Origin of the sequence: Pseudoalteromonas sp. JB197 (genome assembly GCF_002332205.1) — a bacterium.
Taxonomy (GTDB): domain Bacteria; phylum Pseudomonadota; class Gammaproteobacteria; order Enterobacterales; family Alteromonadaceae; genus Pseudoalteromonas; species Pseudoalteromonas nigrifaciens.
Genome location: NZ_NRGZ01000002.1, coordinates 692,057 through 743,290 on the forward strand (window position 1 = coordinate 692,057; position 51,234 = coordinate 743,290).

Here is a 51,234-nt window from a genome sequence, read left to right on the forward strand (position 1 = left end):
GTCTTTAACGTCACCAGCTAGTACACCACCTTGAATTGCCGCGCCTACTGCAACAGCTTCATCAGGGTTAACATCTTTACGTGGCTCTTTACCAAAGAACTCAGCAACTGTTTTTTGTACTAAAGGCATACGTGTTTGGCCACCAACAAGAATAATGTCGTTGATGTCGCTTACTGATAAATCAGCATCAGCAAGTGCACGTTTTAATGGTTCAATTGACTTAGTTACTAAGTCTTCAACAAGTGACTCAAGCTTAGCACGTGTTAGTTTCACGTTCATGTGCTTAGGACCTGTCGCATCTGCAGTTACATACGGAAGGTTTACTTCTGTAGATTGTGCAGAAGATAGTTCAATCTTCGCTTTTTCAGCAGCTTCTTTAACACGTTGCATTGCAAGTGGGTCAGTTTTTAAGTCTAGACCTTGGTCTTTCTTAAATTCAGCTACTAGGTAGTTGATTACGCGGTTATCGAAATCTTCACCACCTAAGTGCGTGTCACCATTTGTAGCAAGTACTTCAAACGTGTGCTCGCCTTCAACTTCATCAATTTCAATAATTGATAAATCGAAAGTACCGCCACCTAAGTCGTATACTGCAACAATGTTTTCACCACGATTTTTGTCCATACCGTAAGCAAGTGCTGCAGCAGTTGGCTCGTTGATGATACGTTTAACTTCAAGGCCAGCAATACGACCCGCATCTTTTGTAGCTTGACGCTGTGAATCGTTAAAGTATGCCGGTACTGTGATAACTGCTTCAGTTACTGCTTCACCTAAGAAGTCTTCAGCCGTTTTCTTCATTTTTTTCAGGATTTCAGCAGAGATTTGTGGTGCAGCGCGTTTTTCGCCGCCCGCTTCAACCCATGCATCACCGTTATCGGCTTTAACAATTTTAAATGGCATGATGCCGATATCGCGCTGTACTTCTTCGTCTTCAAAACGACGACCAATTAAACGCTTAATAGCAAATACTGTGTTTGTTGGGTTAGTAACCGCTTGACGCTTAGCTGGCTGACCAACTAAAGTTTCACCGTCTTGCGTATAAGCAATAACAGACGGGGTTGTGCGATCGCCTTCCGCGTTTTCAATAACACGTGCTTTGCCACCATCAAGTACTGCAACACAAGAGTTTGTAGTACCTAAGTCTATTCCAATAATTCTACCCATGAAATTTCTCCAACTTCAATATTCATTAATACGTTCGATGACTAGTTAATAGGGATGCTGCAAACTTAATTCAACTGTAAAAATGAAAAAAATATCATTTTTTTTGATTTTTTTACAAAATAAGCTAAATAAAGTGCAATATTTGCTAGCAACGCTGGTTTTTACGCCGTTTGTATTGAACTTTTATTGCTGGTCTGACAAGTTTGGCTGTGTTATATATTTAGTAATTCGTACTTTTAAGGACACGCTAACTAATGAATTTCGATCATTTGCTGCAACAAGCCGCTAATATTAATAATCAAGACGACACTAATAATGTGGCAAACACCATGCAGTTTGAAGCTAATTGGTGCCAAGGGCGCACCGCTTTTGGTGGGTTATCTGCAGCACTTTTATATCAAGCAATGAGAGCTCAAGTAAATAGTGAGCGCCGGTTATTATCTTTAAGTACTAACTTTGTTGGCCCGCTGCTTGCCGATACGCCATTTTCTTTATCGGTAGAAATACTGCGTGAAGGCAAAAGTAGTACTCAAGTACTGGCCAAAGCAATTCAAAACGAGCAAGTGTGTGTAATTGTACAAGCCTGCTTTGCTAGTAATCGCAACTCAGCTATTAATGTACCCGTTGCAAAGTCGTTAGGTTTACACGAAGTTAATGAGCGCCATACATTGCCATTTATACAAGGGCAAATGCCGGAGTTTTTTCAACATGTTGATTTATGCCCACAACAAGGTGCTATGCCTTTTAGCAGTGCAGAAACCTCCCATTTAGGTGGGTGGATGCGCTTTAAAGAAACTCCAGCGGCCATTACAGAAGCACATGTTATAGCGCTAACCGATGCATGGCCTCCAACCTTATTACAAATGTTTAAACAACCAGCGCCTGCTAGTAGTATGTCGTGGTATTTAGAGTTTGTGCAAGCGCCTAACTTAACTCCTGGTCAATGGTTGGGCTTTGAAGCAATTACCCATCATGCAAAAGGTGGTTACGGCTTAGAAGACGGCTGTATTTGGTCGCAATCAGGTGAGCTGATTGCCCTTACTCGCCAAACAGTGGCATTATTTGATTGATGTATAAGCAGTGGTGTTAGTGTATATAATGTAGCGAGTGCCACTGCAATGCGCTCTTAACTGATAATTAATTACGCTCAACAACAGTCATAATATTTGTATTTAGGCGATAATTATAGCAAAATTTAACTCTTTGTTTAATTCTAAGCGAACACTTTGCAAATAGCGTGTCCTTGTTGCGACTATATTATTGAGGTCCCCCAGGTTGAGGCTAAAAATGTCGCAACATGCCCCCATTGTGGGCATAAGGTTTCTGACTCAGATACAGATCACGACAGCCGAGTTGTAGCCCTAAGCTTTAGTGCCTTGCTAATGCTACTCAGCAGCATGTTTTATCCTTTTATTTCGTTTAGCAGCAGCGGTATTACGCAAACTATAACCTTGCCCGATGCCGCGCGTATTTTATTTAATTACGATAGTAACTTGTTGGGGCTATTTATTGATTTAAGTATTATAGCCCTGCCTATGAGTTTACTTATTATACTAATACCATTACATTTAGGCGCGCTTAGAGCGCTACCTCAAGGTATTGCTCGACGATTATTAAAATTTACCCTAGCGCTTGAACCTTGGATTATGTCGGAGATTTTTCTCATTGGCGTACTTGTTAGTATGGTTAAAATAATGTCTCTCGCGGATATTAGTTTTGGGGTGAGCTTTTGGGCTTATGTGGGCTTTGTTATTTTATATATTAGTGCGTTAACACATTTAAACCGCCCCCGCTTGTGGGCACAAATTGTCCCAGTAGAAAAACTTGAAAATATAAACCTTACTCAGCGCGCCATTGATAACGATATAAAAGCTTGCCATGTGTGCCATCAACTATGCACGCAAAGTGTTTGTAATCGTTGCCATAGTAAAACCTATATTAGAAACCCCAACAGTGTACAAAAAGCTACGGCTTGGTTAATTACCTCTATTATTTGCTATATTCCAGCCAATGTTTTACCCATTATGTATACCACCAGTTTAGGCGATGAAAGCCCTTCAACCTTAATTGCTGGTGTTATTGCGCTGTGGCAAAATGGCTCATACCCTATTGCCATGATTATATTTATTGCCAGTGTTGTAGTCCCACTTGCAAAGGCTTTAGTATTGAGCTTTTTGTGCTTTATGGTTGCCAAACCCGCAAATGATCACACCATAGGGTATACACGTGTTTATCAACTTACTGAATTTATTGGGAAATGGTCTATGATTGATGTGTTTGTTGTGGCCATTTTAGTTGCTTTGGTACAATTGGGTAACTTAATGTCGGTAACGCCCGGCTTAGGCGTTGCCTTTTTTACTGTTATGGTACTATGTCAAATGATGGCAGCTCACGCCTTTGACCCACGTTTGCTATGGGATTCACCTAAAAATAATAACGCAGAGAATAATGCATGACCGAAACCGCTAATATTACACAAAAATCAAAAATTTCTGCAATTTGGATTATTCCCGTTATTGCCCTGTTTGTGGGTGTTTGGATGCTTTATCAATACCAAACTAATTTAGGCCCGACTATTTATATAACCATGCCACAAGCGGAGGGGATAGTTGCGGGAAAAACCGAAATTAAAGTACGCAGTGTTAAAATTGGCCAAATAGATCATGTGCGTTTATCCGACTCGCAAGACAGTGTTATTGCCCGCGCTCAAATAGATAAAAACTACGATAACTTACTCACCGAAGATGCCAAAATTTGGGTGGTAAAACCGCGTATAGATGAAACCGGCATTAGTGGCATGAGTACGCTTTTATCAGGTGTATATTTAGAGTTTTCGCCTGGAGAAAGTAAAAAGAAAAAAGAAAAGTTTGAACTACAAGACGAGCCGGCCTTAATCGGTAAAGATGTTAAAGGCGGACGCTTTAAGTTATTGAGCTACAACGCTGAGGTACTTGAAGTAAGTACCGGTATATTTTTCAAAAACTATAAAATTGGGCAAATAGAAACCGCGACATTTGATTGGAAAAACCAAGCCATGAAGTACGGTATTTTTATTAAAGCACCCTACGAAAACCTGATCACCTTAAATTCTATTTTTTGGGTTAACTCAGGTATAGAAATTGACCTTTCTGCTGATGGCATAAACATTAATACCGGATCGCTTAGTAAACTTTTAAAAGGCGGTATATCGGTGGGCTTACCCGATCAACAAGCACCTGGCGATATTGCCCAAAATGAGCATAGCTTTTCGCTTAGTCAAAGCTATAAAGAAGCACTAGAAGAGCGCTTTTACGACTTTGACTACTATCTTATTGAGTTTGAGCAATCAATTCGCGGCCTGCGCGCTGGCGCTCCGGTTGAATACCGAGGAACTCGAATTGGTACAGTAGTAGAAGCCCCTGCCAATGTGATTATTAACGGCAAACCAGCTCACTTTAAAAACCAAAATACGGCTGTACCTGTGCTTATTAAAATAGAATATGGGCGCCTATACCACGATAACGATTTAGCTAAAGAGTATTGGCAAACGAGTTTAAATGGCTGGGTAAACAATGGTATGCGCGCTTCGCTTAAACCGGGTAATTTACTTACCGGTGCTGTGTATGTCGACTTTGACATTTATACCGATGCGCCTGATGCAAAACTAGAAAAACTGGCTCAATATGATGTTTTTCCAAGTATATCTAGCGGTATTACTGTATTAGCCGATCAGGTTTCTGATGTACTTAATAAGGTAAACGAGCTAAAAATCGAAGATAGCTTAGCACAAATGCAAACCACTTTTAGCGACTACCAAGGGTTGGCCAACGACATGCGCGATTTGCTAAACCAAAAAGACACACAAAATTTACCGGGTGACTTTAATCAAAACTTCAAAAAAATGACCAAGAGTATGGAACAATTTGAAGTCACTATGCGCCAATTTGATAAAACCATGGCCAGCTACCAAGCAGGTTCGCAGTTTAATAATCAGCTACAGCAAACCTTGCAAGAGTTTAAACGTTTAAGTGAGCAGCTACAGCCGCTAACTAAAGGCCTAAATGAGCAGCCTAATATGTTTATATTTGATAAAGCATTACCCGCAGACCCAAAACCAAGGAAGCAATAATGGTTAAATCATCTTTTTTTGTTATTTTACTCGTTTTACTGCTTAGTGGTTGCAGTTCATCAATTCAAACTGCCATCGCGTATTATCAGTTTGAACAACCTATTGTTGCCTCCTCAAGAGATGTAAGTGCAACTGATGCGCAATTAAGAGTACAAACAGTTGTACTGAGGGGCGCCTTAAATAATCGCGGCATTGCTATGAAAATAGATCACAATCAAATTCATGCTGCAAACTATCACTTATGGGGTGAGTCACCTGATTCGATGCTCACCGTAAGTGCCCAACAAACACTCTTTAATGCCCTACCTAACTGGATGGTAATAAAAGGTTTACCGGTGATCACCGAGCTAGATCAACAAACTTTTTATGAATTAGAATATGAAATTCATCATTTTAATGGCGACCTACAAGGCAACGCAGATATATCTGGGCTATGGCGTTTATATTATACCCATCCCGAAACAGGCCGACGCTTATTAAGTTTGCACAATTTTGCTAATGTAACGCAACTCGACGGTGACGGCTATGATGCGCTAGTCGCAACGCTTGAAAAAACCTGGCAAGAAATCAACCTAGCAGTAGCCAAGCAAATTGAACAAACGCGGTTTAAATAATCATTACTAAAATTACTTAATGATATAAAAATAAAGAAACAACGCTGCGGCTTTCTTTATCTATTATTGCTTGCCCTTGTCGCTTAAAGCCAAGCTTAATTAACACATTTTGTGATGCGCTATTATCTATTGAGGTAATGGCGCATAATTTATTAATGCCAAATATACTTTTATTTTCAACTAACGCTTTTGCAGCTTCGTAAATATACCCTTGTTTTTCAAACGCTGTTAATAACGCAAATCCTATATCGGGGTGCTGCAACATTGCACGGCTATAAAAACCAACAACCCCCACTAACTGCTGATTTTTTAAAGTGATCACATAAGGGCCAAACCCTTGCGATTGGTGCGCCTCACTAAAAGCTTGCTTAATATAGGTTATAGCATCCTCAAGGGTATAAATTTTTTTATCCCCAATGTATTTTATAAAACTTTTTTGATTTACTAACTTTAATAAATCGCCAGCATCTGCTTCAACAGCATGGCGAATAATTAATCGCTCGGTATTAAATTGCCTTCGCATGTATTGTTATCCTTTTGGTTTGTAGCGCTATAGTCACCTAAATTATAAAAATGAGTCAATTAAAGCATTTATTTGTTGACTGAAGATGTAAAGCAGATTACTTTTGCGCCGATGTTTTTATAGGCATAACAAAAGCGGTTGCACTCCTCGCACCGTCTGGCGCCAAGCCAACGCATATTACTGCTGATTATTAATTTAAAATAACAGTTCCCTAGTGATATCGCGTGCAAAAGCAGTGACTTGGAAAGTGATAATACTACTAACTTATCATCTTCTTTGTTTTTGTTAAGCAGTTTAAATTTTTAAATATGCTTTTAATTTTGTGAATACTTAAATGCTTGAACCTTCTGCGTTAAGCTTACTGCCGCCTTTAGTGGTAGTTATTTTGGCTGTAGTACTACGCCGCCCTATTTTATCTTTATTAATTGGTGCCCTTGTTGGGCTCATAATGGCTGATCCCTCGCAGGTATTGGCTAATTTTGCCAGCACCTCACTTAAAGTAATGAGTGACGAAACCATTGGCTGGCTAATATTGGTGTGTGGTGGTTTTGGTGCGTTAATCGCCTTATTAGTCCGTACCGGTGGTGCTTCTGCATTTGGTAAGTTGGCACTTAAATACACTAAGGGCAAACGCTCTTCATTATTTATGACCTTTTGCCTTGGATTAGTTATTTTTATTGATGACTATTTAAATGCGCTTACTGTGGGTGAAACCATGAAACGCATTACCGATAAATTTAAAGTAAGCCGCGAAATGCTAGCCTACGTTGTCGACTCAACTGCGGCACCAATTTGCGTACTTGTGCCCCTATCTACGTGGGCGGTATTTTTTGGTGGTTTACTCGTAGATAACGGTATTGCTGAAGAAGGCAAAGGCATTGCTGTTTACATTCAGGCTATTCCGTATATGTTTTACGCATGGTTTGCGGTACTCGTTGTGCTGTTAGTGGTACTTGGAGTGATCCCTGCTTTTGGCCCAATGAAAAAAGCAGAACAGATGGCACAAATTGAGCAAGCACAAGTCGATCCGGCGCAATACAGTGAAGTACAAACAGCAGACGAGTACGCGGTAAAAGCAGTAGAAGAAAATTTTGAAGATGCTGATCCTAAAGGTAAATTACATAACTTTTTATTGCCTATTATTTTATTAGTCGGCTTTACCGTTTACTTTGAGATAGACGTTTATAAAGGTTTACTGGCCACTATGGCTATAATTTTGCCATTTTATGCGTTACAAAAATTAATGTCGTTTAGTGAAATGATTGAACGTATGCTCGATGGATTTAAAAGCATGATACCGGCTATAGGCACGGTTATAGCCGCGTTTATATTTAAAGATGTGTGCGATTTAATTGGCTTGCCGCAATATGTTATTAATAGTTTAAGCCCATACATGACCGCGGGTTACTTGCCTGCAGTGGTATTTATTGCAATGTCTGTTTTAGCATTTGCAACGGGCTCAAGCTGGGGAATATTTGCTGTGTCTATTCCTATTGTTATGCCGCTGGCAACGGCGGTAGATGCTAATATTCCATTAGTCATTGGCGCGTTATTATCAGCATCATCGTTTGGCAGCCAAGCATGTTTTTATTCAGACTCAACGGTATTAGCAGCCCAAGGCGCTGGCTGTAACTTAATGAGCCACGCTGTTACACAATTGCCTTATACGCTTATTGCTGCAGCACTAGCGGTGATAGGCTTTTTACTAATGGCTTAAGTTTTAGTGATGGCTTAAATTAACTGAAATAAATAAAAACCCCAATGTAGCAATACATTGGGGTTTATTTTTAGCTGTAAAAATAAAGCTTATTTTTGTAGTTTAATACCATTGTAATAGGCATCTAGCGTGGTGATTTTTGTTTGATTTGGTAAATCGGCGAAGTCACTTTCTATAAACTTAGTCCCGCGTAATTGCACATTTAAACGTGCCGCATTAGGGTTAAGCATTGTTTGTTGGTAATAGTCTTTAATATCGCTAAGCGTTACTTTCTCAACTTCATTTATTAGCTGTTGCTTTGAATCAAAATTAAAGTTTTCACGATACCAATCATTTAATAGTGGGCTCATTTCGTCACTTAAGTTTTTAGGTTGCTCTTTAAGCGATACTAACGTGGCATTTTTAAGCTGTGCAAACGTCTCCTCACTCATGTTGTCGAGCTCAACTGCATACTCTTTTTTAAACAGATCAAAACGCGTTTGTATTTCTTTTGGCCCTTTTACTGGTGTTTGAATAAACAAACCAATCGCTGAGTAATCCTCTATGGGGCGAGCTAACGCACCAACGGCATACGCAAGTTGCTCCTCGGTACGCATTTTATCAAATGCAATGGTTCTAAAATGCCCTTGTAGCACGGCAGCTTGTGCTTTTTGTTTGTAACCCGGTGTTGGATGAACTGTCATATCAACCAAAGCTACATCGGCTACATCTATATCTTTTTGTAACACTATGGTTTCACCTGGTTGTGGTAACCATGCTTTACTGCGCGCAAACTCAGTGTGTTTATAGTTACTTGGCAAAATAGCACTCAGCTCGGATGCTATTGCTGCTATGTCTTGCTGGTTATAGTTACCATAACTAAATACGCGTAAATCGTTATTAGCAAAGGTGTTTTGTTTTAAAGCATTAAAATCAGCTAAAGTTAAAGTGTTGGCTGTGCTAATTAAAGTATCAGTATCAAAGCTACCGGTACGGCTTAATTTTGTATATTCAGCAAATGCTTGCGCGTAAGGAAATTGTTTTTGCTGGTTAAGTAAATTACGTTTAAAACGATCTACAGCTTGGTTAAATGCTTGCCCACTAATATCACTGTTTAACCCACTTAATGCTTGTTTAAGCAGTACATTTTGCTTATCTGTAAAGCCACTCATAGACAAAACTAAACCATTACTTGGTGCAAGGTTTACGCTCATACCTGCAATAGCAGCCTCAGTGCTTAGTTGGCTTTGCTGTATGTTGTACAGATCGGCCCAAACAGAGTATAAAACCTCCGCTTTTACATCGTTTAGCCCCGGCTGAGTATTTATATAAACTTCAACAAGTCCCTTTGGTTGCTCGGCAAATTTTTGACTTGCCTGACGCCATATTTTCACGCCATTTTTATCATAAGCAAGCTCTGGGGATTTTTGCTGTTTAAATGTTTGGGTTTTAATAGCAAAATTTTCTGGCAGTAAGTTATTTACGCTAGGGAGCGCTAAATTAAACTGGCTTTTTTTGTTCCAGCTTGCAACTTCCTGCTCGCTTATGTCACTAATGCGGTATTTACCGTCGTAAAAGTGTAGCTGTGAGTCGGTTTCTTCTTGCTGCGATACATACCAAATGCGTAAAGTGTCGGCATTTAATTGTTTAAGCACTTTATTTACTGAGTCTGCATCAAACTTAGCGTAATAATAAGGCGCATTAATGGCATGATTTAATGGATAATCTTGCATGCTTTGAGTCAATGTACTTACGTAGTTAAACTCATCGCCTTTTTCTAAAAACTTAAATTGATTATTTAACGAGGTACGAATTTCGTTAAAGTATTTACTATCAACGCCCTCTTTTTTAATCAATTCAATATACTGCATTATAGTCGCCACTATCGTTTCACGATTTTGCATGCCTGTATCTGTAAGCTCTACGTTAACGTTTAACGACCCGTAGTTGCCATAGTGGGTTGGCACTGCCGATGCTGACAATTGCGATACCCACCCCTTATCACGTAATATTTGCGCTGGACTGCCAGGCATTTCATTACTTAATAAGTAGGCCACAAAGCGATTAGGCTTGAGTGCAAATTCGTTATTGTTATTGCTAATGGTAAAATCAAGTTGTAGCTGTTTTACATCTTCATTAGGGGCATAGAACACGCGCTTACCACCGGCATTATCAAAGTTAAGCTTGGCGGTTACTGTTGGTTTTTCGATGTTTTTATTTTTAATATCAGCAAAGTATTTTTGTGCTTTTTGCTCCATTGCCGCAATTGGCAAATTAGAGATAAGCGCTACTTTCATAATATTTGAAGAGTAGTATTTATTATAAAAATCAACTGTTTCTTTGTGTAATGAGCTGCCTTCTTTGTCACCTAAGGTTTCTAGGTTGCCAATTAAAAAACGGTTAGCTGGGTGTTCACCCATCATTTTACGCGCTAGTTTAAACTGCCCAAAAAAGTCCATTTCGCGGCGCATTGACCACTCTGCATTTACTGCATTTTTTTCTTTGTCTGTGTATTCAGGGTATAACTTAGGGGCTTTAAAAAAGTCAGCAAAACGGTCTAACCCTTCATCAAACGCATCGTTGTTAATTTTAAACATATAGTTGGTAATATCGAGCCAAGTATAGGCGTTGTGTGCGCCACCATTTTTGGTCATAAAGTCAGAGTACCCTTTAGTATCTGGGTAGCGCTCTGTGCCTAAAAACAGCATATGCTCTAAATAATGGGCCATGCCTTGTTGGCTCATTGGGTCATGTAATAAACCCACTCCAACACTTAATGCCGCGGCTGATTTTTCAGCACTGGGGTCTGATACTAAAATAACTTCAATGTCGTTAGCTAATTTAAGCGTTTTATATTCGCGATTATCATTAGGGCTTACAACCAGCGAGTCTGATAATAAAACAGTTTGAGGTGCTTGAGATACAGATGATGTATTTGAACAACCGCTTAGTACAGCAAGTGCAATGGCACTAAAGCCAATAATTTTTTTCATTTTATTTCCATTAAAAGTATGTCGCAACTGCGATCTACGCTTATTTAAAAAGCTATTTACAGCCTAAATTAACATTTTAGATTAATGTTTTGCCACAATTTATCCGTTAATTGTGTAACACATTGTGAAAAACACCTGCATACTGCAACTAATTCAAATAATAATAAGGAAAAACCATGGAAAAGTTGATCATTTTAGCTATGTTCGCCCAAGTTTTACTCTCACTCATTGTAATGATTATTATGGGTAAAAGACGTTTTGCCGCAGCTAAAAATAAACACATAAATTTAACCGACTTTGCCACTATGCGTTTAGATAATGCAGGTGACAATGTGCGTGTTGCTGATAGAAACTTTACCAATCAATTTGAAATACCCGTGTTGTTTTATGCTGGGTGCTTACTTGCAATGCAACTCAATAGTGCAAGCATTCTGGTGGCTGTTTTAGCTTGGCTGTTTGTGATTTCGCGTATTTTACATAGCGTTGTTCACTTAGGCAGTAATAAAATAAGAATACGCTTTAATCTATTCTTAATAGGCTGTGGCAGTGTATTTGCGTTATGGCTGGTAATAATTTGGCGGGTATTACTGTTTTAACTCTTACATTAAACAACTAAAAACCCCGCTATTTAACACCCATAGCGGGGTTTCTTTATTTTGAGCATTTGTTATTTAGCGCGTTTTAAACGTGGTAACACTAATAATAAAGCCCCTAGTAACCAAGCCATACTACCGCTTGAATCTTCTTTTTGCGAAGGTGGCACTACTTGGCTAATTAATGTGTTTTTAGCCGGTGTAAGGTTTTGCGCTGAATTAGGATCGTCATCTATAACTAATACGCTTTGAATAGTCACTAAATTAGCATTACTAATGGTTACATCACTTTTTAAGCACTGCTCTGTAGTGATACCAACTACCGGTATTTCATCACAATGTACTAAAGCAGCTATTTTATCTAAAGTCGCTTGGCTATCATCCGTAATCTGTCCAAACACAGTAAAACCACTGTTTTGCACATCCAAGTTGGCACTATTATCTTTTAAGTTAAAAAACCACTGGCTAGTTGCACTGTTTGGGTTTCCACCTAGTTTAGCCATGGCAATCGTGCCTTTAACATTAGAGTAAATAGGTTCGTTAATGACTGCTGGCTTGGTTGTAATTCGATCAAAATCATCTGAGTAGGTAAAACCGCCACCTTGGATTATGAAATCTTTGACTGAGCGATGAATCACTGTTTGGTTATACGCTGCATCATCTAAATAACTCATAAAGTTTTCTACAGTTTTTGGTGTTTTTTGATCAAATAAATTAATTTTAATAACACCTTGGCTGGTACTTACTTCTACAATGGTTGCTGAACTGGCAAAGCTTACTGCGCTAAGTAACGAGGCTAATAAAAGCTTTTTCATCGTTTTTCCCTATTATTATTTTATTTAGTGTAAAGTTTAGTGATTCTTAGAGTAATGCGAGTAAGACTAAAAATCGACTGCAAAATAGCCCCTGATACAATTCAAACCAAGTCGGTTACAACTTAATTACATTTCATCACCTTCCTACTGAACTTATCCTTGTAAAAACGCTGTTTAATGAAAATGCACTTATAAATTGTTTTATTTTTGTTATTATTCCTCTGCAAATTCGTAAATGGAGGATTGTAATGTCAGAAAAAAACAACCAAATTTGTGATTTTGGTTTACATAAGGGAGAGCCCTACACACGCTTACCTGCTAGTTTTTTAATCTGGATGGTAGGTATTAATCATCAAAAAGCCAGATATGCCAGCGAAGAGCTAAAACGCAGAGAGTTAGCTGCCACTAAAAAATTAAAGTGTGATTAAAGAATGTAAAAGTGTGTTTTTGTAGCAAACTAGTTAAACTATGCGCCAATAAACGTAAGTGCTTTTAATCAATAGGTGTTTTATGCGCATAATTTTTTTGTTTGTCATTGCTTTTAGTGTACTTGGGTGTAGTACTACACTCACTAGCCCCACCCCACAATATTTAACCGTACTGCATACTAACGATAATCATGGTCGCTTTTGGCACAATGAAAAAGGTGAGTATGGCATGGCTGCCCGTAAAACCCTGATTGACTCGCTACGCAATAAAGCAATCGCGCAGGGACATGCAGTACTGCTGCTTTCTGGTGGCGATATAAATACCGGCATTCCAGAGTCAGATTTACAATACGCTGAGCCTGACTTTAAAGGCATGTCGTTAATTGGTTATGATGCGATGGCCCTTGGAAATCATGAATTTGATAACCCGATGAGCGTGCTTAAAAAGCAACAGCAATGGGCTAACTTTCCTTTTTTATCGGCAAATATATTTGAAAAATCGACCGGTAAAAATGTATTTGATAGCTATAAAGTATTTAATAAAAATGGGCTGAGTATTGCTGTTATAGGTTTAACCACCACTGATACAGCCAAAATAGGTAATCCCGAATATATTCGCCAATTAGAGTTTAAAGATCCAATCGAAATCACGGCACAATTAGCACAAAAAATTAAAGCACAATATAACCCCGACATTACTATTGCGCTCACTCATATGGGGCATTATGTGGATGCCAGCCACGCAATTAATGCGCCTGGAGATGTAACACTTGCGCGCTCACTGCCAACTAACACCTTAGATATGATTATCGGTGGTCACTCTCAAGAGCCTGTATGTATGGCGGCTAAAAACGTAAATGACGATAACTTTAAACCCGGCCTAGCCTGCACGCCCGATCAACAAAATGGCACTTGGATAATGCAAGCCCACGAATGGGGTAAATATGTTGGTAAAGCCGAATTTAAACTTGAAAATGGCCAGCTAACCCTCTTAAATTATAAACTGCTACCCGTTAATTTATATGTTGATAAACAACACGCGGATGGCACAACTTCTAGTGTATTAGCTAACGAGTACATTACGCCTAATCCACAGTTAAACGCATTTTTAGCCGAGTATCAGGAAAAAGGCGCTAAACAAATTGAAGGTAAAATTGGTTATGTAAATGCCAGACTTGAGGGCGATCGCAATAAAGTACGCTACCAACAAACAAATTTAGCTCGCGTGATTATTCAAGCGCAAATGAACAGTACCGATGCTGACTTTGGCATTATGAGTGGCGGCGGTGTACGCGACAGTATTGCTGCAGGCGAAGTAAGTTATAAAGATATTTTAAAAGCCCAACCGTTTCAAAATCGAGTGGCTTATATCGATATTGCAGGAGAAGATTTATGGCAATATTTAGAAGTTGTAACGCGTTTCCCGCCTGATTCAGGCGCTTACATGCAGTACCACAAATTATCGTTTGAGCATAAAAACAACACCTTAGTAAAGGTATTAATAAATGGGCAAGCATTAGATAAAAGTAAAACTTACCGTATGAGCATTAATAACTTTAACGCCTCAGGTGGTGATGGCTACCCTGCACTAACCACAGCAAAAGGTTTTGTAGTTACTGATGAAACAGACTCTAACGCATTAAAGCGTTTTTTTGCAGAGCACAGCCCGATAGATGCGGCCCAGTTTGCCCCTAAATAATCTATTTTTTGGAGATAGTAGGAACGAGTATATTACTTGCCTACTATTTCTACATCGCCTTTAGCAATATTAACTAACCCGTAACTGTGTAGCCGCGAACGAGAACCCTCTCCAAATGCCTTAGGCGGATAAAAAATTTCTTTTTGTTGCGGGTATTCACTCAACACTTCATCTAACGCCGCGCGTATTTCGCTCAATGTTTTTTCAAGGCTATTATTAAAGTTAGGGCGCTTGCGGATCGTGTGTCCCAGCTCTACTAATCGATAAAAATATTTATTAGCTAATTCAATTAGCTCATAAGGTACATCTTTATTATGGCTGAGCACAACATCGCTATTACTGTTACAAAATTCAATAAGCGCTAAATAAAAGCTAAGTGGTTTATTTGCTAAACATACTTGGTATTGCGGATTAATATTAACTGACACCGTTTTAGTATTTAGATTAATAACTAACACGGGTGATTTACTTTCCTCAACAGGTTCAGGCTGCAGCGTAGCTAACTGCATACTTTTTTGCTCTATTGTAATAACCGTTTTCAGCCAGTGGCTAACAAAAGCACTTAACATAAAAATAGCGACATAATAATAAATATAACGCCACGGCCATGGCTGTGGTTTTATATCAAAAACTAAAAAAACAGGGCCAATACTGGTCGTTAAACGCGTAAAAAACTGCGCTCCGGTTAATGTGGTTGATAGCTTTTTTTCAGCGACAATATTTAACAATAATAAATTAGTGCCGATTAGTTGCGAATTTAACTGCTCTAAATAACTATTTATATTATCTATATTACTGGAGTACTTAAGCAGTTCATTAGATAAGTCGAGTAAAGGTAAATCCAACGCTACCTGTTTTTCTATCGTGGCTATATTAAGCTTTTGCACTTGCTGTTGTTTATAGCTTACTGAGTAATAAAATACGCTACAAAGTAATAAAAAAATGAATAGCGTAATAAATGAAAATAACTGCTTACTCATATTTCATCTCGCTTATAAGTTACAACGTCATTATCACACTGCCAAAATGACTGCGCACCTTTATAGTAATGAAGAGATTGCTCTTGCGACATGGCTAATAAATGCGCCTGTACCGAGCACAATAAATCGGTATTATTATGTGGCATTTTTAAATACCAACGCGTGCCTGCAATATTATTTTTTAGCGGTGTAATATAGTTTTTTGAAAAGCGTTTTGCATCACTTTCTTGCCAAAACGAAGCTATAATATCTACTTTTCCGTTAGCCAATAAATCACGTAAGGCATCGTGAGAGCTAGCATAAATAATATTTAAGTTTTCGAGGTTAATATCCAACTCTTTAAATACTTGCTTGGGCAATATATGCCCTGAGCGACTGGTTGGGTAATCTAATAATCCAATACGCTTCCCCAAAAAGTACTCTTTTGTTATTTTAGGTTTTTCTTTAGCCGAAATAAAAAATGCAGTGTAATCAGAAAACCCAACTACAGGCTGGTAGTTATAGGTAGTCTCGGCTTTAAATGCTTCCATAATATTGTTTTTAGTTAAAATAAGATCTGCAATGCCTTTTCCTACAAATTCAAAGCTTTCCGTCGTGTTATAGCGCCAGTAACTTACAACCGCCCCGTACTGCTTAGCTACCACATCATCTGTACATAAGCTATGTGCTAATGTACCTGCTATTTTTTTTGATGGTGCAAAAATGATTAACTGGTTTTCATTTTTAATTGCAGATGTTTGGCATTCAATTGATGTTTCTATTAATTTTACAAAGCGTAACTCACTGCTATCAACACTTAGTTGACCACACACCCACACCAAAATAATTAACAAATATAAAAATACAATTAACAGCATTTTATTGTAAATGACGCATTTAATGTTCAAACAAAACATCCTAATATTATTATTAGCCTATTTGAACAATTTTAATTACTTATTGCAATAAGTAATTTTACCTATTAACTATAAGCATCTGATTTAATTAATTTACCTACAAGTTAATATGAATATTCTTAACGCCTTCCTATCCTCCAAATAAACAAGGACAATTGACCGGATTAGTGATTTTGACCCTATAATAATTTGAAGGAAACCAAATGCGTAACAACTTAATGTCCTCAGTTAAAGCAACGCTGGTCGTCAGCGCTGTACTTGTTTGTACTAATGCTCATGCATGGGGTCAAAATGGACACAGGATCATAGCTAAAATTGCAGAGTCTCACTTAAGTGAGACAACAAAAACAAAACTTTTGCCGTTATTAAATAATGAATCTTTAGCACAAGTGTCTACTTGGCCAGATGAAATGCGCTCTGCTCCTGGTGAGTTTTGGCAAAGAAAATCATCACGCTGGCATTATATTAATACATCTGCAAACAAACCTATTTCACTCAATCATTCTCATACAAAAAATAAAGAATCTGTTACCAACATTCTTGAAGGTATTCATTACTCAATTAAAGTACTTCAAGACGAGCAAAGTTCATTAGATGCTAAGCAGTTTAGCTTACGCTTTTTAGTACACCTGGTAGGCGACAGCCATCAGCCTTTTCATGCTGGGCGTGCAGATGACCGTGGTGGTAACAATATTAAAGTGAAGCACTTTGGTCAAGAAACCAACCTACACAGTTTGTGGGACAGTAAGTTAATTGAAGGCGAAAACCTCTCATATACTGAATTTTCTGACTTTATCAATACTAATAATCAAACTTTAATTAGCGAGTACCTAACCAGTACCCCTACAAGTTGGTTAGTAGAATCAAACAACTTAGCAGAATCAATTTATAATAAAAATGAAACAAATATTAGCTACAGCTACATTTTCGACCATATGCCAATAATTAAAACTCGGCTGCAACAAGGCGGAATAAGACTCGCCGGTTTATTAAATAGTTTATTTGATGAATCAGCAACACCGTTAGTCAGTGCACTTAAGATGCAAACTAGCGAAAAAACAACTAACTAAGTAACTTTTAATACGGGAAAACAACATAATGAATAAACTTCGCCTTTCGAAATTAACCGGAGCAATTATTTTAGCTCTTGGTGTTTCTGCAAGTGCTATGGCTGCTGACACGTCATCTGCAATGCGCGGTAAAATCACTACTCCATCTGGTGAAAGTGCTGCAAATGTAAAAATTAAAGTTATTCATGGTCCTACTGGAACTGTAAGTGAACTTACAACCAATTCAAGTGGTACTTTTATAGCTAATGGTTTACGTGTTGGGGGTCCATATACAGTAATAATCGACTCTGATACTTTTAACGACACTACGCTTGAAAACATCTACCTAGAATTAGGTGATACTTATCGCTTAAACTCTCAGCTTAGACCATTAAACATGGAAAAAATTGAAGTTTCTGGCTATAAAATAGTACAACAATCAGGTGGTTCTAGCAGCTCTTTTGGCGAAGATACAATTCAAAACATGCCAAGTTTTAACCGCGATATTAAAGATATTGCTCGCTTAAATCCTCTTGCAAATATTAACGGTAATGGAGAGCTAACCTTTGCTGGTAATAATCCACGTAGTAATAGCTTAACTGTTGATGGTATTGGTCAAAACGACGATTTTGGCTTGAGCTTCGGCGGTTACCCTACTTCGCAACCACCTGTTGCACTTGATGCAATTGAACAAATTTCTGTAGACGTATCTCCTTTTTCAGCAGCTAAAGGTAACTTTGGTGGCGGTACTATAAATGCAGTAACAAAGTCAGGTACTAACGAGTTTAAGTTCTCTGGTTTTTACGAAACATCAACCCCAGATATGGCGGGTGATGTAGACAGTATTTCACAAGTATACGCAAATGGCAGACCAGCTTTAGATGAAGATGGCCACAGAACATTTGTTACTGAACAAGTAAAGCCAATCCAAACAGAAGCGCGTTACGGCTTTAACTTTGGCGGACCAATACTAGAGGATAAGCTTTTTTACTTTGTAAACTACAATGCATGGAAGAGCGAGTTAGATTTAGACTATGGTTTTGAAGGCTCTGGTGCTGCTAATGAATACGATGTAACTAAAGAAAGCTTTGATCAGTTTTTATCTATATTAGATAACGTGTACGGTATGCAAGATTCTCTTGGTGGCGACCCTAAAGACACCAATGAGTCATTATTGGTTAAGTTAAGCTGGAACATCAACGATGACCATCGTTTAGACTTTACATACCAATGGCAAGACGATAAAGACGAGCGTAATTTTGGTACTGGTGGCAGTACCGTTTCACTTGCTTCAAATCGTTACACTTACGCGACTAAATTCAACAACTTTGCTACCAAGCTTTACTCAGATTGGAATGAAGACTTCTCTACTGAAATTGGTATTGCTTATAAAGATGTAACATCTGACAGCATCACTAATTCTAAAATTGGTAGTGTTAAAGTTGAAGAATATTTCCGTGGACCAGCTTATCAGTTTGGTACTGATGAATACCGTCATGCCAATAAAGCAGCGACTGAAAATTTAACACTAACTTTTGATGGCACATACTTATTAGACGAACATCAAATTAAGTTTGGTGCTAAGTATGAATCTTTAAATTTATATAATTTATTTGCAGCCAACTCTTTAGGCTCATGGGAGTTTGATAACTTTGCTGGTTTCGAAAACCGCGAAGTAGGTAATTACAAAGGTAAACATGACTTTACTTACAGTAATGCCTATACCAACAACTCAGCAGATACTGCTTACGATGCAACGCGCAGTCAGTTTGCTCTTTACGTAGAAGATACGTTTTATGCTACTGATGATTTAGAAGTAACTGCAGGTGTACGTTATGAGCGTTTGGCATCTGACGATAAACCAACATTGAATGAAAAGTTTTTAGAAACCTATGGTTTTACTAACCAAGAAAACCTTGATGGTGTAGATATTATTTTACCTCGTGTTGGTTTCAAATATTATGCAACAGAGGCTCTTACTATCAATGGTGGCGTAGGTCGTTTCCAAGGCGGTATTCCTAACGTTTGGTATAACAACTCATTCCAAAAAGACGGTCTTACTTTTGTTGACGCACCACAAAGCGTAATTGATGGTTACTATGCAAATAATAACGTCGATTTCACTCAAGTTCCAGACGAAATAAAAGGTTCATTAGTACAAGGTGCGGGTAGCACTAACTATATTGATCCTAACTTTAAATTACCTTCAAGCATCCGTGCGCAAGTTGGTTTTGATTATGAATTTGACTCAGAATTTTTAGGTAATGGCTTTAAATGGCAAGCAGAAATTGCTTACCATAAAAAAGAAAATGAGGCTGTATGGCATAACACTGCAATCAAGCCTGTTGGAACAACCGCTGATGGCGATCGTATTATTTCTGAAGGTATCTACGAAGGTGACTTAAAAGATAACTTTGATATAGCAATGACCAACTCAGCTGAAGATGGGCGCTCGGTAATCTTCTCTACTGCACTTGCTAAAGAGTGGGATAACGGCCTATATATATCTACCAGTTATGCACATCAAGATATTACAGAAGCTTCAGGTGGTTCATCATCACAAGCACAAAGTAATTATAAACATACAATAACACAAAGCCGTAATGTTGATTTAGCACAGCGTGGTGCTTACGAAGTGGAGCATAGCTTTAAGGTTAATGTGAGCTATAATACTGAGCTTTTTTCTGGCTACCAAACCAAGTTTAATATGTACTTTGAGCGTCGCTCTGGCCGCCCATTTAGCTATACAATGGGTCTTTATGAAATAGATGATTTAGGCGATACACGTGACTTTTATTCAAACTCGGCTTACCTTGCATACATCCCAACGGGTGCTGATGATGCAAATGTAAACTGGGATGAATCTGGTTTGTCGTGGAGCGAACTTGAAACGCTACTTAACCGTGCTGGTATTTCTGAGCGTGGCCAAATTCTAAACCGTAATACAGGAACTCAACCTTGGGTTACTACTATGGATATTAGTGTTAAACAAGAGATCCCAGGTTTTGCTGAAGGCCATAAAGGTGAGGTTTACTTTATGATTGATAACTTTGCTAACTTACTTAATAGCGACTGGGGTGTTGAAAAGCGTTTAGGCTACTCTGATCAAGCTGTATATGACCTAGCTGGAATAGATGATGAAGGCCGATACATTATCAACAATCGTCATAACGGTGCTGATGTACGCAATTATAGCCAAATTTCTACGTCATCATCTGCATGGCAAGCTAAAATTGGTGTTAGCTATAAGTTTTAATACCTAATAAAACATTACGCTTTATATTAGTTAAACCCATTACAACTTTGTAATGGGTTTTTTCATTTAAACTCCCTTTTTCATCTATTTGTCATAAATAGTATTTACTCTCTTTTACAACACGAACATTTCATTATTAACATTAATAATCCGTAGCATTAATCTATAAACATAAAAAACATTACACTTGTAGCTTATTTGTAAACATAAACTAATGTATAATATGTATAGATTTAGTACTGCATGAATTTGGTTCGTTTGTTTAGTGCAAACACTTTATAAATATAAAAAGTTTAATAAACCACATGGGAAAACAAAATGAAAATTCAACTTCGTAAAACAGCTCTATCACTCGCTATTGCAGCCTGTGTTGGTGTAAGTGGCGCTGCAGTAGCAAATACAACTGCATCGGGTGTCAAAGGTCAAATTGTTGGCCCTAACGGTAACCCTGCTACAGGTACTGAAGTAACTATTATTCACGTACCTTCCGGCTCTTCTAAGGTAACTTACGTGAATGATGCTGGCTATTTTAGTGCTAGCGGCCTTCGTGTTGGCGGACCATACAACATTATAGTTGACTCAGATAAATATGAAGATCAACTCGTTGAAAATATTTTCCTAACTCTAGGCTCTGATTATCCAGTTAGCGTACAACTAAAGCCGGCTTCAAATATTGAACAAATTGTTGTTACTGGTCGCCCTATTAGTGCAATGTCCGGTGGTACAGGACCATCTTCAACATTTACACTAGAAGACCTTGAAAATGCCCCTGCTATTAACCGTGATCTGAGAGATATTGTTCGCGCGGATCCACGTGTCTACGTTGATGAAAGCCGTGGTGCAATTCAGTGTGGTGGTAATAATCCTCGCTATAACAGCTTAACAGTTGACGGCATCCGCATGAACGATAACTTCGGTTTAAGCTCAAACGGTTATCCGACTATCGGCGCTCCTTTCTCATTTGATTCAATCGATCAAGTTGCCGTTGAGCTTGCCCCATTTGATGTACAATACGGCGGTTTCACCGCGTGTAATATTAATGCTGTAACCAAATCTGGTACTAACGAGCTGCACGGTGGTGTGTTCTTTGATTTCACCAGCGACAGTTATAAAGGTGATAAAGTTGAAGGTGTGAAAGCCGATAATGGTAACTATACTGATAAACGTTATGGTTTTAACTTAGGTTTACCACTAATTAAAGATCAGCTATTTTTCTTCGGAACTTATGAAAAGCAAGAAGGCATCGCACAATTCAACTATGGCGCAGCCCAAGGTGATGATCCAAGTGTTACAGCAGGCGATATTGCGAATATTCAACGTATTGCCCAAGAAAAATATAACTACAACGCAGGTACTATGCCTGGCAGCATGCCAGTTGAAGATGAAAAAATCTTAGTTAAACTTGACTGGACTATAAATGATAACCATCGTGCAAATTTCATTTATAACTACAATGATGCTTTTACTATTTCTCAATCAGACACTGGGTCAAGTCGTTTATCATTAGATAGCCATTATTATGAACAAGGCGCCAAGTTTACCTCTTTTGTTAGTTCTCTTTATTCGGATTGGAACGATGATTTTTCAACCGAGCTTCGTTTTGGAAAATCTGAAGTAGATGCACGCGTACAATCACTTGATGCAGCATCAGGTTTTGGTGAATTTCAAGTTAAGACTGCAGGTGGTGCAACGGTTTACATAGGCCCAGATGATTCTCGTCATTCCAATAAGCTGAAATATGACACAACTACATTTAAATTAGCTGGTAAGTACTATCTTGATAAACATACAATTAGTGCTGGCTATGAATATGAGAAGTTAAATGTATTTAATATGTTTGTACAACACACACAAGGTGAGTTTCGCTTTAATTCAATTGAAGATTTTGAAAATGGTTTAGCTTCACGAATTGAATATAATAATGCTGCTGGTACTAATAATCCTGCTGATGCTGCAGCAGAATTTTCTTATAAACAACACACTTTGTATTTGCAAGATGAATATAACTTCGACAACATTGATGCCAGTTTAACTTTTGGTTTGCGCTATGACCGTTATGACAGCAGTGATGTACCAAACTTTAACGAAAACTTTACTAATCGTTACGGGTTTTCAAACCAACAAAACTTAGACGGTATGGATCTTATCCAACCTCGTGTAGGCTTTAATTGGTATGCCACTGATGCCTTAGAAGTGCGTGCAGGGGTTGGCTTATACACTGGTGGTAATCCAAATGTGTGGGTATCTAATGCTTACTCAAATGATGGTGTAACAAATATCTATACTCGCCGTAATAATGTTGATCTATTTAATACTGCAATGACTAATTTTGATGGTGGTACGCCAGGTTACGATGTACCACAAGAAATGTTCGATGAAGTTGCCAATACTAACATTCGTTTAGGTGATAGTATTGCAAATGTAATTGATCCAAACTTTAAAATGCCTTCAGAATGGAAATATGCCTTAGGTGCTACATTTACTACTGATAACGATTATGTTATTTCTGCTGATGCGCTTTATTCACGTAAAAATGATGCCGCAGTACTAACTGATTTAGGGGTAGCGCAAAATGGCTATGAGCCAGTAGATGGACGCCCAATCTACACAGCACCTGAAGGTCGTAATGGTGAGTTTATGCTAACCAATGCTGATAATGGTGGCGATGCATTGGTACTTTCAACGGCACTTAGCAAACGTTATGAAAATGGTATTGACTTTACGCTTGCGTATTCATATACCGATGCTAAAGATATCAATCCAATGACCAGTTCAGTAGCGGATTCAAATTATCATAACTTAGCAACTGTAAATCCTAACAATCCAGGTATCGCAACATCAGATTATGAAGTACCACATCGCTTTACTCTGAAACTAGGTTACGCGCATGAGTTCTTTGATGGCTATGCAACACGCTTCAATTTATTTGGCCAAGCATCAAAAGGTATGCCATATAGCTATACCTTTGCTGACTCAGATAATTTATGGTCACCGTCATTTGCTGATAAAAACCGTCAATTACTTTATGTCCCACAAGTCAATGATCCAAATGTAGTTTATGGAGATGACTTTGATATTGATGCATTCAATGCCTTTGTTAATGATGAAAATTTAAAACGCGGTAGTATCACTGGTCGTAATAGTGAATACGCGCCTTGGTTTATTAAATTCGACTTCAAAGTAACTCAAGAGCTACCAGGTTTTATGGAAGGTCATAAAGGTGAAGCCTACTTTGTTATTGATAATTTAACCAACCTCCTAAACGATGATTGGGGTAAACTTGAAAAAGGAAACTTTGTGGGTAACCCGGTTGTAAAAACATCTCGTGATGATCAAGGTCGTTACGTTTACGAAAGTTTCAACTCAGGCAATGTTGGTACTTATGTACAACGTGATGCCTCACTTTGGGAAATGCGTATCGGTGTTCGTTACACTTTCTAATTTGCTAAGGTAACTTAACAAATTAAAGTAATTTTAAAGCCCATCTTTTGATGGGCTTTTTGTTTTACTCATCTAATTTACTAGTTAACTTATCTAAACAACTAAGTAAAGTTTGATACTCAGCTTGAGTTAAAATACCCAATAGATTCTTTTCCCACGCTAAAGCTGCTGGTGCTAACTGCTGATACAAGCGCCACCCTTGCCCACTCAACGCTAATAAGCTAGCGCGCTTGTCATCTGGGTTAACTAAACTCACCACATAGTGCTTATCGTTCAGCGCTTTTATTGCCCGTGATACAGTGGATTTATCCATTGCTGCTTGCACACACAGTGCTTTTGCATGGCTTTGCCCAAACTGGGCTAAATTAAATAAAATGCGCCACTGAGGAATAGTTAAATCACTTTGTTGTTGATACACGGGCGCAAACTCCTCACTCATTTTACTGGCTAAATTTGCTAGTCGATAAGGTAAAAATGTCTCTAAATCGAGTGCCATTGTGCTATGTCCTCTTAATTTACAATCATGTTTAAGTGTTCATAAATATGTACAGTGACAAAAAGCATGATGTTTGAATTTACTCTCACTTGAGAGTATCTTACAGTAAAACGATAAGGAGTCGAGTGATGACCAGCGAATTACAATACATGACAGGATTTGGCAATGAGTTTGAAACTGAAGCCTTGCCAGGTGCATTGCCTATCGGACAATTTAGTCCGCAAAAAGTAAAGTACGATTTATATGCAGAGCAATTTAGTACAACCGCGTTTACTGCGCCGCGTGCACAAAACCGTCGTAGTTGGCTGTACCGTATTCGCCCCTCTGTTATTCAAGGCGATTATATCGCAATGGATAATGGCTTAATTCGCACTGCGCCTATTACCGAAGTAGTAACTCCACCGACTATGCTACGCTGGAACCCTATCGACATTCCACAGCAACCAACTGACTTTATTGATGGCTTAATTACTATGGCCGCTAATGGTAGTGCAAATGGCCAAACCGGTATTGGTATTCATGTTTATGTTGCTAATAAATCTATGGACGGGCGTTATTTTTATAATGCCGATGGCGAAATGTTGTTTGTACCGCAGCAGGGTGAATTATTGCTCAAAACTGAGTGTGGTAATTTAACCATAAAAGCGGGCGAAATAGCGGTTATTCCCCGTGGTATAAAGTTTCAGGTACAACTATTAACAGCGACTGCGCGCGGTTATATTTGTGAAAACTATGGCCATCAGTATGAATTAGCTGAGCGTGGCCCGGTCGGCTCTAACGGTTTTGCCAACGATCGTGACTTTCAATACCCAGTTGCTGCTTTTGAAGATATAGAAGGTAAGTTTGAATTAGTGGCTAAATTTAACGGCAACATGTTTCGTTGTGATATCGGCCATTCGCCTCTAGATGTAGTTGCGTGGACCGGTAACAGTGCGCCGTATAAATATGACTTAGCACGTTTTAATGTAATGAATACAGTGAGCTTTGATCACCCAGATCCTTCTATTTTTACCGTACTTACATCGCCGTCAGGTACTGAAGGCGTGGCTAATATTGATTTTGCTATTTTTCCTCCACGCTGGATGGTGGCCGAAAACACCTTTCGCCCTCCTTACTTTCATCGCAATATAATGAGTGAATTTATGGGCTTAATAGAAGGCGTTTACGATGCTAAAGAGCATGGCTTTGTTCCTGGGGGTATGAGTCTACACAATTGTATGTCGCCACATGGACCTGAAGCCGACGTGTTCGACAAAGCCTCTAATGCCCAGCTTGAGCCACAACGTTATGATAATACGCTGGCATTTATGTTTGAATCACGTTATATCATATCCCCAACTAAATACGCTCTTGAGGGCAAAGAGCGCCAAACTAACTACACTGATTGCTGGCGCACAATTAAAAAGCAATTTACTGGATCACAAGGATAATAAACCATGAAACTTTATAGTTATTTTCGCTCATCTGCCGCATACCGGGTGCGTATTGCGCTTAACTTAAAAAACATTGATCACGAATTGGTTGGTGTTAATTTACTAAAGTCTGAACAATTAGGTGCAGCCTACTTAGATAAAAATCCACAAGGTTTACTCCCAGCACTTGAAACAGCTGACGGTGTGCTTGGACAATCTCTGGCTATTTTAGAGTATCTTGAAGAAAGCCATCCAAACACAACGCCATTATTATTTGGTAACGCGTGGCAAAAAGCACAAATCCGTAATTTAAGTTACGCCATAGCCTGCGACATTCATCCGTTAGATAATTTACGCGTACTCAAGTATTTAAGTAACGAACTAGGGGTAGACGATGAGGCTAAAAACACTTGGTATCGCCACTGGGTAGAAGTAGGGTTTGAAAAAGTAGAGCATCTACTTGATAGTAATAACGCTTTTTGTGTGGGTGAGCAACCAAGCCTTGCCGATGTGTGCTTAGTACCGCAGGTATTTAATGCTATTCGTTTTAATGTAAATATGGCCGCATATCCTAAAATAGCAGCCATTTATGAGCGTTGTAATAAGCTCGATGCATTTATTGATGCCGCACCACAAAATCAACCTGATGCAACCTAGTCTAAATAATTAGCCTAGGTAATTAACCCAGAAAATTAGCCTTGTAAGGCACTGTGCACCACAGTTACATGGTCAATTAATTCTAAGCCCAGATCAGTTAAATAACCGCCATCTGGGCTATCTATAATTCCTTTATCAAATAAACGTTGTGCGGCGCTTAACAAGCTAGGCTCTGCGTCTGAATGAAGTTTAATTCCCTGCATTTTACTTTCACGCGGAAATTTAGCTAATAGTGTAAATTCATCGATCATTGTTTGGTTAAATTGCATATATTTTCACCTATTTATTGTTCTGTGTTTTACTAAATATAAATATACCCAAATCAAGAAAGCGCCTTTTTTATAAGCAGCTGTCTAATGTTAAGGTGCTATAAAATACCCAATTACGCATTTTTATGGTGTTTGTGTATACCTTACCCTAGCATGTTTTTTAGCTTAGTGTATTATTTTTAAACCTGCGACAATTTGAGACTAAAATGCGCCATTTATTAATCTTATGTTTTTATATTAGCTGCTTAAGCTATTCGCTACTCAGCCATGCTAATACAATTAAAACCCACTCTGTTATCGATGCTAATCAGTTTGTAAATACCGACACAAGTTGTTGGTACGACAATAAACGCTACAGCGAAGGAGCGTTAATACAAATACACTCATTTACGCTTATTTGCGGGGCTAAATTTGTACAACATAACAACAGTCAACTAATTTGGCTTAAACTCGACAAACAAGGCAATGCTATTTACCCTACTAAGTCCGCTACAATTACAGTGAATTAGCCTCTACGAGTGAATTAAGTTACACTATGCGCAGTTTAAATAAGTAGTGTAGCTATGGATAATCAACCTAAAAACCCTTTACATGGGGTAACGTTAGAACAAATACTTGTTGAGTTAGAGCAACGACTTGGCTGGAGAACTTTGGGTGAACAGGTTAAAATTAAATGCTTTACTGATGCACCAAGCATTAAATCGAGCTTAAAATTTTTGCGTAAAACCCCATGGGCACGAGATAAAGTAGAAGCACTTTATATTCATACCATAAATAACAAGCCAATTCGTAGACCCAAAAGTGCACCAAGGCCCACTTCCGATAGAGCACCTGATACATCGGGCTTTGTTTGGCCTTCGATCAAAAAATAAATAATAAAACGGCGTGTAATAACGCCGTTTTATAGCCGTGTATTATTTATCTAGCTGTTCTTTGCAAATAACGTTTAATGATCCAGGTGAAATTGTAATAACTAATTTGTTAGAAGTTTTCACCTCTCCATCTACTACGTATTTAATCTCTTGCTCTGCACTTACTTCCACTCTTTTAGCATTTGTATGATGCGAATTAATAGCTAAATGTGTTTGTGTAATGCTGCTAAACATCAGCTCGGCAATACTCAGTACTGTAGTGCCATTTTCTTTATTGGGTATTAACCAATTCACATCAAGAAGCCCGTCACTATGATCGGGCTGCCCGCCACCTTGAGCTAGCAAAGTAGTAAAGGGTGCGGCATTAGCAACAATAAAACTATTGGTACTTACTTGCGTTGGTTCGTTATCATCAAGCTTTATTGTTAATACTTGTGCTTTTTGTTCACCAAAGGCTTGTAAAAAACCATTTAAATAGGCCAGTTGCCCAGATTTGTTTTTAGCTTCACGGTCGGCTTTTTCAATCATGGAGTGTTCAAAGCCAATTCCTGCCAGTAGTAACATTAGCTCGTCGTTACAATAAGCTGTGTCGATTAAACTTGTTTGCCCATCAATAATTAAATCACAGGCTTGTTCAACAGGAATAAATTTTGATTTTATGCCCATTAACACATGCGCTAATGCGTTAGCCGTGCCCAGCGGAATAATACCCAACCTGCATTTAGTGTGCACTAATACACTGGCCACTTCTGTCACTGTGCCGTCACCACCACAAGCAATAATAATATCTGGCTGCTCTTTTATTGCCTGTTTAGCAAGCGCTACGCCGTTAACTTCTTTTGAGGTTGTTAATACGGTTAAGTCGTAATAAGCCGATAAACTAGCAATAATTAGGTGTTGTTTGTCTTGCCACATTTTTGTGCCCGACACCGGATTTGCAATCAAAAATGCTTTGTTTTTAATTACTAACTCACCTTTTTTATGACGCTTAGCTAAGTGATGTAATTGGCGTTTATTAAGATTAGCTGTCTCGCGAGTTTCTTTTATTTGTGCCAGTATTTGATGCACATCGGCATCTTTATTTTGGCTAAGCAAGTAGGCCGCCATTACAAACACAGAGCGCCCGCGCCCTAAAGCACAATGCACCACCACACGGCGATCTTCTTGTACATGATGATGGATCCAATTAATTGCTTGGTTTAACTGCGAATGCGTAGGAACGCTATGATCGAGTACCGGAATGTTTAAATAATTAATGTTTTCTTGCGTAGAGCTCCACTCTAAACCGTCAAACTCGCACGTTACATCAAGTATTGCGGTAATACCGTTTTCTTTTAGTGTATCTATGTCAGAGGGAAATAATCGACATGCCAAAAACAAATGTTCATTAATCTTTTGAATAGGCGGCACTTTATCGTGCTTACGAGCCCACGCATTGTATAATTGTGCGCCAAATAAAAAAGGAATAAACGCCCAGCGAATATAAAAAGGGATAACGCCGTTTTCTCGTTTTCTAAACACTTTTGCTATATCGAATATATAAGCGCCCCCCACTAAAAGTAGTGACAACGCACTCCAATAAAATACAATTGAAAAGTAAATTGAGTTAACTTCCCAGCCAATAAATATGAGTATAAATGCCAATAGTAAGTAACTAATTGCAGCCCACATATGTTCTCCTTTTATAATATATGCTCGTTGTTGTTATATTTATTAATCATGCCTTAATATTGTAAAAGCAAATTTCACGCCAGCATTTACTTATTCATCGTTAGTTATGTTATTGATAATTAACATTTTAATTTTTATTTGTTAAGCCTTTTTTTAGTCCACTTATAAAACGTTGCTGTTTTTACACTATAGTAGGCTAATTGTTCACATTAGGAAAATACACTTTGTTCACTTGTATTGGGCTGGATTGTAGAAGCATTTATAAAAACTTGCCATAACGCCCCCTATCAAACACATACCCTAATAGCCGCTGGGTAGAGCTAGGTATTGCCCTGTCAGTACTTTTTGCTGCACTTAATAGTGTATGGCCACTGGTATTGCGCTTAGGCTGGGTAACATTTGCATTTGGTTTATTGCACGGCATGGGGTTTGCCAGTGTATTGGGTGAGTTGGGGCTGTCGAGCGATTATCAGCTATTGAGTATTGTGGCATTTAACTTAGGGGTAGAAATTGGTCAGCTCAGTATTTTACTCATAGCATTGCCGGTGTTAATCAGCATAAGAGGCTATCAGTGGTATAAAAAATGGTTAATGCCGGTGGGTTCATTTGCTATAGCACTGATTGCATTACAATGGTCAATCGAGCGGTTTTAACCTGTAACCGCCCTAATACCAATTTGAGCACTTTTTATAGTGCTTTTTACAGTACTTCTTACAGTACTTCGTCATGCACTTCAAAAGGCATGAGTAGCGTTTTCATCGCTGGGCGAAGTGCTATTAATACTGTTTCTTCGGTGAGTTCTGGGTAGAGCATTTTTCGAAGAAATAAGCCCGCCATCATCGAAAAAATAACATTAATACGGCTATCGAGTTCTTGCTCTGAGTGTGATTTTAACAAGCTTCTATCGCTAATTAATAACTGTCTCATTCTATCGCGCGCTTGGGTATCAGCCTCGTGTAGTAACGTAGCCACTTTATTGTTTCTGGCCGCTTCTGCCATCATGTCTAAATCGATTACACACGCCCCGGTATCCATATGCCTTTGCACTCCTTTGTGCAAACTGCCTAAAAGTATTGTGAGGATATCGCCAGGCTGCTCTTCAAATTCTTGAAATATAGAAAACATTTCTTGCATATCTTGCTCAATAATACTCTCTATTATTGCTTCTTTACTTTCAAAGTAGTTATAGATATGGCCGGCACTCATACCCGCAGTTCTTGCAATTTCAGCCATGCCTGCCCCATGATAGCCTTTGCGACGAAAGCAGTCTGCTGCAGCATCTAGTACTTGTGCGCGCCGTGCTTCGACTAATGCAGGATCTGCATGTCTTTTACTTTTATGGGTCACTTACAACTCCACTATTTAACCTGTCTATTATAAAAACCAATTGCATCTAAATATTTAGTTACAGCAAATAAAGCGCTGTTAAATTAGAAGTATTATAAATTTAACATTCTAGTGATGGCCTATAGCAAAAGCTATAGACCATATAGACTACTTAATTTTGCACCGCTGGTGAGGTAATTTGCCAGCCGCCGCCAACTGCTTTGTATAAGTTAATTTTACTGGCAAGTAATGCCTGCTTACCCGTAATTAACTGCTGTTGGGCACTGTACCAAGTTCTTTGCGAATCAAGAACTTGCAAGTAACTGTCGGCACCTTTGTCGTAACGCGCTTGCGAAATATCAAAGGTTGCTTGACGGCTTTGCACTAACTGCTCAAGTGCGCTTAGCTGGGCGTTATAACCTTCTCTATCTGCGAGTACGTCAGCAACTTCACGAAACGCTTGCTGAATTTTTTGCTGATAGGTGGTAAGCGCTATTTGTTGCGCCGCTTTAGCAACATCTAAATTAGCTTGGTTACGGCCCATATTAAAAATAGGCAAATTAATAGTAGGTACAAAACTCCACGTACCCGAGCCACCATCAAATAAACCACTTAAGTCGCTTGATGCAGTACCCGCATTAGCGGTTAAACTAATACTTGGGTAAAACGCAGCACGCGCAATACCAATATTTGCATTAGCCGCTAACAACTGATGCTCAACCGCTTTAATATCAGGGCGTTGCGTGAGTAAATCAGACGGTAAACCAACTGGTACTTCTGGTAAGTCGAGTAAATGATTAAGTAACGCATTTGGCAGTAAATCACTGGCAACGCTATTACCTACTAGTAAATCAAGCGCATTTTTATCGCGTTTTAATAAACGCTTATACTTTGCTATATCAACTTTAGCTGTAGCAACCGTACTTTTAAGTTGCTCTAGGGTAATTGCTGATGCAGCACCTAAATCAAAACTTTGTTGAGTAAGTGATAACGACGACTGTTGCGACGTTAGGGTTTCCTCGGCCAGTGCTAATAGCTGCTGGTCGGTTGCATAGTTAAGCCAGGCATTAGCAAGCTCAGCAATAAGCGACACTTGCATACTGTATTGGCTCAGCTGCGTAGAGTATAAGGTTTGCAGTGCTTGCGCTGACTGATTGCGCACCTTGCCCCATATATCAAGCTCATACGAGGTAATACCTACGGTAGCACTGTACTGCGAATTAATACGCGGCTCACCAGTACTCGATAAATCACCCGGCAAGCGCTGACGCGATCCAGAGCCATTTATATCAAGCGATGGAAATAATGCCGAGTCTTCTATTTGATATAAGCCACGCACGCGCTGCACATTTAATGCAGCAATTTGTAAGTCTTTATTATGCTCAAGGCTCTGTGCAATTAACGCTTGCAGTTTTTCATCGTTAAAAAACTGTTGCCAATTTAGCTGCGGAGCTTGCGCTTGCTCTGCACCCGATGCATACGCATCAGGCACAGGTAAAGCTATTTCTTGTTGCTCTGGGGCAAGTTGGCACCCCGTTAATACAGCTAAAGTAAGTGCGTTTAAACCTAATGTTTTTAAGTTCATTATTCGCTCTCCTTCGTTGCTACTGCCGATTTACTTGAGAATGTTTTACGTACTAAAACAAAAAACAAAGGCACAAATAACACCACTAAGGTAGAGGCAGCTAATGTACCACCAATAATAGAGATACCCAGCGCATTTTGTGCACCCGACCCTGCGCTCGACGCAATAGCCAAAGGTACAACACCACAAATAAAGGCCAGCGAGGTCATTAATACTGGGCGTAAACGCAGTTTAACAGCAGCTATTGCAGCATCCACTAAGCTCAGGCCTTCTTCCATTTTATGAATAGCAAATTCAACTATTAATATCGCGTTTTTAGAAGCCAAACCTATGGTGGTTAACAAGCCTACTTGTAAGTAAATATCGTTTGATAAGTTACCAATTAATGCCGCCATAATCGCACCAAATATACCCAGTGGCACAATAATCATTACAGCAAATGGTACTGACCAACTTTCGTATAACGCAGCTAAACATAAAAATACAAACAACAGCGACAATCCATACAGTAAAGGCGCTTGCCCACCACTTGAGCGTTCTTGATAAGATATACCCGACCACTCAGAAGCAATACCGTTTGGCAATTGCTTAACTAAACGCTCCATTTCATCCATAGCCTGCCCTGTACTATAGCCAGGTGCTGCACTACCTTGAATTTCCATCGCAGAAAAACCATTGTAGCGCTCTAAGCGTGGTGAGCCGTAAGACCAGTGCGAACTAGCAAATGCTGCAAACGGCACCATATCGCCATTATTATTACGCACGTACCACTTATTTAAGTCCTCTGGCACCATGCGCGAATCAGCTTCGCCTTGCATGTATACCTTTTTCACGCGGCCGCGGTCAATAAAGTCATTGACATAGCGGCTACCCCATGCGGTAGACAAAGTACTATTTATATCGGTTTGAGTAACGCCCAATGCTTCTGCTTTTGCAAGGTCAATATCAAGTTGCAGCTCTGGCATGTCTTCTTGGCCATTTGGACGCACACCCGCTAAAACAGGGCTTTTGCTTGCCATACCCAACAACATATTACGTGCATTTAATAGCTCGTCATGGCCTAAGCCAACGCGGTCTTGTAAAAACATATTAAAGCCATTAGCTGTACCAAGTTCTACAATTGCCGGTGGTGGGAAAGCAAATACAAACGCTTCTTTTATGGTTGAAAAATACCCCATTCCTTTACCTGCTACTGCATTTACCGATAGGTCGTCACGTTGGCGCTCATCCCAATGCTTTAAGCTCACAAAACCAATTGCTGAGTTTTGTCCAGAACCTGCAAAACTAAAGCCTGTTACCGTAAAAATAGAACTTACCGCTTCGGCTTGGTCATTCAAATAATGGTTTTCTACTTTTTCAACTACACCTAACGTTTGCTCAATAGTAGAGCCTGCAGGCAACATTACTTGGTTAAATAATATACCTTGGTCTTCGTCTGGTAAAAAAGCGGTTGGTAAGCTTGAAAACACATACACCATGCCACCTACAAGCACACCATAAATAAGTAAGTAGCGCTTTGATTGGCTGATCATACGGCCAACAATACCTCGGGTACCACGGTTTGTTTTATCAAAACCACGGTTAAAGCCAGAGAAAAAACGCCCCATAAATGATGTTTTATCGTGTACATGACTTGGCTTAAGTAAGGTTGCACATAGTGCAGGCGTTAAAATAAGCGCCACTAATACCGACAAGCCCATTGCCGACACAATAGTAATAGAGAACTGACGGTAAATAACACCGGTAGAGCCACTAAAAAACGCCATCGGAATAAATACTGCCGACAGCACCATAGCAATACCTACCAATGCGCCTTTAATTTCGTCCATTGATTTACGTGTTGCATCTAATGCCGAGAGTTTTTCTTCAGTCATTAAGCGCTCTACGTTTTCTACTACAACAATCGCATCATCAACCAACAGGCCAATGGCAAGTACCATAGCAAACATAGTTAACGTATTGATTGAATAACCAAAGGTATACAAAATTGCAAACGTACCCAGTAATACAACAGGTACTGCAATAGTCGGAATTAACGTCGCACGAAAGTTTTGTAAAAACAAATACATTACAACAAACACAAGTATCACAGCTTCAATTAACGTGTGTACTACTTTTTCTATCGACAAAGATACAAATGGTGTGGTGTCGTAAGGAATAACACTTTCTAAGCCCTGAGGGAAAAACGGTTTAAGCTCTTCAAGGGCTTTTTTAACACCATTTGCCGTATCTAGCGCATTCGCACCACTGGCCAGTTTTATCCCTAAGCCCGATGCGGGTTTTCCATTAAAACGTGCGACTACACCATAGTTTTCACCGCCTAGCTCTACTCTCGCTACATCTTTTAGACGTACTACTGAGCCATCACTATTGGTTTTAACTAAAATGTTTTCAAACTGATCAGGTGTTTGCAAACGGCTTTGTGCCGTTATTGTCGCATTTAACTGCTGCCCTGCAATCGCAGGCATACCACCGAGTTGGCCGGCAGAAACCTGCGCATTTTGTGCAGTAATTGCCGCGCCAATATCGTTTGGCGTTAACTTAAAGTTTTGTAATTTTGCTGGATCTAACCAAATACGCATAGCGTACTGCGAGCCAAATAACTGCGCTTCACCTACACCATCAACACGAGAAACAATATCTTGCACGTTTGAGGCTACATAATCACCAATATCAATATTAGTCATGCTGCCATCTTTAGACACAAAACCTAATACTAATAAAAAGTTACGCGCCGCTTTGGCTACTACAACACCTTGGCGTTGTACTTCCTCTGGTAACAACGGCGTTGCGGTTGCTAATTTGTTTTGTACTTGAACCTGAGCAATATCAGGGTCGGTATCAGCATTAAACGTTAATGTAAGCGTTGCTGAGCCACTCGACTCTGACGTTGACGACATATATAACAAGCCGTCTAGCCCTTTCATTTTTTGCTCAATAACTTGAGTTACAGAGTCTTCTAAGGTTTGCGCTGATGCACCTGGGTAATTTGCAGTAATACTAATCGCAGGCGGTGCAATAGAAGGATACTGTGCAATAGGTAAACTTTTAACTGCTAAAATACCCGCTAACATAACAATAATAGCGAGTACCCAAGCAAATATCGGTTTATCGATAAAATATCGTGACATTTAAACTCTCCGTTATTGCGCTTGAGTGGCTAAAGGTGTTGCTTCAGTGACAATCACTGGCGCGCCAGGACGAATTTTTTGTAAGCCTTCAACAATTAACTTATCACCAGCAGATAAACCTTTAGTCACTAACCAGTTCGAACCTATTGTTCTATCAACTTCTAGTACTCGGCTCTCTACTGTATTATTTTCACTTACCACCATAGCCGTTGGCTGGCCTTTGGAATTACGCGTTACACCACGCTGCGGAACCAAAACAGCATTTTTTTGAACCCCTTCAACAATAGATGCACGGGCATACATACCCGGTAAAAGTAGTTTCTCAGGGTTAGAAAATTTAGCTCGCAATGTTACCGAACCCGTACTTGGATTAACCGTTACTTCTGAAAACTGTAAGGTGCCCTTATGCGGATAAACCGAACCGTCTTCCATATAAAGCTCAACCTCGGTTTGAATATCTGCATCAACACTTAACGAGCCCGACGACAACGCTTTTTTAAGCTTGGTTAACTCATTACTCGATTGTGTTAAATCAACATAAATTGGATCAAGCTGCGTGACTGTTGCCAATGCCATTGCTTGATTAGCACTTACCAAAGCACCAACAGTCACACTCGATTTACTAATTTGACCACCAATAGGCGATGCTACATGGCTGTAATCTAAATTAATTTGTGCAGCCTGTAATTGCGCTTTCGCAGTAAGTAACTCAGCCTTTGCCTGCTTAGCAGTTGCATCTGCTTCGTCAAAGTCTTGCTGACTTACAGCTTTAATTGCCAATAACTCTTTATAACGCGCAGCTTTTGATTTACTGCTGGCAATACTCGCCTCAGCACGGGCTACAGCTGCTTCACTTGCTGCAAGCTCAGCTTCAAAAATGGCTGGATTTATTTGATATAGCGCTTGGCCTTTTTCTACTTGCGTACCTTCTGTAAACAAACGAGATTGCACAATACCGCTAACTTGAGGACGAATTTCTGCTATTTGATATGCACTTACACGCCCTGGTAATTCTTGTTTAAGTGTAAGTGTTTGGCTTTTTATCGTAACTACACCTACTGGAGTGCCTTGAGAAGCAGTAGCTTTAGGTTGCTCAGCAGCCTGATCACAACCAGTTAAAACGACAGAACCAACGAGGGCCGAAAATACCAATAGCGCGATGCGGGAACGCTGCATATTAAATTACCTTTTAACTTGAATTTAAACTTTAGAATGAACGTTCATTCTAAATTATTTGCATGCACTTTCCAATGCTAATTAAGAATTATTTTTAACTAGATTTAATACTGTAAACATATGTAAATTTGGTTGACTAAAGCGACTATTTGCTTACAGTCAAAACTCCCCTAGAGCATTGTGTAAAGCCCAAATAGGGCTGAATTCAGCGTGGTTGTGCTTTAAATAGTGATTGGTGATTGGTATAGGGTAAGCGATACTAAGAGGAAACTTCCCATTTTACATGTTTAAATAACCTACAGTAAGCGTAATATTTATAGCTGGCAATAAGTTACACTATTTGCTATTAATGGCGGCTCATAAAATAAGGACGTTTTTGCGCTAAAATAGGGAAAGTGTCCTCTGATAAAGCTGTTAAATTTTTTGAGGTCATATGAATACTGATACAGTGATAAAAATACACGAATACCTAACTGAATATTTTCAAGATAGTGAAGACCCTATTTCTCCACCTGGGATTAAAGATCTTGGATTACTTGATAGTGCTGTTGCCAGAAAAGATATGACTGGAGGCTCAAAAGATATTTTTGAAGGTGTTTTTAATAAATCTGCCGCATTATTTCATGGCATTATTTCGAACCATTCATTTTATAATGGAAATAAGCGAGCTGCTTTAATGTCAACGCTGGTATACCTAGGTGAAAATGGATATTGGGTTACAAAGTGTACTGACGCAGAAATGTTTGAATTTACTAGGAAAATTGCTGCTCATGAACTAGATAAAGACAGAAATAAAGAAATTGTAATTATTGCTGATTGGTTGAAAACCAATTCTCGTCGTAGAGAAATAAGAGATAAAATGTTGAACTTCAATGAACTAAGACATATTTTATCTAACTTTAATTATGAAGTTGAAATTAGTAAAAATAACTGTTGCGATATAACGAAAAATGGAAAGTTTATAACTAGTATTCGATACAAGGGCAACAAAGGTTCTGAAGATTATGATGTGAAATATGTAAAAGGATTACGTAGACGTTTAAAGTTAACTCCTGAATATGGTGTGGATAGTTTGGAGTTTTATAGTATAAAAGGTGTTTCTGATACTTTAAATAAGTATATGAAAGTAAGACATAATGTAATGCGATGGCTTGCAAAAATATAACAAGTTACTTAAGTCGGATGCATTACGCTTACTAAGGCGTTGAGGCTGTAACCAATGTTCGCTTATGGCATTTCCCAGAAATTCGACAATATAAAATGCTGATAATAATTGGCAAGATATTTTACTGTGTCGGATGGCGCTTTGCTTATCCGACCTACATTCGGTACTTTTTAGGTAATCGATAATACAAAACGCTAATGTTAATTGAGGCTGCCTTTTTTCGTTGGGCTTCTCTGCGCTCAAACCAACCCAAGTAAAAACACCTTAAAATAATAAAATAAGGTGTTTTTACTTTGTGATTTTGACTGTTTACTTGCTAATAGCGAGCTAACTTAGTTTGTACTTAGCTTTGCGGTGGCTCGGGCGTGGGTACTATTTTTGATACCAGTAACTGCTCAACCCGAATGCCTTCAACATCGACCACTTCAAATTTAAAGCCGGCGTATTGAATATACTCTGCACGTTTTGGAATACGCTTCATGGTATAAATTAAATATCCGGCCACGGTTTCGTAATGATTTTGATGAGGAAACTCATCAATATCAAGTACTTTAGCCAGCTCAACTATGGGAGTTAAGCCATCAACTAGCCAGGAGTTTTGGTCGCGCTCAACAATTAACTCATCATCGCTGTGAGTAATTAAGTCGCCCATAAAGCCTTTCATTAAATCTTTTACTGTTACTATGCCTACCACTAATGCGTATTCGTTAACTACTACAGCAAAAGGCTGTACGGCTGTTTTAAACGCATTTAATGCCTCTGATAAACTAAGGGTTTCGGGTAGATAAAAAATATCTTTTTCGAGCATTTCGCTATTAATATTCGCTGCATCGCCTTTGAGTACTTGGCGTAAAATATCTTTTGATTCTACAGAGCCGATTAATTTATCTAAATTATCGTTACACACTAAAAAGTGATTATGTGGATGCTCTATTATTTTGTTAGCAATATCATGGCTCGACTCATTAATATCAAAATAAACTATTTGGTCGCGCGGCGACATCACACTCGATATAAAGCGCGCTTCTAGGTCAAATACGTTACCGATTAAATCGTATTCTTGTTGCTGTAGGCTACCGTATTCTGCACCTGCATCCATCATGGCAACAATGTCTTCTGTGGTTACAATATCTTCGCGCTCACTTGGTACTTTAAAAATACGCAAAATAATATTTGTTAAACCATTAAAAAATAATACCAAGGGCGTTAAGGCATAGGTAACCCAGCGCATTATTGTTACCACGCGCACAGCAACGGCCTCTGGCAAAATCATTGCCAAACGTTTAGGTAGTAAATCTGCAAATAAAATAAACAGTGAAGTAATGGTTAAAAACGACAGTAAAAAACTAATTTGTGCCAGTAATGGGCCTTGATAAAAAAACTGCAAAACATTTTGCACATAAGGCGAAAGTGCTTGCTCACCCACAATGCCGCCTAATATAGCAATAGCATTAAGGGTTATTTGGATCATGGCAAAAAATGCCCCAGGTTGTTCTTGTAGCTTTAATACTGCAGCTGCTTGAACATTGCCCTCATCAGCCATCACTCTTAACTTTATTTTACGCGATGCTGCAATCGCAATTTCCGACATTGCAAACAACGCACTGATCAAGATTAATAAGCCAATCCCGACTAAATCACCCATTTATAGCTCCAATAAAATACGCTTTTATAGCAAAAGCAGCTGGATTATAGTCGCTTTTTTAAACGGGGCAATTTAAATTTAATATTTATTAAAAGGCTTTTATTATCAATATAATAAGCAGGCCTTTCGACCTGCTTTAAGATTACTTGTTCATCGCACTAATCAAAAACGCCGAAATTTTAGCGCCTTCTCGTAAGGTGGTTTCTGAACTTGACTGCCCTACTAGCGAGCTGTCGGTAAAAGGCGCAATTTCCATCATATCGGCACCGGTGATCGGAAATTCATCGGCTATGGCTGATAAAATATCCAGTGCGTGCTGTGGCGTTAAGCCGTTTGCCTCTGGTGTGCCTGTTGCAGAGGCATATTTTTCATCAAGGGCGTCAATATCAAAGCTAACATACACTTCGTCAACGTTGTCGGCTTTAAGCTGCGCAATGGCATCTGCGGCAACGGCTGCTGCACCGCGCTCTATAATTTCATGCGCCCAATGTTGTTTAACACCAAAGGTGCTTTCCCAATGCTCTTTCGGTTTACCGCTTGAACGAATACCAAATTGAATTAAATGATGTGGCGCAGGTAAAAACTCTAAAATATGCGTACACCAAGAGCCAAAACATAAATCAATGCCTAAGCGCTCAACCAATAAGTCGGTATGGGCATCAAAATGAATAATTGCGGTACGCTTGCCTTGTGTGCGCTTAGCTTTTAAATACGCTTTTGTTAATGGGTAACTAATTGAATGATCGCCGCCAATACCAAAAATGCCTTTATTTTCAAATGTTGCATAAAAGCTGTCGCATACATCTTCAGTGATCGACAGTGGGCTAACGTAATAGTCGTTATTTTCGTTGCCGTATAATGCTTTTTGACAATTGGTTATAGTGGCTTTGTTTAAGTATTTATCATGTAATAAATGAGGAATAACGCGTACGTCGCCTAAATCGAATGAGCGGCACTGAGGTTGCTGATCGAGTAATGCTGAGCGTAAAAATAACGGCCCCCAGTTTGCGCCACGTAAAATACCGCCGCCACAATCTGAGCTAATACCTAGCATTACCGCTTTATGCGGCGAATTGGGTAACTCGTTAAGCGACTCACGCCATAATGGGCCAATGTTTTCGGTTTGCCCATAAAGCTTGTTTCTTAATGCAGCTTTGCGCTCTTTTGCAGTGTTAACTGTATATACACCATCACCTGGTGCGCACAAACAATGCTCAATTTTGCTTTTAAATTCCTGAAATTCGGTGCTCATGGTAAACCCTTATAAATCTATATGTTTTGCGTGGTACTGATTAGTTATGCAAAATTGCTAATATTTAAATACTAACAATAACATTAGTACTGCTTGCTAAAAGCAAACTAACGTTAAATTAGCCTTGCTTCACTAATGTATATACCATCCAAAAAATAACAACTAACCATATGAATAAAAACAACTTAGTGTAAATGTGCCTGTTGTTTATGATAATTTACTGATTACTTTAGACGATCAATATAATGTCTGCCTATACAAGTCAACCGCCTCATTTTACGGGTAACTTTAATATATGCTTGAATATTCAATGTGGGTGAATAAATCAAAACAAATCAACACGGACATACGTCCTGTACTAAACAAACAATTATAGTAATGATGCTAAATTGATAGTAATTTTATAAAGGCTTAGTTATGGAAAAGGTATTTCACTTAGGGTTATGTATTGACGATCTTAAAGGTGCAAAACTGGCTATTGTTCCGGGCGATCCGGATCGTGCTGCACGTATTTCGCAATTTTTAGATAACCCAACTTGCCTGGCTAAAACGCGTGAATTTCATGTTTATTTAGGTGAGCTTAATGGCCATTCTGTGGTTATATGCTCTACCGGTATTGGCGGTCCATCGACGTCGATTGCCGTTGAAGAATTAGCCCAACTTGGCGTGCACAGCTTTTTGCGTATTGGTACTACTGGCGCAATTCAACCACACATTAACGAAGGCGATATTTTAATTAGCCAAGCCTCTGTGCGTTTAGATGGTGCAAGCCAGCATTTTGCGCCGCTTAGCTACCCTGCGGTATCTGACTTTTTTGCTACCCAAGCTATGGTTAAAGCCTGTGAAAACCTTAATATCGATTTTCATATTGGTATTACTGCATCAAGCGACACATTTTACCCAGGGCAAGAGCGTTACGATACACACTCTGGTTATGTGCCAAAGTCGTTACAAGGCAGCTGCGAAGAGTGGCAAAAATTGGGGGTGATGAACTACGAAATGGAATCGGCAACCTTATTTACTATGTGTGCGGCACTTGGTTTACAAGCAGCGTGCGTAGCCGGTGTATTAGTTAATCGTACTCGCCAAGAAATTCCTAATGTTGACCACGGCGAAATTGAAAGAAAATCAGTTGCGGTAGTATTAGAAGCCGCTAAAGTACTGCTCGCTAAGTAACAGTACTTTTTAGTGTGTCAGTTTGCCAAGTTACTCACTTAATGGCGCACTAATTAGCTCAAGTGGTGGCAAGTTTACAAAGCTTGCTAACACTGCTTGAGCCACTCCTGCTTGGTTTTCATGACCAGCGGTTTCTAACAGTGTTATTCCCTTTACGGTATGTTGATCAAAACTCAAACCAGCTAAAAACAACTGACTTAATGCACTTTGCAATGGCGATAAGCTAGGGCTGTATGCAGCGTTTTCTGCGTAACTGCCATAAAAGTCACCGTTGTTAAACGTAGTGATTTTTACTGCGCTGTAGTTTTGGCTATACGGTACATAAGCTGCTAACGCATAGGCTGCCAGCTGTTGCTCTACTTCTGTATTATTAAATGAGCGAGCCTGCGGGGCTGGATTAAATAAGCTGTACTGATTGCCTAAATCGGTGGGGCCAAACGAATGCGGTAACAAGTCTGCAAGTTTAAATTGCTGCTCGGGCAGTAAAATATCAAATTCACGCGCATCAGCTAATTCGTTCATAAATTGGCGGCAATAACCACAAGGTGCGTCACTAATCGCTATTTTTAGTATTTTTTTCGCGCCATTTAACCAAGCATTATTAATTGCAGACTGCTCTGCGTGCACCACTAAACTAAGTGCTTGGCGGTTAAACTCGGCATTAGCACCAAAGTAAAAATTAACCTCGCCGCTTTCATCAAGTGCTTTAACGATTGCACCTACATGAAAGTTCGATATGGGTGCTACCGCAAACTCAGACGCTAAAGGCACTAAACCTTGTAATAAGGCGTCGTTTGTTACATTAAGTTGCGCGCATAGTTGGTTAATATTATTTGCGTTTAAAATACCGCGCTGGGTTTTTAATTGGCTACGTAAAGCCTGTGTTTGCGCTACGCTTAAAGAGATGTGGGTATTACTTAGTGCGGTGTTTGCTTGTACTAAAAAGGTTGCAGAAGCCATAATATAATTTTTTTATTCAATGGCTAAGTAGTTTAAAAGGTTAGCGCATAAAATGCCAGCGCATATGCATAAAATAAGGGGTTACGGCGCTGCGCAATCCCCTTATTTTTATTTAGCCATTAACCAGTATTGCGCATACCTGCTGCTATGCCGGTCATGGTGATCATTAACGCGTTATCTATATCGCCTTCACTGCCGTTGTCGCTTGACCGCGCACGGCGAAGTAACTCTACCTGCAACACATTAAGCGGATCGGTATAAGGGTTACGCAGCGCAATTGACTCTTTGATCCATGGCTGATCGGCCAATAAGCTTTTTTGCGGGCTAAGCGACTGTACTAAACTAATCGCTTCAGCGAGCTCTTTGCGCAAGGTAACACCAAGTGGTTTGTACATATCTTCCACCAGCGCGTTATCGTAATGCTCACTTAACCAGCTGTCGGCCTTACTAAATACCATTTCGAGCATTTCTAGGCGCGATCTAAAAAATGGCCATTGTAAGCTCATTTCTTGCAAGGTTTCAACGCCGTATTTTGCCAAGGCCGCTTGTAATCCTGTTAATGCGCCTAACCACGCAGGTAACATTAAACGATTTTGGCTCCATGCAAAAATCCATGGTATTGCCCGCAAACTTTCGACCCCACCTGTAGGGTTTCGTTTTGCAGGGCGCGAGCCAAGCGGCAGTTTAGAAAGCTCAAGCTCTGGGGTTGCCATTCTAAAATAAGGTACAAAGTCTTCATCGTGGCGTACCACGTTACGATAATGCTCACACGACTCTTCGCTGATCAAAGCCATTACTTCGCGCCATTGTGGTTTAGGCTCTGGCGGTGGTAATAAATTACTTTGCAGTACAGCGCCGGCGTAAATATTTAAGCTTTGTAGCGCAACATCGGGTAAACCAAATTTAAAGCGGATCATCTCGCCTTGCTCAGTTACTCGCAAACCACCTTTTAATGACCCCGGTGGTTGTGAATGTAGGGCTTGTGCAGCAGGTGCGCCACCTCGCCCTACCGTACCGCCACGGCCATGAAATAACACCAGCTCTATGCCGCGTTTGTCGGCCAATTGCACTAGCTTATCCATTGCTTCGTACTGCGCCCAACCAGCTGCCATCATACCGGCGTCTTTTGCTGAGTCTGAGTAACCTATCATGACGTTTTGGGTATTGTTAATTTGGCCTCTGTACCAGTCATTATCCAACAAAGTAGTAATAACATTGTGGCCATCATTTAAATCATCTAAGGTTTCAAATAACGGCGCAACCGGTAATTTAAAGCTACAACCACTTTCTTTTAACAGCAATTGTACCGCTAAAATATCGGAGGCTGTGCGCGCCATCGAAATAATATATAAGCCAAATGTTTGCTCGTCTTGCTGTGCAATCACGTCAAAGGTGTCGAGTACTTCTTGTACCTCTGGGCTTGGCTGCCAACGCTTAGGTATTAGCGGCCTGCGCGAGTTAAGCTCAGTGAGTAAAAAGGCTTGTTTGTCTTGCTCTTGCCATTGGTTGTAATCGCCCAAACCTAAGTAACGCGTAAGCTCTGAAAACACATCACCATGGCGCGATGAATCTTGGCGTACATCTAATTTAGCTAACCGCAAACCAAAACTATTAATACGATGTAATACATCCAGTAATAGGCCATCAGCAACTACTTTCATATTGCATTTTAATAGCGAGCGATAGCACACCTCAATTGGATGTTTTATTTGGTTTATATCGGTAATTAAGTCTTGGGCTTCGCTGCGCTGATTTTTTATTTTTGCCCCTAAATGCATTACGGTTTCTAACACTTGGTTTTTAAGTGTTTTAATCACGCAGCGATAAGGTTCAAATTCTTGCCCCGCAAGGGCTATCAGCTCATCACTAGCATCAGACATCGACAGCTCTGTACTTAGCGTTTCTAAATCGCGGCCATATAAGTCCAGTGCCATCCAACGACCATGATCAAGCACCTCTTTGGTTACTTGTGCGGTTACATAAGGGTTACCGTCACGATCTCCGCCCATCCACGAGGTAAACTCTATTGGGCTGTAGTTTGTTGGTAACTCTAAGCTTAAATGCTCTTTTACATGCTTGCTAAACTCACGTAAAAAACGCGGCACTGCATGCCACAAGCTATTTTCAATCACCGCGTAGCCCCATTTTGCTTCATCAACAGGGGTGGGTCGCGAGCGACGAATATCGTCGGTGTGCCATGCTTGGCTAATTAACTGCGCAATACGATTTAAAATAGCCTCGCGCTCTTGTGCTAAGTTATCAGTTCGCTCCAATGAAGCTAAGCAATCACTTAACTCAACGTGCTTATTAATAATTGTGCGGCGTGTTACTTCTGTAGGGTGCGCGGTTAGCACCAAGTTTATGTGGAGTTTTGAGAGTGTGTCGGCCAAATGATTGTGATTAAGTTGGCCATTATTTGCTTTTGTTGCTAACGTTTTTAATGTTTGAGTGAGAGGATTTAGCTGGCAAAAACCAACATCATTAAAACGCGAAACGGTATGAAACTGCTCGGCAACATTGGCAAGGTTTAAAAAATGATTAAATGAACGGGCAACCGGTAACAGCTCTTCATCGCTGAGCGCATGTAATACTTTTATTAGTGTTTTACGGTCGTTTTCGTTGCCACTGCGAGATGACTTTGATAAAGCCCTTATTTCTTCTACTTTATCTAAAATTGCTTGGCCTTGGGCATCTTTAATTGTTTGCCCTAATAATTGGCCTAGTAAATTTACATTGCCTCGCAAGGCGGCATATTGTTCACTCATTTCTCAGTCTCCTTTGTTTCATGGAGCACTATTAATATCACTATGCGCGGTTATTTAATAGATCCATTTGCAATGGCGTGTCGTAAAAAAGCATATGTAAAATAATTACAAAGCAATAACATGATCATTTTTTACGATGCTAACTGCCCATTGTGTAACGCCGAAATGCAACATTTAAAGCGTGCTGACATTAATAATAAAATAATATTAGAGGACCTTAATGCCACTGACTTTAATACGCGTTTTCCTAATGTAGATAAAAGTATAGCTATGGCGTTATTACACGCAAGAATGCCATCTGGAATAATGATCTATGGCCTTGATGTAACCTACCAAGCATGGAAAACAGTAGGTAAATATCCTTGGTTGAAGATTATTCGCTTGCCCATAATTCGTTTTTTTGCCGATTGCGCATACACTTTTTTTGCTAAGTATCGCCAGCCTATAAGTCGTTTTTTAATGCCAAACTCACAGTGTAAAAATAATCAATGTAAAACCAAAAGTGCAGGTGATAAATGAAAACTATTGTTTTATTTGGCGCAAGTAGCGCAATTGCACAAGCTTATATAGCGTATTTAAATAACCAAGTAACCCAGTACCATATTGTTTGCGTAAGCGCGGGCTCGCGCAATGCACAGTACAATAACCTAAATAATATAACGCAACTGCAAAGCGATTATTCAAAGCAAAGCTTAAACAATGTTACCACTACACTACAAAAACAGCAGGCTGATTTACATCAGGTAATTATTTTTAATGGCCTTTTACATAATCAGCAACACATGCCAGAAAAAAAACTAGAGGACATTAACAGCGATTATTTTAATCAACTATTGCAAGTTAATGCGCTTACACCCCTGCTATGCCTGCAAAGTGTATTACCATTATTAACACCTAAAACCCACTGCACTATTACCGCATTAAGCGCCCGGGTTGGCAGCATAAACGACAATAAACTTGGCGGCTGGTATACCTATCGCGCATCAAAAGCGGCGCTTAATATGTTATTTAAAACTGCTGCCGTAGAGCTGGCAAGGCGCGCTAAAAACACTAAGCTCATTTTATTTCATCCCGGTACTACCGACACTGAGCTGTCTAAGCCTTTTCAAAAAAATGTACCGCCAAACAAGCTTTTTACTCCTGCGTTTGTAGCGCAGCAATTATTTGAACTGACTAACAACAACCCTAATTTAGAACTTAACGGTGAACCCGCCTACCTAGATTGGCAAGGCACTGCTATTTCATGGTAGGTATTTCATGGTAGGTATTTCATGGTAAGTACTTCATAGTAAGGATTTTTTAATGCATTTTACTAAAGCGCGCATTGCAGCACTTGAAAAACACACGCGTACCCACTTTATAAACTCGTTGTCGGGCTTTAAAAGCGCTAACTTAATTGGCACTCAAGACAGCCAAGGCAATACTAACTTATCGATTGTTAGCTCTGTTATTCATTTAGGCGCGCACCCGCCATTAATTGGTATGATAATACGCCCCCATAGCGTTCCCCGTCACACTTTCGAAAATATTTTAGCAACCAGTGTTTATACTATTAATCATGTTAATAGTGCTATTTATCAGCAAGCACATCAAACCTCGGCGCGTTATGATAAAAACGAATCAGAGTTTGCTGCCACCGGTTTAACCCCTGAGTATTTAAATGAATTTAGTGCCCCATTTGTACAACAAAGCCGCTTAAAATATGCGGTAAAATACATTGAACATCAGCATTTAGCAGTCAATGGTACTGAGCTTGTGATTGGCGAAATAATGGACGTATATTTAGATGAAGCGGCACTGCAAAGCGATGGCTTTTTAGACTTACAGGCCATAGATACGGTAGCCATAAGCGGGCTCGATAGCTACCACAGCACTAACAAACTAATGCGCCTGCCTTATGCTAAAAAGTAACCAGGCTGCAAATACATTATTTGTAGCTTTTAATACACTGTAGAGTAATCATGATTGATAAACTGCAATTAATCCCAATATACTCATTATATTCGCTTTACCGCTTTGCCCTAAGGGAAAATAATGAAAACGCTTAAAATTGATATTGTATCGGATGTAATGTGCCCATGGTGCATTATTGGTTATAAAAACCTTGAAAAAGCACTCAGTGAATTACACGGTGAAATAAACGCAGAAATTAGCTGGAAACCGTTTGAGCTTAACCCAAATATGCCGCCTGAAGGCCAAGATCTAAATGAACATTTAACGCAAAAGTACGGCTTAACACCAGAGCAAAGCAAAGATAACCGCCAACGTTTAATAGACGCCGGAAAAGACGCCGACTTCACGTTTAACTTTGACGATAAGCGAATGATAATAAATAGCTTCGATTGCCATCGTTTATTAGCATGGGCTGCCACTTCAAATAAGCAGACCGAGCTAAAACTGGCTTTATTTAAAGCCCACTTTTCTGACTTAGTGAATTTAAACGAGCAACCCGCTTTGCTTGATATTGTTGCAAGTGTTGGCCTTGATACAGACCGTGCTCAAGAAATTTTAGCCGGTGGTGAGTTTTTTCAAGAAGTACGCAGCCAGCAAAGTGACATACAGCAAATGGGTATTACCACAGTGCCTACTTTTATCATAAATGAGCAATACGCCCTTACCGGCGGACAACCTAGCGCTGCATTTGTGCAAGCCTTTAAGCAAATAACTGAAGAAGAAGCACAGCAAAACGCTGAGTAATTAAACTCTGAATTAAAGAATTTAAAAAGGCTGCAATGTGCAGCCTTTTCTTTTCTTTTAATTTAATTTAATTTAAAGTATTAAGCCTGTTAAACTGCATTTAATACATGCATTTAATACATGCACTTAATACATGCACTTAATACATGCACTTAAAGAATATTAAGTACGGTAAAGCACTTTGATCACATGCCAGCCAAATTTAGTTTTAACTAAATGCGGCTCTAAAATAGCGCCATTAAACGCAGTTTTGTCGAACTGTGGCACCATTTGTCCACGTCTAAATTCACCTAAATCGCCACCTTTTTTACCCGACGGACACGACGAATACTTTTTAGCTAAGGTTTGAAATTTTGCACCTTTACCTAATTGCGTAATAATATCTTCTGCAATTTCTTTATGTTTTACCAGTATATGCAGTGCATGCGCTGTATTTGCCATGTGAAAGCCTTGTAATATCGGTTAAATTTAAACGCCGCGATTTTAGCACAGCTAGTTAAATCAGGCAGCTACTATAGTGCTTCATTAATGTGTTGAGTGCGCTGAAAAAAAACCAGCATCGCTTTAGCCTAAAATTATATTTAATCACTAGCGTTATTAGTGCTGTACTGGCTTTTTTTGTAATTTGCGCTGTAATGTACGTCTATGCATATTGAGCTGCCTTGCGGTGCTCGACACATTACCATTATTACTGTGTAGCACTTGCTGAATATGCTCCCACTCTAAACGCTCTGGCGACATAACTGTGGTTGCAATATCTAAGGTTATTGCTGTATCGCGCTCTTGGTTAAGTGCTTTTAGTAAGGTTGCCATATCAACAGGTTTGGTAAGGTAATCGTTGGCTCCTAAGCGCATTGCTTCAACTGCGGTGGCAATACTGGCAAAGCCCGTGAGTAATACAATATGCGCGTGTGTGAGCAAGCTGCGCAGTGGTTTTATTAACGCTAAGCCATTGTCGTTACCTAACTTCATATCTAACAAAATAGTAGCGGGCAAAAACCGCCTTGCACTAAGGAGTGCCTCACTTTGGTTATGTGCTATTTCGCAGTTAAAACCGTATTTAGTTAGCCGCCTTGCCAAGGTACTAGCAAGGTTTATATCATCTTCAATAATTAATATTTTCATCAGTTTGCTCGCTAAAAACAGTTGCTAATTTAACTTTGGCAATTGCACCACACTGGTGGTGGTTATACAAAGTTAGCGAGCCATTTAAACGCTCAAAGGTCACATTAGAAAGCAGCACAGCCAGCCCCATACCATGGTCGCTGGGCATTAATTGCCCACCTAAACTGCTGAGCTGGGTTGCTGAAAAGCCATTCCCAAAGTCGCGAATAAGCAAGTAAACATACTCGCCGCAGTGCTCCTCTTGTTGCCAAGTAAGCTCAAGCACATTTTGGCTTTGTTGCTGATTAGCGGTGGCTGCATTTTGGAGTAAATTTAAAATAGCAGGTAACAACATAGCATCACTGTTTAATATGGCGGTATTAATGCCACCCGTTTGGTTTTTTATAATCCACTTTATTTGTTGATCGGGATATTGCAGCAATAGCGTATCGGTAATTTGCTGTTGTAATTGCGCCGTTGTAATGTGTTGTTGGGTGTTATTAAGGCGCAGCGCAGCTGAGAGCTTTCTAAAACTATCTAATTGTGTAGCGCATTGTTGTAGTGGAGTTTGCATTTGTTGCACTACAAGGTTATTTGGATGATCCTCTAATAACTCTTCAAATAGTAACTGTAAGTTAGCAATTGGTGTAGCAAGCTGATGCGTTATTTGCGCTGCTGCGCCATCCAGCGTTACTAACTGTTCACTGCGTAATTGTTGTTCGCGCACTTGAGCAATAGTGCGTTCGCGCTCTTTTAAGGCGCGGTTCATTGCACCAATCACTAACGCTATTACACTGGCACTCAAAACAAAGTTAATCCACATGCTAATAAAATGGCCGCTCATGTTCATTTGGTGCATGTTATGTTCGGGCATTTTTATCAGTAATACACTATACGCCGCAATGGCTAATACCGCGATATAAGCAAGCCCTTTGCCACTTAGCGTTACCGCTGCAATCATTATTGGCAGCAATAATAACGACACAAATGCATTGGTTGCGCCACCACTGAGTGATAACAAAATAGTTAAAAACAATACGTCGGCGGTTAATTGCATCAGCATGCCCAGCGGTTTTGCTTGGCTTACATTACGATAAGCCAGCACACTCATTAACTGAAACCCCGCTTCTAGAGCGATCACTAACAGTAAGGGCGTTAATGCTATTTGATGATCTAATAAAAAGTACACTATAAGCACAGCAATAAGCTGCACAGCTATGGCACCACTGCGTAACATTAAAAGGCGGCTAATAGCCGGATCGGTGCGAATTAACAAAACACATGTTACCTATTGAATTTTAAGAAAAGCTATTTTAATACTTATGCAATACTTAGTCATCATTCATCGACATTGTAACTAGGTACAAAGTGAAGTATTAAAAGGCCACGGCACTAGGGTTAATAATTATTAAGCTCAATATTTATTGAGCCCATATTAACCCCAGTGCCTTAACAGCAAGTGTGGCTATTGCTTATAAATTAGCCCTGCTTTCATTACAAACTGCACATTTTTAAGCTCTGCAATATTTTTTAGCGGCGAGGCATTAACATTAGGGCGTGTTGATCTTTGTGGTATGAAAAACAAACAGCATGAAGATAAGGTATAATTGAATTCGCCAG

The 51,234-nt window shown here is 39.4% G+C and carries 41 protein-coding genes and 1 pseudogene (1 of these 42 running past the window's edge); 22 read left to right on the forward strand and 20 right to left on the reverse strand.

Annotated elements, in window-relative coordinates; genetic code table 11:
- On the reverse strand, positions 1–1,164 hold the 5' portion of the coding sequence (gene dnaK, locus CIK86_RS18265) for a molecular chaperone DnaK (RefSeq protein WP_086995747.1). Its footprint begins 753 nt before the window's first position; 1,164 of the gene's 1,917 nt are visible here — the first part of the coding sequence; it begins with the start codon at positions 1,162–1,164; its stop codon lies off the left edge, out of view.
- 254 nt (positions 1,165–1,418) lie between these two features.
- On the opposite strand from dnaK, the gene CIK86_RS18275 reads away from it, so the two are divergent.
- The 4 genes from CIK86_RS18275 (at position 1,419) to CIK86_RS18290 (ending at position 5,886) form a co-directional block, all read left to right on the forward strand.
- Positions 1,419–2,234, forward strand: a complete 816-nt coding sequence (locus CIK86_RS18275) for a thioesterase family protein (protein WP_086995742.1) — start codon at positions 1,419–1,421, stop codon at positions 2,232–2,234.
- Positions 2,235–2,390: 156 nt separating this feature from the next.
- Positions 2,391–3,620: a paraquat-inducible protein A gene (locus tag CIK86_RS18280; protein WP_086995739.1), complete on the forward strand. Its 1,230-nt coding sequence runs from the start codon at positions 2,391–2,393 to the stop codon at positions 3,618–3,620.
- Entirely contained in the window at positions 3,617–5,272 is a 1,656-nt protein-coding gene (gene pqiB, locus CIK86_RS18285; RefSeq protein WP_086995736.1) for an intermembrane transport protein PqiB, read from the forward strand. The genes CIK86_RS18280 and pqiB overlap by 4 nt, the downstream gene beginning before the upstream one ends.
- Complete coding sequence (locus CIK86_RS18290; protein WP_011329981.1) at positions 5,272–5,886, forward strand: PqiC family protein; 615 nt, start codon at positions 5,272–5,274, stop codon at positions 5,884–5,886. The genes pqiB and CIK86_RS18290 overlap by 1 nt, the downstream gene beginning before the upstream one ends.
- A gap of 16 nt (positions 5,887–5,902) precedes the next feature.
- Here the strand turns inward: CIK86_RS18290 and CIK86_RS18295 are convergent, their stop codons facing one another.
- On the reverse strand, positions 5,903–6,409 hold the full coding sequence (locus tag CIK86_RS18295; RefSeq protein WP_086995733.1) for a GNAT family N-acetyltransferase: 507 nt from the start codon (positions 6,407–6,409) through the stop codon (positions 5,903–5,905).
- Between the two features lie 334 nt (positions 6,410–6,743).
- Between CIK86_RS18295 and CIK86_RS18300 the strand changes: the two genes are divergently transcribed.
- Positions 6,744–8,126, forward strand: coding sequence for a Na+/H+ antiporter NhaC family protein (locus tag CIK86_RS18300; RefSeq protein ID WP_011329979.1), 1,383 nt, complete (start codon positions 6,744–6,746; stop codon positions 8,124–8,126).
- A gap of 89 nt (positions 8,127–8,215) precedes the next feature.
- On the opposite strand, the gene CIK86_RS18305 is transcribed toward CIK86_RS18300, so the two are convergent.
- The gene (locus CIK86_RS18305) at positions 8,216–11,098 is read right to left on the reverse strand and encodes an insulinase family protein (protein ID WP_086995730.1); all 2,883 of its coding nucleotides are present in this window, start codon (positions 11,096–11,098) and stop codon (positions 8,216–8,218) included.
- A gap of 176 nt (positions 11,099–11,274) precedes the next feature.
- Here CIK86_RS18305 and CIK86_RS18310 point away from each other — a divergent pair, with 176 nt between their 5' ends.
- Complete coding sequence (locus CIK86_RS18310) at positions 11,275–11,694, forward strand: MAPEG family protein (RefSeq protein ID WP_086995727.1); 420 nt, start codon at positions 11,275–11,277, stop codon at positions 11,692–11,694.
- 71 nt (positions 11,695–11,765) lie between these two features.
- Here the strand turns inward: CIK86_RS18310 and CIK86_RS18315 are convergent, their stop codons facing one another.
- Complete coding sequence (locus CIK86_RS18315) at positions 11,766–12,506, reverse strand: peptidylprolyl isomerase (RefSeq protein WP_086995723.1); 741 nt, start codon at positions 12,504–12,506, stop codon at positions 11,766–11,768.
- Positions 12,507–12,754: 248 nt separating this feature from the next.
- Here CIK86_RS18315 and CIK86_RS18320 point away from each other — a divergent pair, with 248 nt between their 5' ends.
- Together CIK86_RS18320 and ushA are read left to right on the forward strand one after the other, a co-directional pair.
- Positions 12,755–12,934: a hypothetical protein gene (locus tag CIK86_RS18320; RefSeq protein WP_041454917.1), complete on the forward strand. Its 180-nt coding sequence runs from the start codon at positions 12,755–12,757 to the stop codon at positions 12,932–12,934.
- Between the two features lie 82 nt (positions 12,935–13,016).
- The gene (ushA, locus tag CIK86_RS18325; RefSeq protein WP_011329974.1) at positions 13,017–14,633 is read left to right on the forward strand and encodes a bifunctional UDP-sugar hydrolase/5'-nucleotidase UshA; all 1,617 of its coding nucleotides are present in this window, start codon (positions 13,017–13,019) and stop codon (positions 14,631–14,633) included.
- Positions 14,634–14,665: 32 nt separating this feature from the next.
- Here ushA and CIK86_RS18330 read toward each other — a convergent pair whose 3' ends face one another.
- On the reverse strand, positions 14,666–15,613 hold the full coding sequence (locus tag CIK86_RS18330) for a hypothetical protein (RefSeq protein WP_086995720.1): 948 nt from the start codon (positions 15,611–15,613) through the stop codon (positions 14,666–14,668).
- A complete protein-coding gene (locus CIK86_RS18335; protein ID WP_254910731.1) occupies positions 15,610–16,500 on the reverse strand; it encodes a hypothetical protein in 891 nt (296 codons plus the stop codon). Before CIK86_RS18335 ends, CIK86_RS18330 begins: the two co-directional genes overlap by 4 nt.
- Positions 16,501–16,712: 212 nt before the next feature.
- Between CIK86_RS18335 and CIK86_RS18340 the strand changes: the two genes are divergently transcribed.
- The 3 genes from CIK86_RS18340 to CIK86_RS18350 all read left to right on the forward strand — a co-directional run bounded on the left by CIK86_RS18340 (position 16,713) and on the right by CIK86_RS18350 (position 24,255).
- Positions 16,713–17,579 carry a S1/P1 nuclease gene (locus CIK86_RS18340; RefSeq protein WP_086995714.1) on the forward strand — a complete coding sequence of 289 codons (867 nt, stop codon included), beginning with the start codon at positions 16,713–16,715 and terminating at the stop codon, positions 17,577–17,579.
- Between the two features lie 28 nt (positions 17,580–17,607).
- Positions 17,608–20,814: a TonB-dependent receptor gene (locus tag CIK86_RS18345; RefSeq protein WP_086995711.1), complete on the forward strand. Its 3,207-nt coding sequence runs from the start codon at positions 17,608–17,610 to the stop codon at positions 20,812–20,814.
- Positions 20,815–21,132: 318 nt separating this feature from the next.
- Complete coding sequence (locus CIK86_RS18350; RefSeq protein ID WP_086995707.1) at positions 21,133–24,255, forward strand: TonB-dependent receptor; 3,123 nt, start codon at positions 21,133–21,135, stop codon at positions 24,253–24,255.
- A gap of 64 nt (positions 24,256–24,319) precedes the next feature.
- Here the strand turns inward: CIK86_RS18350 and CIK86_RS18355 are convergent, their stop codons facing one another.
- Positions 24,320–24,751, reverse strand: coding sequence for a MarR family winged helix-turn-helix transcriptional regulator (locus CIK86_RS18355; RefSeq protein WP_086995704.1), 432 nt, complete (start codon positions 24,749–24,751; stop codon positions 24,320–24,322).
- 128 nt (positions 24,752–24,879) lie between these two features.
- Here CIK86_RS18355 and hmgA point away from each other — a divergent pair, with 128 nt between their 5' ends.
- Together hmgA and maiA are read left to right on the forward strand one after the other, a co-directional pair.
- Positions 24,880–26,181, forward strand: coding sequence for a homogentisate 1,2-dioxygenase (hmgA, locus tag CIK86_RS18360; RefSeq protein ID WP_086995701.1), 1,302 nt, complete (start codon positions 24,880–24,882; stop codon positions 26,179–26,181).
- A gap of 6 nt (positions 26,182–26,187) precedes the next feature.
- On the forward strand, positions 26,188–26,820 hold the full coding sequence (gene maiA, locus CIK86_RS18365; protein ID WP_086995698.1) for a maleylacetoacetate isomerase: 633 nt from the start codon (positions 26,188–26,190) through the stop codon (positions 26,818–26,820).
- Positions 26,821–26,855: 35 nt separating this feature from the next.
- On the opposite strand, the gene CIK86_RS18370 is transcribed toward maiA, so the two are convergent.
- Positions 26,856–27,089, reverse strand: coding sequence for a TIGR02647 family protein (locus tag CIK86_RS18370; RefSeq protein WP_011329965.1), 234 nt, complete (start codon positions 27,087–27,089; stop codon positions 26,856–26,858).
- A 206-nt stretch (positions 27,090–27,295) separates the two neighbouring features.
- Between CIK86_RS18370 and CIK86_RS18375 the strand changes: the two genes are divergently transcribed.
- Positions 27,296–27,598, forward strand: a complete 303-nt coding sequence (locus tag CIK86_RS18375; RefSeq protein WP_086995695.1) for a YnjH family protein — start codon at positions 27,296–27,298, stop codon at positions 27,596–27,598.
- A 54-nt stretch (positions 27,599–27,652) separates the two neighbouring features.
- Positions 27,653–27,961 carry a VF530 family protein gene (locus CIK86_RS18380; protein WP_011329963.1) on the forward strand — a complete coding sequence of 103 codons (309 nt, stop codon included), beginning with the start codon at positions 27,653–27,655 and terminating at the stop codon, positions 27,959–27,961.
- Positions 27,962–28,003: 42 nt separating this feature from the next.
- On the opposite strand, the gene CIK86_RS18385 is transcribed toward CIK86_RS18380, so the two are convergent.
- Positions 28,004–29,632: a diacylglycerol kinase family protein gene (locus tag CIK86_RS18385; protein ID WP_086995692.1), complete on the reverse strand. Its 1,629-nt coding sequence runs from the start codon at positions 29,630–29,632 to the stop codon at positions 28,004–28,006.
- Between the two features lie 299 nt (positions 29,633–29,931).
- On the opposite strand from CIK86_RS18385, the pseudogene CIK86_RS18390 reads away from it, so the two are divergent.
- Positions 29,932–30,285, forward strand: a pseudogene (locus tag CIK86_RS18390) (HupE/UreJ family protein); the annotation flags it as partial.
- Between the two features lie 58 nt (positions 30,286–30,343).
- Here CIK86_RS18390 and CIK86_RS18395 read toward each other — a convergent pair.
- From CIK86_RS18395 to CIK86_RS18410, 4 genes are all read right to left on the reverse strand, one after another.
- Entirely contained in the window at positions 30,344–30,979 is a 636-nt protein-coding gene (locus CIK86_RS18395; RefSeq protein ID WP_086995689.1) for a TetR/AcrR family transcriptional regulator, read from the reverse strand.
- 151 nt (positions 30,980–31,130) lie between these two features.
- Positions 31,131–32,543, reverse strand: a complete 1,413-nt coding sequence (locus CIK86_RS18400) for an efflux transporter outer membrane subunit (RefSeq protein WP_086995686.1) — start codon at positions 32,541–32,543, stop codon at positions 31,131–31,133.
- Entirely contained in the window at positions 32,543–35,674 is a 3,132-nt protein-coding gene (locus CIK86_RS18405) for an efflux RND transporter permease subunit (protein WP_086995683.1), read from the reverse strand. Before CIK86_RS18405 ends, CIK86_RS18400 begins: the two co-directional genes overlap by 1 nt.
- A gap of 12 nt (positions 35,675–35,686) precedes the next feature.
- Positions 35,687–36,850: an efflux RND transporter periplasmic adaptor subunit gene (locus CIK86_RS18410; protein WP_086995680.1), complete on the reverse strand. Its 1,164-nt coding sequence runs from the start codon at positions 36,848–36,850 to the stop codon at positions 35,687–35,689.
- Between the two features lie 433 nt (positions 36,851–37,283).
- Here CIK86_RS18410 and CIK86_RS18415 point away from each other — a divergent pair, with 433 nt between their 5' ends.
- Positions 37,284–38,015: a type II toxin-antitoxin system death-on-curing family toxin gene (locus CIK86_RS18415; RefSeq protein ID WP_086995677.1), complete on the forward strand. Its 732-nt coding sequence runs from the start codon at positions 37,284–37,286 to the stop codon at positions 38,013–38,015.
- 343 nt (positions 38,016–38,358) lie between these two features.
- Here CIK86_RS18415 and CIK86_RS18425 read toward each other — a convergent pair whose 3' ends face one another.
- Both CIK86_RS18425 and CIK86_RS18430 read right to left on the reverse strand, forming a co-directional pair.
- Positions 38,359–39,660: a hemolysin family protein gene (locus CIK86_RS18425; RefSeq protein WP_086995674.1), complete on the reverse strand. Its 1,302-nt coding sequence runs from the start codon at positions 39,658–39,660 to the stop codon at positions 38,359–38,361.
- 142 nt (positions 39,661–39,802) lie between these two features.
- On the reverse strand, positions 39,803–40,912 hold the full coding sequence (locus tag CIK86_RS18430; protein WP_086995671.1) for an arginase family protein: 1,110 nt from the start codon (positions 40,910–40,912) through the stop codon (positions 39,803–39,805).
- Between the two features lie 417 nt (positions 40,913–41,329).
- Between CIK86_RS18430 and udp the strand changes: the two genes are divergently transcribed.
- Positions 41,330–42,088, forward strand: coding sequence for a uridine phosphorylase (gene udp / locus CIK86_RS18435; protein WP_011329945.1), 759 nt, complete (start codon positions 41,330–41,332; stop codon positions 42,086–42,088).
- A 30-nt stretch (positions 42,089–42,118) separates the two neighbouring features.
- Here the strand turns inward: udp and cdd are convergent, their stop codons facing one another.
- Both cdd and ppc read right to left on the reverse strand, forming a co-directional pair.
- Positions 42,119–43,048, reverse strand: coding sequence for a cytidine deaminase (cdd, locus tag CIK86_RS18440; protein WP_086995668.1), 930 nt, complete (start codon positions 43,046–43,048; stop codon positions 42,119–42,121).
- Positions 43,049–43,167: 119 nt separating this feature from the next.
- Positions 43,168–45,813, reverse strand: a complete 2,646-nt coding sequence (gene ppc, locus CIK86_RS18445) for a phosphoenolpyruvate carboxylase (RefSeq protein WP_086995666.1) — start codon at positions 45,811–45,813, stop codon at positions 43,168–43,170.
- 120 nt (positions 45,814–45,933) lie between these two features.
- Here ppc and CIK86_RS18450 point away from each other — a divergent pair, with 120 nt between their 5' ends.
- The 4 genes from CIK86_RS18450 (at position 45,934) to CIK86_RS18465 (ending at position 48,510) form a co-directional block, all read left to right on the forward strand.
- A complete protein-coding gene (locus CIK86_RS18450; protein ID WP_086995663.1) occupies positions 45,934–46,332 on the forward strand; it encodes a DUF393 domain-containing protein in 399 nt (132 codons plus the stop codon).
- On the forward strand, positions 46,329–47,063 hold the full coding sequence (locus CIK86_RS18455; RefSeq protein ID WP_086995660.1) for an SDR family oxidoreductase: 735 nt from the start codon (positions 46,329–46,331) through the stop codon (positions 47,061–47,063). The genes CIK86_RS18450 and CIK86_RS18455 overlap by 4 nt, the downstream gene beginning before the upstream one ends.
- Before the next feature lie 52 nt (positions 47,064–47,115).
- Positions 47,116–47,724 carry a flavin reductase gene (locus CIK86_RS18460; RefSeq protein WP_086995657.1) on the forward strand — a complete coding sequence of 203 codons (609 nt, stop codon included), beginning with the start codon at positions 47,116–47,118 and terminating at the stop codon, positions 47,722–47,724.
- Between the two features lie 123 nt (positions 47,725–47,847).
- Positions 47,848–48,510 (forward strand): DsbA family oxidoreductase, encoded by a 663-nt coding sequence (locus CIK86_RS18465; RefSeq protein WP_086995654.1) that lies wholly within the window; start codon positions 47,848–47,850, stop codon positions 48,508–48,510.
- 162 nt (positions 48,511–48,672) lie between these two features.
- On the opposite strand, the gene CIK86_RS18470 is transcribed toward CIK86_RS18465, so the two are convergent.
- The 3 genes from CIK86_RS18470 to CIK86_RS18480 all read right to left on the reverse strand — a co-directional run bounded on the left by CIK86_RS18470 (position 48,673) and on the right by CIK86_RS18480 (position 50,890).
- Positions 48,673–48,951 (reverse strand): peptidylprolyl isomerase, encoded by a 279-nt coding sequence (locus CIK86_RS18470; protein WP_086995651.1) that lies wholly within the window; start codon positions 48,949–48,951, stop codon positions 48,673–48,675.
- 156 nt (positions 48,952–49,107) lie between these two features.
- Entirely contained in the window at positions 49,108–49,635 is a 528-nt protein-coding gene (locus tag CIK86_RS18475) for a response regulator (protein ID WP_086995648.1), read from the reverse strand.
- Positions 49,616–50,890 (reverse strand): HAMP domain-containing histidine kinase, encoded by a 1,275-nt coding sequence (locus CIK86_RS18480; RefSeq protein ID WP_086995645.1) that lies wholly within the window; start codon positions 50,888–50,890, stop codon positions 49,616–49,618. The genes CIK86_RS18475 and CIK86_RS18480 overlap by 20 nt, the downstream gene beginning before the upstream one ends.
- Positions 50,891–51,234: the final 344 nt, after the last annotated feature.

Excerpts from the sequence above, each read along its gene's own strand:
- CIK86_RS18275 (WP_086995742.1), top strand. The coding sequence starts at position 1,419 with ATGAATTTCGATCATTTGCTGCAACAAGCCGCTAATATTAATAATCAA.
- pqiB (WP_086995736.1), top strand. The coding sequence starts at position 3,617 with ATGACCGAAACCGCTAATATTACACAAAAATCAAAAATTTCTGCAATT.
- CIK86_RS18290 (WP_011329981.1), top strand. The coding sequence starts at position 5,272 with ATGGTTAAATCATCTTTTTTTGTTATTTTACTCGTTTTACTGCTTAGT.
- CIK86_RS18295 (WP_086995733.1), bottom strand. The coding sequence starts at position 6,409 with ATGCGAAGGCAATTTAATACCGAGCGATTAATTATTCGCCATGCTGTT.
- CIK86_RS18300 (WP_011329979.1), top strand. The coding sequence starts at position 6,744 with ATGCTTGAACCTTCTGCGTTAAGCTTACTGCCGCCTTTAGTGGTAGTT.
- CIK86_RS18305 (WP_086995730.1), bottom strand. The coding sequence starts at position 11,098 with ATGAAAAAAATTATTGGCTTTAGTGCCATTGCACTTGCTGTACTAAGC.
- CIK86_RS18310 (WP_086995727.1), top strand. The coding sequence starts at position 11,275 with ATGGAAAAGTTGATCATTTTAGCTATGTTCGCCCAAGTTTTACTCTCA.
- CIK86_RS18315 (WP_086995723.1), bottom strand. The coding sequence starts at position 12,506 with ATGAAAAAGCTTTTATTAGCCTCGTTACTTAGCGCAGTAAGCTTTGCC.
- CIK86_RS18320 (WP_041454917.1), top strand. The coding sequence starts at position 12,755 with ATGTCAGAAAAAAACAACCAAATTTGTGATTTTGGTTTACATAAGGGA.
- ushA (WP_011329974.1), top strand. The coding sequence starts at position 13,017 with ATGCGCATAATTTTTTTGTTTGTCATTGCTTTTAGTGTACTTGGGTGT.
- CIK86_RS18330 (WP_086995720.1), bottom strand. The coding sequence starts at position 15,613 with ATGAGTAAGCAGTTATTTTCATTTATTACGCTATTCATTTTTTTATTA.
- CIK86_RS18340 (WP_086995714.1), top strand. The coding sequence starts at position 16,713 with ATGCGTAACAACTTAATGTCCTCAGTTAAAGCAACGCTGGTCGTCAGC.
- CIK86_RS18345 (WP_086995711.1), top strand. The coding sequence starts at position 17,608 with ATGAATAAACTTCGCCTTTCGAAATTAACCGGAGCAATTATTTTAGCT.
- CIK86_RS18350 (WP_086995707.1), top strand. The coding sequence starts at position 21,133 with ATGAAAATTCAACTTCGTAAAACAGCTCTATCACTCGCTATTGCAGCC.
- CIK86_RS18355 (WP_086995704.1), bottom strand. The coding sequence starts at position 24,751 with ATGGCACTCGATTTAGAGACATTTTTACCTTATCGACTAGCAAATTTA.
- hmgA (WP_086995701.1), top strand. The coding sequence starts at position 24,880 with ATGACCAGCGAATTACAATACATGACAGGATTTGGCAATGAGTTTGAA.
- maiA (WP_086995698.1), top strand. The coding sequence starts at position 26,188 with ATGAAACTTTATAGTTATTTTCGCTCATCTGCCGCATACCGGGTGCGT.
- CIK86_RS18370 (WP_011329965.1), bottom strand. The coding sequence starts at position 27,089 with ATGCAATTTAACCAAACAATGATCGATGAATTTACACTATTAGCTAAA.
- CIK86_RS18375 (WP_086995695.1), top strand. The coding sequence starts at position 27,296 with ATGCGCCATTTATTAATCTTATGTTTTTATATTAGCTGCTTAAGCTAT.
- CIK86_RS18380 (WP_011329963.1), top strand. The coding sequence starts at position 27,653 with ATGGATAATCAACCTAAAAACCCTTTACATGGGGTAACGTTAGAACAA.
- CIK86_RS18385 (WP_086995692.1), bottom strand. The coding sequence starts at position 29,632 with ATGTGGGCTGCAATTAGTTACTTACTATTGGCATTTATACTCATATTT.
- CIK86_RS18400 (WP_086995686.1), bottom strand. The coding sequence starts at position 32,543 with ATGAACTTAAAAACATTAGGTTTAAACGCACTTACTTTAGCTGTATTA.
- CIK86_RS18405 (WP_086995683.1), bottom strand. The coding sequence starts at position 35,674 with ATGTCACGATATTTTATCGATAAACCGATATTTGCTTGGGTACTCGCT.
- CIK86_RS18410 (WP_086995680.1), bottom strand. The coding sequence starts at position 36,850 with ATGCAGCGTTCCCGCATCGCGCTATTGGTATTTTCGGCCCTCGTTGGT.
- CIK86_RS18415 (WP_086995677.1), top strand. The coding sequence starts at position 37,284 with ATGAATACTGATACAGTGATAAAAATACACGAATACCTAACTGAATAT.
- CIK86_RS18425 (WP_086995674.1), bottom strand. The coding sequence starts at position 39,660 with ATGGGTGATTTAGTCGGGATTGGCTTATTAATCTTGATCAGTGCGTTG.
- CIK86_RS18430 (WP_086995671.1), bottom strand. The coding sequence starts at position 40,912 with ATGAGCACCGAATTTCAGGAATTTAAAAGCAAAATTGAGCATTGTTTG.
- udp (WP_011329945.1), top strand. The coding sequence starts at position 41,330 with ATGGAAAAGGTATTTCACTTAGGGTTATGTATTGACGATCTTAAAGGT.
- cdd (WP_086995668.1), bottom strand. The coding sequence starts at position 43,048 with ATGGCTTCTGCAACCTTTTTAGTACAAGCAAACACCGCACTAAGTAAT.
- ppc (WP_086995666.1), bottom strand. The coding sequence starts at position 45,813 with ATGAGTGAACAATATGCCGCCTTGCGAGGCAATGTAAATTTACTAGGC.
- CIK86_RS18450 (WP_086995663.1), top strand. The coding sequence starts at position 45,934 with ATGATCATTTTTTACGATGCTAACTGCCCATTGTGTAACGCCGAAATG.
- CIK86_RS18455 (WP_086995660.1), top strand. The coding sequence starts at position 46,329 with ATGAAAACTATTGTTTTATTTGGCGCAAGTAGCGCAATTGCACAAGCT.
- CIK86_RS18460 (WP_086995657.1), top strand. The coding sequence starts at position 47,116 with ATGCATTTTACTAAAGCGCGCATTGCAGCACTTGAAAAACACACGCGT.
- CIK86_RS18465 (WP_086995654.1), top strand. The coding sequence starts at position 47,848 with ATGAAAACGCTTAAAATTGATATTGTATCGGATGTAATGTGCCCATGG.
- CIK86_RS18470 (WP_086995651.1), bottom strand. The coding sequence starts at position 48,951 with ATGGCAAATACAGCGCATGCACTGCATATACTGGTAAAACATAAAGAA.
- CIK86_RS18475 (WP_086995648.1), bottom strand. The coding sequence starts at position 49,635 with ATGAAAATATTAATTATTGAAGATGATATAAACCTTGCTAGTACCTTG.